Origin of the sequence: Rheinheimera fenheensis, assembly GCF_039871805.1 — a bacterium.
Lineage (GTDB): Bacteria > Pseudomonadota > Gammaproteobacteria > Enterobacterales > Alteromonadaceae > Alishewanella > Alishewanella fenheensis.
Window position 1 is genome coordinate 1 of the sequence record NZ_JBDPJM010000008.1, and the last position, 57,671, is coordinate 57,671.

Genomic DNA, 57,671 nt, shown 5'->3' on the forward strand with positions numbered 1-57,671 from the left:
ATTGGCTATGTCAGCCCGGCTGAGTTTGAGCGCAAATGCGCATAACCGAGTGTCTACTTTTTATGGGTAAGAACAGTACTTAGAGGTTCGCAATGAAATATCAGGTTTTACTTCGCGGTGAAAACTTTGAATTAAACTGGGAAGGTAAAATTAAAAATCTTGGTTTTTTCACCACACGATGGGTAAAAGCTGACTCAGTAGAAGAGGCTGAAACTAAAGCCGTTCAACTCATTCAAAATGACAAATGGCTTCAAAGTGCTTTAATCGAAAAATCTGAATATTCTCCAATGGTTTATATGGAAGAAATATCCCAAGCCAAATGGTGGAAGCGTGTAGGTGGTAAAGGATTCACATTCTGGGAAATGGGCAATGAATGAGCACGTACATAACAAACAAATATTATCGCCAGCAAAAAGCGCTGGCTGCGACGTCAACCCGCTGCGCGGCTTTCCGCGCTAAATTTGGGCGTTATATTTTTTGATGTGTAGCACTGTTTATTTATCGCCCAAGGAGAGGGAGTGAAAATATCAAAGCATACTTTTGGCGGCATTTTGTTACTCGGCCTGGGGATATATGGATTAATTTCGGGTAAGACTTTATCTCTTGCTAAATCGGAGTTTATTGCGACACGAACAGATGATTTCGCTGGGTATTGGATAGTAATAGCCCTACTTTTTTACTTTGGTTTTTCAGGGCTAAAGGATGGTTTCAGAAAGAAAAAAGAAACTATATCCTCTTCTGAGCCCTTTAAAGATAACAAAGAGTTTTTGAAATTTAAGCAAATCGAGAAAAGCATAAGCAACACCGCAATGTTTGGTTGTATCCTCGGCTTCTTTTGTTCATTTCCAATTGGCTTCGTTACTCTTTTTGCCATGGGCATTGATGGTGATTCTTGTATAAAGTGTCAGAAAAACGGGGACTGGTGGGGGTTAATATTCTTTGGCTCAATGATTGTACTTCCCGTGCTGTTTTTTAAGGTGTTTCTTAAAATAAAAACGACGTCGTTAGTTAGAAAGGGGCTAGTTACAAAATCAGAGCTAAATCAAATGCAGTTTTTCAAAGATAAATATGATTTTTCAAGCAAATGAAATATAACAAATTGCTTAATTTCGTTCCGGCCACAAACAGCGTGGCCTCCACTGGACTGCCTACGCTACGCTGCGGCAGCCAATTAGCAAAGCGTTATAAACCACAAGGACAGTTCATTTGAATATCAATGCTACTTTGTACGGCCAGTTTGTAATCATTTTCGCGCTAATCATGGGCGCACTATGCTATTACGTAGCTCGTCGTAAAATGCAAAAGCCAGCGGTTGCAGGTTTACTCGGTGCTGTTTTGTCACTTATTCCAATATTTAGCGTAATTTATCTGTTCATACTGCTGTTTAAAAAAGATGTAGGTTCTACATCGGCGGCAGTAAGTGAGTAAGGTGGTTTATAACAAGGCCAGTCACGGCGACGTCTTTTCCGCTGCGGCTTCGCCTTCACTGCAAAGCCGCGCATGCTGGCGGCGTTATGTGCTAAAGCAATGAAGAGTTTACTTTCAGTTATTGGCTTAATCATTTTTTTTGGCATTTTATGCTTTGTACTTTTATTCATTTGGATATTTGCTAACCCAGAGACAAATGTTCGTTTCCAAAGCAGTGACGGGCAATGGCATGACCAAGAGGTATTGTTTAAAGGGCGAGAGTTTGAATCTATTGTGGTTTATTTTGAGCTATACAAACTTAAATGTGATAGGCCAGATGCAAAGCTTCAGCGTGTAACAACCAAGCCGGGTACAAACGAACTTGCTTATTGGTTTGATGATTATGATGATCCCAAGTGGAGAGTCCCACTTGCCGAAAAATTACCTGAGCCACCTTACAACAAAGAAAATTGTCTATATCAATCAGTCAAGCCAGAAATGTTTGAGACAGCAGATATCAATGCAAGGAAGTTCATAGATGGCTTGTAGTGTACATAACAAGCGCCATCAAAAACGGGCCCTCTGGGCGCTCGACTCGCAACACGTTGCTCGCGTTTGTGGCGGGCGTTAGATTTAAGAGATGACACAAGAAGAATTTTTGGAAGCCGCACTTCGGATATATCCTGATTTGCAGCCAGAGTTTGAAGAACTGGAGGATCTGTTTCACCTCCAGATGGACCGGTTACGCTTCAGGATGGAGCGAGACTTCCGAGCTCGTGATGAGAAGAGCGTTAAAGCGACTATGGAATTGGCAGTTAGCTGCCATCGCCAGGGATCAGACTTGATGAAGAATGCGATCGACATTTCATTCGCTGAGGCTGTCTTTGCCGGCCATGCTAAAGAAGAAATTAAATGGGCTTGGGGGTTAACCCCAGGTTTAATTAGGGAGCTTTATGTCAGCTTTTGGGGCAAGGAGCCAATCTAACGAGGCCAAGCAGGCAGGGGGCGCTACACCAGACCCTATTGGCAACGTTAGGCAATACAAAGGAAAGATAATGTACTTAATTGCCGCTTTTGGTTTATTAATGATGTCACTAAGCCTTGCAATGGTGGCAAAGCCTGATGCATTTTCAAACGGCATTATCACGTTCAGTGAAAAATCCTATTTCCACCTATTTGAGATCATCAGTCGAATTGCTGCAGGCATAATTTTCATTGCTTATGCCGAAAACACTCTCTTTCCTATAACAATTTCCTTCATAGGTTATGGGTTAATTCTGGTAGGGTTAGGCTTGGCTCTTACCCCTCCGAAATTACACAAGAAATTTGCAGTATGGTCGGCAAATAAATTCAGAAGCAAGTTCCGGTTAATCGGCATTGCTTCTGTGCCATTGTCCATGTTTTTAATTTACTCGGCTGTTGGAACTGCAAATGCTTAACAAGGCGTCTATGGGCCACCTTTATTGCAAACACAAAGTGATCAAACGTTATAGATAACAACATTCAAGGACGAAAAATGCCCTCTGCTAACAATAAATATCTTCTGGCTGCGGCGATATGTTGCTTTGCCGCTGCGCTGGCGCATCTAGGCTGTATTGTTTTCGGCGGCGATTGGTATCGCTTCTTTGGTGCAGGTGAGCAGATGGCCCGAATGGCAGAGCAGGGGCTTTGGTATCCAACCGTCGTTACGGCTGTTATCGTTTTGCTGCTGTTGGTTTGGGCACTGTATGCTCTGTCGGGCGCAGGCGTAATAAAGCGTTTACCACTGACAAAATTAGCGCTACTGCTGATTAATAGCCTATTTTTACTGCGTGGCGTAGCCTTTGTTGGCTTAATGCCAAGGTTCCCGGAAAACAGCCTGATGTTTTGGTTTGTGAGTTCAGCTATCTGCTTATTAATTGGAGGATTGTTTGCTGTAGGTTTATGGCAGCAGTGGTCAGTGTTAAGTAATAAAAACGCTTAGTGGCGTTATCGGGTGCTTATTTAAAAGCAGAAGATTGCAAAAATGCCAACTTCTGTTTAGATTGAATAGCAACGCTAACCGACAAACAGGACGTAATAATGAAAACACGGCTAAGTGCAATGATTGCTGCGGCGATACTCACTTCAGGCACGGTATGTGCGGCAGCTCAGGCGAACACGCAAGACTATAAACTGGTGACGGTGGCGGGCTACCTGAACTTTTACTTGTTGAACTTAAATGCCTGTCAGGATTTTCACCCGTCGGTGCGGCAAAGCGCCTATGATGCAGAAAAAAATCTGTATCCGTATTTAGATAAACTGTACAGCAAAATGGGCGGTGAAAAGGGCGCAAACCAGCAAATGGTGTCTGACATTGTAATGAAGCGCCGTAACATGCTGAACGCGCAGATTGCTGAGGGTGATTTTACCGTTGAGCATTGCCAGGCAGTGGTGAAAATTTTAACCGAGGATGGTTTAGATAAAACCCTGCTTAGCGCTGTTGAATAAAAGCGAAATTGCTTTTTAGTATTCACCTTTACATGCTTCCAGAAAACGCCAGCTACCCGCTGGCGTTTTTCATTTTGCGGCTGTTGTACATTGTCTGTTACACTTGGCGCCGCTCAGGTGCAGCTTAACGCTGCTGAAAAGGGAAGCAGGTGAAACGCCTGCACTGTACCCGCAACTGTAATACGCGCTGCAAGCAACAGCCACTGGTAGCATACCGGGAAGGCGCTTGTGGGTTATCGCGTTAAGTCAGGAGACCTGCCCGGGCTTAAATAACGTCTCTGTGCGGGAGTTCACAGCAGCGCCAGTGCCCAGGTTTTGCCCCGGCTGGCTGCTGCATGGTCAGGAGTGCTGGTGTGCTGAAGGTATCTGGGTTGTCACTGCAGTTAGGTAGTCAGGTTGTGCTGCAGGATATTGCATTTTCGCTGCCACAGCAGGGCATCTTAGGCGTTATTGGCCCCAACGGCGCCGGTAAAAGCAGCCTGCTTAAGCTTATTTCACGTGCATTGCCGCCCACTTCTGGCCAAGTTCTGTTACGCCAGCGTCCGCTTAACCAATACACTAACCAGCAACTGGCCCGTACCCTGGCGGTGGTAAGCCAGCATCCGCCGCCGTTGTTTGCGTTAACGGTATTTCAGGTAGCTGCGATGGGGCTGTTGCCACATAAAAGCTGGTTTGAAACTACCAATAGCAGCGACCATGCCAGTGTATTGCGGGCGTTAAACAAGGTAGGCCTTGGCAATAAGGCTGATGCGCTAATTGATACCTTATCCGGTGGTGAACTGCAGCGGTTGTATATTGCCCGTGCACTGGTGCAGCAGCCGGCGCTATTGCTGCTGGACGAGCCCACAAATCACCTCGATGTACAATACCAGCATCAGGTGTTGCAGCTTCTGCGTGAGCTGAATATTCCGGTGCTGGTGTGTATCCATGACTTAAACCTGGCGGCGCTATACTGCGATAATTTATTGCTGCTGAATAATGGCCAGCAGGTGGCGTTTGGAACGCCAGAGCAGGTATTACAGCATCAGCAGTTACAGCAGGTGTTTGCGCTGGCATGCCAGGTAAGCCGCCATCCGGCGCTGGATAAATTGCAAATTACCTTTCTACCACCGGGAGCGGCTTAACCATGGTTAAACTTGCCGCCCGTTTTAGCTTGCCGCGTCAGCGCAACTACCCGCTGATGTTACTTATTACCTTGCTGCTGTTAGTGGCCAGCGCCGTGTTCAGTTTAACCTTGGGCAGCGCTGAACTTTCTATCAATGACATCATCTCTGTGCTGTTTGGCACTGCAGGTGCGCCTGCACTGGCCGATACTGTGATCTGGCAGATCCGTTTGCCGCGTTTACTCTGCGCCATCTTGGTGGGGGCCGGGCTGGCGGTGAGCGGCGCTATTTTACAAAATGTCAGCCGTAACCCATTGGCCGATCCTTATCTGTTTGGCTTAATGGCCGGTGCAGGGCTGGGCGCTACCATTGTCAGCGTAGTGCTGCCGCCACAGTTATTCAGCGTGGCGGTGGGCGCTTTTGCCGGCGCCTTATTCGCCGTGGCGCTGGTGTTTGTATTTTGTGCCGGCCAGCACTGGCGCAAAGTAGAGGTAACGTTACTGGCCGGTGTGGCGGTGTCTTTTATGTTAAGTGCGCTTAGCAGCTTTATTTTGTACTTTGCCGAGCCTTTTGCCGCCAACCGGGTGATGTTCTGGTTAATGGGTAGCTTAAGCCGCACCGACTGGCAAAGCGTGTTACTGCTGGCGCCGGTGACCTTGTTGGTGCTGCTATTGGCACTTGCACTGCGCCGGCAGCTGGATGCATTGCTGTTAAGTGATGAAAGTGCCCGTACTCTGGGCGTGAACACCAGCCGTTTGCGCTTGGTGTTACTGCTGGCAACGGCGCTATTAACTGCCTGTATCGTATCGCAGTGTGGCGGTATTGCTTTTGTCGGCCTGATGATACCGCATTTAGTGCGACGGCTATTTGGCGTGACTTCAGTACATTTACTCACGGGATCGGCGCTTTTGGGGGCTCTTTTCCTGATCTGGGTTGATAACCTGGCGCGTACTGTGCTGCCACAACAGGAAATTCCGCTGGGAGTAATTACCTCACTGGTGGGCAGCATCTTCTTTTTAACCCTAATGCGCGCAAAGCAGACATAGCAAGAGGTAACAATGACAGACAGCATAAAGCAGCAGCGGCACCAGGCGCGCCAACAGCGGCTGAAAACACAGGTAGATGCGGCGGTGGCCGCCGCCACCACTGAAAAAGGTCTGCTGCTGGTGATCACCGGCAACGGTAAAGGCAAGTCTACTTCGGGCTTTGGTACGGTAGCGCGGGCGGTGGGGCATGGCCTGAACGCGGCTGTAGTGCAGTTTATCAAGGGCAGCTGGGATTGTGGCGAGCGTAATTTATTGGCGCAGCATGGCGTGCAATTTGCCGTGATGGCCACCGGCTTTACCTGGGATACGCAGGATAAAGCCGCCGATATGGCGGCGGCAGAGCAGGTGTGGCAACAGGCTGAGCAGTTTTTAAACGATGCAGCTATTGATCTGGTGTTGCTGGATGAGCTGACTTATATGATTAGTTACCACTATCTTGAGCTGGAGCGGGTAGAGCGCGCCTTATTAAACCGCCCGGTAGGGCAGCATGTGGTGATTACCGGCCGCGCCTGTCACCGCCGGCTGATTGAACTGGCCGACACCGTAAGTGAAGTGCAAAACATTAAGCATGCTTTTGATAATGGCATTAAAGCGCAGCGGGGCATAGACTGGTGAAATATGCAATGGTGAAGTACACACTGTTGTTACTGGTGCTGCTGTGTGTCGGCGCACAAGCCGATAGTAATGCTGACACTGGCGGGTTTCCTAAGCGAATAATCGCGCTGTCGCCGCATATTACCGAAATGCTGTTTGCTATTGGTGCGGGTGATAAGGTGGTGGCGGTAAGTGACTACAGCGACTACCCGGAGCAGGCGCAGAACCTACCCAGTGTCGCCAGTTATGCCAGTATCAACTTAGAAGCGGTGCTGGCGTTAAAGCCAGATCTTGTTATTGCCTGGCGCAGTGGCAATCCGCCTGCTGAGCTGGCGCGTTTAGAGGCGCTGGGGATCCGTATTGCATACTCTGATCCGCTGACGCTTGACGATATCGCGACCGAACTAATTCAGCTTGGCGAGCTAAGTGGCCAGCCAGTGCAGGCGAAAGCGGCGGCACGGGCCCTTAGCCAGCAGTTAGCTGAGCTTAGGGCGCAGTATCAACACAAAACGCCGCTACCGGTATTTTTTGCCATGGGCACAGCGCCACTGAGTACGGTGGCCAATAATGCCTGGCCACAGCAAATGTTAACGCTGTGCGGCGCACAAAATGTGTTTAGCCAGGTGAAAGGCGATTATCCGCAGGTTGGCATAGAGCAGTTGCTGCTGGCAGCACCAGAGCTGATTATTCAACCGGTAAAACAGGTTGATATGGCTGATTGGCGCTACTGGCAACGCTTTAGCGCGCTGCCAGCGGTTAAAAAGCAGCAATTTTTAGCCATAGAGGCTGACCTTATTTACCGCACTACGCCCCGCACCATCAGCGGGATCCGCCAGCTGTGTCAGGGCATAGATAAGTATCGCTAGGCTGTTAGCTGTTTAAGCTACTCATCAGCTCGTTGGCGCGGCGCATCAGGCGCTCTGCGGTGCGCACCTGATTTGACTGCAGCAACTCGCCGGACATGGCCAGATACTTATCTGCCAGTTTGCGTCTAAGCGCCATATGCAGCGAGAAATCTGCCGGTACCTGAGCATTAAACTGCTGTAACTTATCGTATACCGCATCAACATCATTGGCTTTGGCACTTTGCTGTAATTCCTGCTCCAGTAGCGAAAAGCTGTGCTGATAGAAGAGCTCAGCCGCCTGATAGGGAAACTCGGCTGGCTGGCCATCATTTACTGCCTGCCGATAGGCCGCCATCGCCTCTACGGCGCTGGCAAGCTGTTGGCCCTGGCTGACCAATGCCTGGGTATCGCTATAATTGGCAAACATCAGCTCACCCACCCGGATCAGATGTTTAAGCGCTACTGCATCATTGCTGGCAACGGCCTGGTTAAAGCTGTCGCGGTAAATGGCTGCTTCCTCAGCATTGGGCTGCAGCACATAGCGCTGCTCTATACGGGTTAATTCTGCCGCCAGCTTGTATGGATCGTTGCCCTCTTGCTGTGGCTCGTATTGCCGGTTTAACAGCAGCTGGTTTAACTGGCCGCGCAGCACTTCAAGCGCGGTTTGTTTGCTGCGCGCCATGCTGCTGCTTAAATCGATCAGATAATGCGAGTCAGGGTAAAGTGCCGTAGCCTGCGCCAGGATCTGTTCAATTTCAGGGTAGTTCGGGTAGTTAAAGCTGCGATCGCTTAACAGTAAATCAATTTGCTGCTCAAAATGGCTGATTAAACGCTGCTGTTGGCTGCGCAGCACCGCTTCGCGCTGTAACGCAGGGGTGTCGGCCAGTTGTATAGCCTGTAATAACTCGGCTGCAGAGGCTTCAGATAACTGATGATACAGCGCCTGCTGCGCCGTTAGTTGTGCACTTTGTGCCTCGGCTGCCAGCAGCACCTGCTGTTGTTGCTGATGATATTGCCAGGCGCCAACACCTAACAGCGCAACCGCGGCAGCGGCACCCACCGGGCGCCATAGTGGCCGGCTAAGCTGTTGCATAATACCGCTAATGCTGGTGCTGCGCGCAGCGCCATCAAATACCAGACCGCGTTTTAGCGCCTGCCACTGCAACACATTAACATGAGCCGGTTTAGCCGCTTTTTTCTGCGCAGCAGCGGCTTTATCGGCCGGTAACCTATCAAATGGGTGTTTGCTGCTTAACAGCTCATAGCTCAGGCAGGCAAATGAAAACACATCATCGGCTACGCATGGGCTGTTGCCCGCCAATAACTGAGCGCTGGCATAGGCCGGCGTGTAGCCACTTAGCGGCGCGGTTTGGCTTTGCTGCTCGGCAGCGTATATATCGTGATTCAGTTGCAGCTTTTGCGCCACGCCAAAATCCAGCACTTTAACCTCACCGGCGCGGTTCACCATAATATTGGCGGGTTTAAGATCGGCGTGCACTATGCCTAAGCGATGCGCGTAGTTCAGCGCGTCTGCTATCTGCTGAAGTAGCTTCAAAGCTGACTTTAACGGCAGGCCTTTGGGCTTATAGCGTTTAATGACCTGCTCCAGGCTCTCACCGTCCAGATACTCCATCACAATAAAATACAGGCCGTTGTCGCTATCAACATCGAACACCCGCACGATATTAGGGTGGGCCAGCTGCTGGGTTTTATGCGCCTCTTGCAATAACAGCTGTAAGGCTTCGGTCTGATCGACAAATTGCTGCTGTAACACCTTAATTGCCACGCTGGCGTTACTTACTCCGGCCTGTTGTAAAAAAACATCGGTCGCGCGATAAATATCGCTCATACCGCCAGAGCCAATTTTATGCTCCAGCAAATAGCGCTGTTTAATCAGCATGCCAGGCTCCAGCGTGGTGGCAGCTTTGCTGCTGTCTTTGCTGGCTTTTAGCTTTACGGCAAAACGGGTTTTATCCGCATCCATAGCGGTGTCATTGTTCAGGCTGCTAACACTGGTGCTGTCCTGTGTCGTCATGATGTACTCCTTGCCAAACCCGGTGGGGTGAAAAAATCACTAACTGATGCAAAATGTCAAAATATGCGCAATTATTTCACAAATATACGCCATCGTCACGACTGTATTTAACTTATGTGTTAATTTATCCGCTATTGACGTAACAATAAATTTAACTTAACCTTTGCGGCCGATTTATGGTTAATAAATTGTGTTGCTGACAGCCGGGAGTTTAATGTGGGGCAAAGGGATATGTTACTTGAATTGTCAGTGCTGAGTTACCACCGTTTATCGCCCCGTCAGGTTGCGGTAAAGCGCTTTGATAGCCAGGGCGGCAGCTTAGGCCGCAGTGAACAGGCCGATTGGTATTTGCCTGATCCTGAGCGCGTTGTATCGGGCGTGCATGCCATTATCAGCTATCAACAGGGCCAGTTTCGTATTACCGATCAGTCGACCAATGGCTTATTTGTTAACCGTTCGGTAGAGCCTTTAGGGCAGGGCAACAGCCACAGTTTACATCACGGTGACATTTTGTGTTTGGGCGATTACGAGATCCAGGTGGCGTTGATTGATAGTGTATCAGCTGAGAAAAGCGCCGAGCACAGCCTGATCGCAGAAAACACACAAAAGCCACCGCTTAATCGCCATAGTGACGTAGCAACTGGCTTAACGATTGGTCAGGCTGCTGCAGCAAGTATTACGCCGGCATTTGAACCCCAGCCACTCTTTAATGCGCCTAACACAATGCGTTCAGACGGCGCTTCTGCCAGCCAAGCGTCGGTGGCAAACACTACGGCGTTTGACGCCCAGAGCAATCTAGCGCTGGATAATCTGGATCAGCACTTTCATGCGCCGTCGGCGCTTATTCCTGACGATTGGGAAAGCCCCTGGCAAGAAGAGCCGGCCACACCTTTAGGCCCGGTAAAACAGCCACTTTCTGCCCCCAGCGGCAAAAGCCAACCTGGCAACAGTAGCGACAGTGCCTGTGTGCAGGCCTTTATCCGTGGTCTGGGGCTGTCTGAAGCGAACCAGGCCGCTATGCAAAACGAGCAGTGCTGGCAGCAGCTTGGGCAGGCGCTGCAACAAGCGCTGCAAGGCGTTATTGCAGTGATGCATGAACGCTCTCAGGTGAAAAGTAGCTTTCGCGTTAACCAAACTACCTTTCAGCAGCGGGAAAATAACCCGCTGAAATTTTCGGCCAATCTTGATGATGCTTTTCACAACCTGTTTAACCGCCCGGGCAGCAGCTTTATGCCGGCGAGTCAGGCCATTGCTGAAGCTTTTAGCGATATTAGCCGCCATGAAGCGGCGATTATCGCCGGTGCCCGCGGCGCCATGTCGGGCTTAATGGCAGAGTTGGCACCACAACGATTGGAAGCCGCCGATTTTGGCAGCAACTTGTTTGATAAGTTAAATCCGGCGCAGCGCCAGGCAAGGCTTTGGGCCAGATATAAAGCGCTGCATCAGGAATTGGCTGCCGAAGTTAATGATAAAAACAAACAGGGCGTGAATGATGATTTTATCAGCGCCTACGAAGCTTATCTGCGACAGGGTTAACACGCCGTTTTGGCAATAAAACCATCAGGAGTAGTACAAATGAATAGCTTAAAAGCACTGTTGTTGCTGCTATTAACCATGATTTTTTTAAGCGGTTGTCAGGCGGTCTATGCCACCTTTCCACCGTCAACCCAGTTACATTTTCGGGTAGCGGCTGACATTAACCCCGATGCTGAGGGGCGTCCTTCGCCGGTGATCATTAAAGTGTATGAATTAGCCTCAAAAACAGTGTTTGAAAACCAGGATTTTTTTGCCCTGTACGACAACCCCGAGGCCATTTTACGCACTGATTTACTGAAAAAAGATGAGCTGGTGTTTGAACCCGGTCAGCGCAGCGAATATAAAATGGCGCTGCAACCGGCGACCAAGGCCGTAGCAGTCGTCGCTGCGTACCGTGATATTGAAGGCGCCCGCTGGCGCGCGGTGGTTGATGTAAAACCAACCGGTTATGACGATTTTTATGTCTATGTCGACAAACTGGCGGTGTATATCCGTGAGCATGACTTAGAGCGCAAGCGTTAAGCAGCCTTTGGAGTAACTGCCATGAGTGATTACAGCCGTATAGCCTGGTCAGAAGGCTTGTTTTTACGCCCGCAGCATTTTCAGCAGCAGGAGCGTTATCATGATTATTGCCGCGTGCAGCAAATGGCAATGCAGCTGCCTTACAGCTACGGTATCCGACAGCTGGCGGTTGACCATCAGTGCCTGAAGTTTGGTCAGTTTGCTCTGACAAAGCTAGAGGCGATATTAGCTGATGGCACTGTGCTGCAACTGCCAGAAGTTGAAGCGCTGCCTGAACCGGTACAGATCCCGAAAAGCTGCCGTGATCAGCTGGTGTATCTGTGTCTGGCGATAGATAAACCACATGGTCAGAATATCGCCGAAACGGGCAGCGACCGTATCAGCCGATATGGCTACACTGTGCACAGCGTGGCCGATAACAGCCAGAGTGATGATGCCACTGAGCTGTTGCAACTGGCCAAGCTGCGTTTGCTGTTTAAGCTGGGATCAGAAGACAGAGGCGGTTTTATCAGCTTGCCTGTAGCGCGCATTCGTGAAGTGACCGAGCAGGGTGAAGTAAAGCTACTTAAAAACTTTATTCCGCCGCTGTTGGATATTCAGCAAGACAGCGAGCTGACAGCCTTTGTCAGTGAAGCCCTTGGTATGCTGTGTCAGCGCGCTGATGCCTTAGCCGACCGTTTGGGGAAAGGTCAGGGCACTGCTAATTCGATTGCCGACTTTTTAATGCTGCAGGTGCTTAACCGCTATGAGCCGGTATTACGCCATTTAAAAAGTGGTGTGCTGGAGCATCCGCTTAATCTGTATCGCTTAATGGTGGCGATGCTGGGTGAGCTTTCAACCTTTACCGCCAGACAAAAACGTCCGCCACAGTTTCCGCCTTACCAGCATGAGGAGCTGACCACAGTGTTTGGTAACTTAAGCGTGATCATGAACCAAACCTTGAGTGTGGTACTAGAGCAAACGGCGCAAGCCTTGCCGCTGGAGCAAGCTAAGTTTGGCATCCTGGTGTCACCGCTTACCGACAAGAGCCTGCTGGAATATGCTCAATTTGTGCTGGCGGTCTCGGCTGATTTACCGGCAGATGATATTCGCAAGCACTTGCCGGCACGCTTAAAAATTGGCCCGGTTGAGCATATCCGTGAACTGGTGAATAACCAGTTGCCAGGGATAGCGGTAACCGGTTTACCGGTGGCGCCCCGCCAGGTGCCTTACCACGCTGGCTACCATTATTTTCAGCTCGATAAGGGCAGTATTTACTGGGAGCGGCTGGCAAACAGTGGCGGTTTAGCACTGCATCTGTCCGGTAACTACCCGGGGCTGAAACTGGAGCTTTGGGCGATTAAGGCCTGAGTCGGCTTCGCGCCACAGGACTAACAGGGATGGCAACGCATGTCAGATAAAACAGTAATGAAACCACGGCCCGGTGGCCGCGGCATGGCCAAAGCCGCCGTTATGCCGGCAGCAGCAGGAGATACCGGCAGCAACGATAAAACCCGCATTTCAGCCAATGTACGCCCGGCTGATGCCAGTCAGCGGCTGCAAGTGTTATCGGTCAGTGACAATGTGCTGATAGATGAGGCCGGGGCACTATTTTCCCTGGTGTCGCCTATTCGCAGCACCGCATCGCATGCCGATGTGGCGGGCCTCAAAACCCAGTGCATTCAGCTGATTAATCAGTATGAACAGCAGCTGCGTTATAAAAACGTCAGCACAGAGTTGATTGAAAAAGCCCGCTATTGTATGTGCGCGTTTATTGATGAAACCGTGCTCAACACCAGTTGGGGCGGGAACAGTGACTGGGCTCAGGAAAGCTTGTTGTCTACCTTTCACAATGAAACCTTTGGCGGTGAATACTTTTTTACCCTGCTCGAAGCCGCCATTAATGCCCCGCGCGAGCATTTACTGCTGCTGGAACTGCAGTATCTGTGCCTGTCATTTGGTTTTGTCGGCAAAATGCGCTTAGAAGAGCGCGGCTTTGAAAAACTGGAAGGCTTTCGTGAACGCGCCTTTAAAGCCATTCGCTCGCAGCGCGGTGAGCCGCCGCGTGAGCTGTCGCCGGGCTGGCGCAGTCAGGTGGTTACCGCTAATCAGCTTGAAGCCGAGTTTCCGCTGTGGGTGCTGTGCTCGGTAATAGGTGCTGCACTGTTGGGTTGCTATATGTTGTTGACCTATCAGATCAATGGTTACTCCAACGAGGTGCACCGTCAGTTAAACAATCTGGTTGTACTACAGCAGGATACGCCGCAACCAGCCTCGGCTAAGGCGCATCAGGATGCGATCCGGCTGCAACAACTGCTGCAAACTGAAATCCGCCGTCAACTGCTGGACGTCATCGAACTGCCGGATCGGGTGCGTATTCGGGTTGGCTTAGATCAACTATTCAGCCCCGGTAGCACTGGCATTAATGAGGGTTTTGTGCCGGTAGCTGCCAAAATTGCTCGCGCGCTGGAGGGTACTCAAGGTCGTATTCTAGTGAGCGGTTATACCGACGACTTGCCAATTTTTACCAGTAAGTACCCGTCAAATTGGCACTTATCACTGGCCAGAGCCAATGCCATGGCTGATGCGCTGGCCTCAGGTGCAGACTTGCGTGGCCGCTTATGGCCCGAGGGGCACGGTGATGCTAACCCGATAGCCCCTAATGACAGTGCTGCCAACCGGGCGCTAAACCGCCGCGTCGAAATAGATTTGTTACCCTAATGTGTAAGACAAGGGATATGTTATGAAAGCCAATGCCGTACTGCGATCCGTGTTAGCGGTCGTTAAATCCAGTGTTTTTATTACTGTGCTGGGGCTGCTCGCACTGGCGCTGCTGATCTGGTTTGGCGGCCCGCTGCTGGCCATCGCTGGCCATGAACCCTTAGCCAGCGCCAGCGCCAGGCTGGCGACTCTACTGGTGATTGCAGTGGTGTGGGGTGCCAGCCACTATATCAGGGGGCTGCGTGAAAGCCGCTCGCACCGTCAGGCGGTAGACACCTTACTCAACGGTGATGAACATCAGCAACAGGATGAGCTGGCCAAACGTGATATTGAAGTATTACGCCAGCGTATGCAAAAAGCGCTGGATATCTTAAAACATGCCCGTTTTGGCAAAGCCCGAGATATTTATCAGCTACCCTGGTATATGCTGATTGGCCCGCCAGGCTCAGGTAAAACTACTGCGCTGCATAATTCCGGCCTGGAATTTCCATTAAAAGAGCATATGGGCGCCGATGCGATCAGCGGTATTGGTGGTACCCGCCAATGTGACTGGTGGTTTACCAATCAGGCCGTATTAATAGACACAGCGGGGCGTTACACCACACAGGACAGTCATGCCGGCCAGGATTCCAGTGCCTGGCAGGGCTTTTTGGGCTTACTGCGCAAGCACAGGCCCAGACGGCCAATCAACGGCGTCATCGTGTTTGTCAGCCTGGCTGATTTACTCAATCAAACCCGTACCGAGCGTAATCTGCACGCCCGCGCCATTAAGCAGCGGGTACAGGAGTTACAAAACCAGCTGGGCATGAGCTTTCCGGTGTATGTCATGTTTACCAAGGCTGACCTCATCGCGGGCTTTACCGAGTATTTTGACAACCTGACCGAAGAAGAGCGCGAACAGGTATGGGGTATGACCTTTGACGCTAATCTGGTGGACAGTGAAAAAGGCGTGGTCAGCCAGTTTAACCGTGAGTTTCATGCCATTATCAACCGGCTGACGCAGCGCTTATTTAGCCGGTTGCAGTACGAGCATGATGCACAGAACCGTGCGGCTATTTACGAATTTCCACGCCAGCTTAGGTTGTTACAAAGCGCAGCGGATGATTTCTTAAAAGAAATTTTTGCACCCAATCCGTTTGAAAAAGCCACTATGCTGCGCGGCGTTTACATTGCCAGTGCCACGCAGGAAGGCGTGCCAATTGATAGGGTCATGTCACAGCTGGGCAGCAATTTTGGCCTGGCCGAGCCGCCGCTGCGCCGGCAAACCGGCGAGGGTAAAGGCTATTTTTTAAAGCGTTTTTTTGAAGAAATTGTTATTCCCGAGCGTGAGCTGGCCTCGGTTAACCTGCAGCATAAAAACCGCCACCGGCTTATTCGGCGCGGTGTGTTAGCAGCAACAGCGCTTGGTGCTGCCTGGTTAGTGGTGGGCTGGGCTGGCAGCTACAGCTGGAATAAAGATTTGGTCGATCAGGTGGCAAGTGAAATCAGCAGCTATCAGCAGCTGACTGAAGCAGCAAGAACCGACATTGACGTTGTTGCCCTTAACGACGAGCTGAATATGCTGCGCGACCTGCCGGCAGGTTACGCTGGCGTGCTGCCAACCGATGGGCCGAAGAACTTGGGCCTTTATCAGGGCGATAAACTGGGCCAGGCGGCAAAAACGGCGTATCAGAACGCCTTGTACCAGCGTTTTGTGCCTTACTTGCTGGCCAGTTTGACCGATGAAATGCAGGTTAATGCTGAGCATCGTGACTATTTGTACGAAACGCTGAAAACTTATCTGATGATTTTCCGCCCGGAGCACTTTGAGGCGGAGCAAATTAATGCCTGGTTTGCACTTTACACTGAGCGGCAATATCCCGGTGATGTTAGCCAGAGCTTGCGCTTATCATTGCAAAATCACCTGCACGCCACGTTAGAGTTAGGCGTAAAAGGCGCGCAGCTTGATCAGAATGTTGTCGCCTCTGCCCGAGAGATGTTGCTGACGGTGCCACTGGCTGAGCGTGCTTATCAGCGCATTCGCACTGAGCTGGGTAAAAGCCATATTCCGGATTTTCGTCTGGTCGATGTTCTGGGCAGTGATGGGGTAAAAGTGGTGCAGCGTAAAAGTGGCCAGCCACTGCAGCAGGGCATTTCCGGACTTTATACCTACAAAGGCTTTCATGGTCTGTTTAATGTGGAAAAACGCCGTATTATCCGCAGTTTGATGGAAGATAGCTGGGTATACGGTGAGCTGACAGACAATGGTGATGAAGCCGTTGATGGCACCCTGTCAGAGCAGGTAACACAGAAATACCTGCGTGATTATATTTATCAGTGGCAGGAGCTGCTGGCCGATATCAGTATCCGTCCGGTGACGGATGTTGAGCAGGGTGTCTTTGTAACCAAGGTGCTGGCGGGGCCGGAGCAGCCGGTACAAAGCATTATTCGCGCCGTGCAGCAAAACGTGCGGTTAACGGCGTTGCCAGACTCGGCCGAAATGACGATGGCAGCGGATGTTGCCGGTAAAGTGGCACAAACGCAGTTTTCCGGCCAGACCTCCAGATTACAACGCTTGTTACCGGAGGATATGTCGGCATTAAAGCAGCAGTTACCGGGTAAAGAAGTGGAGCTGGCGTTTTTTGAGGTGCTGAATATCAGTGAAGCGCAGCTGGAGCAAATTGCCCAGACCAGCCGCATGTACCATGACTATCTGGAGCGTTTATATATTCCCGGTGGTATGGCCCGTCAGGCCTATGTTAATCAGTTAAACGGTGAAGGCGGTGATGAGCTGTCTGTGGCACTGCGCCGGCTAAAAAGCGATGTGCCGGCGCCGTTTTCTGATTGGTTGTCAGACTTGTCGGCCGATACCGGCAAATTATTTGCCAAGGGCAGCCGCCAGCATATTAATGAAGCCTGGCAGGGCAAAGTACTCGCCGAATACCGCAGGGCTATTGCCGGGCGCTATCCACTGAACCGGCGTAGCAAGGATGATATTAAACTGCGCGATTTTGAACGCTTCTTTGGTTATGGCGGCACGCTGGACAGCTTTTTTAATGAGTATTTACAGCCTTTTGTAAATACCAGTCGCGCAACCTGGACCTTTAAACGCGATATTGGTCTGGATCACAGTGTGCTGAAAACCTTCCAGCAGGCCAGGCAGATCAGATCGGCATTCTTTGCTGATGGCAGCCAGAAACTGCAGGTCGGTTTTAGTTTAAAACCGGTCTATCTGGACAGGCACATTACCCACCTGCTGCTGGAGCTTGATGGTCAGGAGCTGTCTTACCGTCATGGCCCGACACGCTCACGACAGTTTTTCTGGCCAGGCGATCGCAACAAGTTACAAACCCGACTGGTATTTACACCGGCTAATTCCGGCTTACCGTCGAACATTAGTCAGGAAGGGGAGTGGTCCTGGTTCCGCTTCCTTGATGCGCTGACCGAACAGCGACCGCAAACCCGCACCGATATGACACTGCATCTGGCAGTGCAGGGTAACAAAGCACGGGTAGAGCTGGTGCCTGATACTGTTAACAATCCGTTTTGGAGTAATGCGTTGGAGACCTTCAGTTGTCCGGTCAGTCTGTAAATGTAATTGGCATGTGCGGCAAAATTGCCAGTCGGGGCGATTTTGTTGCACAGAACTTGTCCACCTCCTTTATCGACAGCTGGCAGGAGTGGTTGCAAGCGGTGTTAGCGGTAAGTCGCGAGCAACTGGGCGCGGCCTGGCTTGACACTTACCTGACCAGTCCTGTCTGGCACTTTGCACTGTCTGCCGGTGTCTGCGGTGAAGAGGCTATGTGCGGGACCTTGATGCCCAGTGTCGATCAGGTGGGCCGGCATTTTCCTTTTACCCTGGCCCGGCGCCTGCAAGGTACGCCGGTGTCAGCGCGGCTGAATGACAGCTGGGCGCAGGCGCTGCAAGATCAGATCCTGCAAACGCTGGAAGACGACTTTGTGTTTGAGCCTTGGTTAGCGGCGCTGTTAAGTGCTGAAATCGATTGGCCGGCCCCTGAAATGCTAACCACGCCCGCCATGCCGCCAGCACAGGGGCGTGCGGCCTGGGTGCTAACAGCCAACAGCCCGCTTCAGGCTGAACAGCTGTTGCATCACAGCTACCGGCAACAGTTTGGCCGCTATTGTATCTGGTGGACTGATGGCTCGCCATTAGTTGAACCATGCACCCTGATCACCCAGGGGTTGCCGCAAGTCAGCCAGTTTGGCGCCATGCTTGACGGTCAGTGGCAACGCGGGTATTGGCAGCAAGCGCAAATTCTCAGCAATGGAAGCGAAAGTAAATGAAACAGGTGGTATCTCATGCCCAGACCCATAAAGGCTTGGTGCGCAAAATAAACGAAGACGCCTGCCTGGATCTGGCCGATAGCGGTGTCTGGCTGGTTGCCGATGGCATGGGCGGCCACGCCGCAGGCGACATTGCCAGTCAGTTGGTGGTAGATACCATTAAGGTGGCGGTACAGCGGGCGGCACAGGTATCTGTGCGGCTGTTAACAGAGTCGTTATTACAGGCTAATCAGGAACTGTGCCGTTATAGCGAGCAGCATCTGAATGGCCATACTGCAGGTTCAACCGTTGTGTTGCTGTTACTGGACAAGTGGCATTACCACTTTCTCTGGGCCGGCGACAGCCGCGGCTATTTATTGCGTAACAATGTGCTAAGGCAAATTACCCGTGACCACTCTCAGGTCAATGAAATGGTAGAGCTGGGGCTACTGCGCAGTGAGGAGGCTGAGCACCATGAGCTGGCCAATGTGATCACCCGGGCTGTTGGCGTGGATCCGTATTTGAGTATTGATGTGATTAGCGGCGTCTGGCAGCCCGGCGACGTGTTTCTATTATGCAGTGACGGCCTGAATAAAGAACTGAGTGATGACGAGATTTATCAGTATCTGGCGCACAATAATATTGCTGAAGCTAACCGGGCATTATTACATTCTACCCTGGTGGCAGGGGCGCGTGACAACGTCACCTGTATTTTAGTCAAGGTTGATAACAATACTGAAAATGTAAACGAAAAAGACAAAACCATTCCGGTATTTATTAAAAATTAGAAAATATAAGTTAAATGTTGTCATTAATAAAACATTAAAGTAACATTATTCGCTGTTTCATGTTCCTATTCGGTTGTTGTGATGGATTACAGTGAATTAATTGATTTTGAATTGTTAATTAATGCGATATCTGCTGATTCGCCTAGCGGCATCGATCCGCGCAGCGATATCTCACCTACCTCACAGTATTATCAGCTGAAAGATATTCGCGGTCAGGCCAGAGCGAACGAGCGCTCGTTACTGGCCGAAGATGAGGATTTTCAGGCACTGGCGATAGATTGGCGGCCATTGTCGGAGCAAATTCCCACCTTGTTATGCCAGCAGGTAAAAGATTTAGAATACTGTGCCTGGCTAATTGAAGCCTTATGCCGTACCCACGGTTTTGTTGGCTTAGCAACCGGTTTTAAAACCACCCGTTTGCTGATCGAGCATTTTTGGCCCACGGTTTACCCCTTGCCGGATGAAGATGGCATGGAAGTGCGTATTGCGCCGCTGATTGGTTTGAATGGCTACGAAGGTGATGGCGCCCTGATCACGCCAATTTTAAGCATTCCGCTAACTGAGCTGACAGCACATGGTCAGTTTGCCTGCTGGCAGTATCAGCGTGCGGCAGATATTTCCCGAAAAGACGAGAAACGGCAAAAACAAAAGGCCGATGCCGGTATTGCCAGCCTGGAGCAAATTAAAGACGCCGTGGCAGAAAGCTCAGCCGGTTTTTACCAGCAACTGGTGCAACAAATTGAAACGGCCATGGCCGAGTTTAACCTGCTGTCACACGCTATGGACGCGGCAATGAACGGCGAGCCGCAGCCTACCAGTGCCATCAGTAAGGCGATGCAAAAGTGTTTGGATGCGGTGCGTTATCTGGCATCAGATAAGTTGGCACAGCAGACTGAGCTAAGCGCTGAACCGCAGCACGATGATGACGGCGCCGTAGCAGCAGATCCGGTGCAAAAACAAGTGCAAAGCCGCGAGCAGGTGTTGCTTAGCCTGAAGCAGGCAGCTGAGTTTTTTCGCAAAACTGAGCCGCATTCCCCTATTTCTTACGCCCTCGAGCAGGTCGTGCATTGGAGTGGCCTCAGTTTGCCTGAGCTGCTACAGGAATTAATTGATGATAACAACAGCCGCAACCATTACTTCCGGCTGGCGGGGATCCCGCAACAAAAGTAGTGCTCAGGCACTAACTGAAACACTTAACAGCTGAGTAACAGGAGAAAGTCAATGGAAAGTATTCATAGCAAGTTATCCCGGGTGCGTAAGCCCCGCGTGCATATTACTTATGACGTCGAAACAGAAGGAGCTGCGGTTAAGAAAGAGCTGCCGTTTGTTGTTGGCGTAATGGGTGATTTTGCCGGCCAGAATACAGAGGCGTTAAAGCCGTTAAAAGATCGTCGTTTTGTGCAGATAGACCGCGATAACTTTGATGAAGTGTTAAAGCGGATGAACCCGAAACTGAATTTCAAAGTGGAAAATAAATTAGCCGCTGATGGCAGCGAGTTCAGTGTCGATCTGCAATTTAAGTCGATGCAGGATTTTGAACCAGCGGCCATTGTTAAGCAGGTAGAGCCGTTAGACAAGCTGATGGCAACGCGCAATAAGCTGCGCGATTTGATGACTAAGATTGACCGCTCAGAAGAGCTGGAAAATATCCTGGAGCGCGTGCTGAACAATAACGAAGACTTGCAGAAGCTGGCGCAGGATCTGAGCGTGGAGAGCAAATAACATGAGCACTGAAGCCTTATTAGAACAACATGATAATGCTGCGCTGGCCAGCAGCTCGTTATTAGAGCAAGCCATTGGCGCCACTAAACAAACTGATGCTTCGCGCGCGGAAGAGTTACTGCGTACCCTAACCGAAGAAGCCTTAAGCGGCACGGTAAGCTGGAACAAGAACTTAACGGTAACCTTTAACGAAGCCATTAACCGGCTGGATACGCTGATTTCTGAGCAGTTAGCCGCCATCATGCATGCTCCGGCGTTTCAAAAATTAGAAGGCAGCTGGCGTGGTTTGCACCATTTGGTGACGAACTCTGAAACCAGCGCTTCGCTTAAGATCCGTATGATCAGCATGAGTAAAAAAGAGCTGTATAAGGATTTAAGCAAAGCGGTCGAGTTTGACCAAAGCCAGACTTTCAAGAAAGTTTATGAGTCAGAATTTGGTACCCCAGGCGGTGAGCCATACGGCGCTATTATCGGTGATTACGAGTTCACCAATCACCCGGAAGATATTGAAACCTTAACCTACATGTCTAACGTGGCTGCCGCGGGTTTCTGTCCGTTTATTTCAGCCTCATCGCCGGCGTTATTTGGTTTTGATGACTGGACTGAGCTGTCAAAACCACGCGACTTGGAGAAAATTTTCGAGTCACTGGAATACACCAAATGGCGCTCGTTCCGTGACAGTGACGATTCACGCTTTGTTACCCTGACCATGCCACGGGTATTGGCACGGCTACCTTATGGTGCGGCAACTGCGCCGATTGAAGAGTTTGGCTTTGAAGAGTTTGAGCTTGACCCGCATAAAGGCGTAGCCAAAACCACTAACCATGCTGATTATTGCTGGATGAACGCTGCTTATGTCATGGGCACCAAGTTGACCAATGCCTTTGCTCAATATGGTTTCTGTACCGCTATTCGCGGCGCAGAGGGCGGTGGCAAGGTTGAAGGTTTACCCAGCCATATCTTTATGAGTGACGATGGCGACCCGGATCTGAAGTGCCCAACCGAAATTGGTATTACCGACCGGCGTGAAGCTGAGCTGGGCAAAATGGGCTTTTTACCGCTGTGTCACTACAAAAATACTGATTACGCGGTGTTTTTCGGTGCCCAAACAGCGCAAAAACCGAAGAAATACGACACCCCTGAAGCGACAGCTAATGCGGCAATTTCAGCCCGTCTGCCTTATTTGATGGCGACATCACGCTTTGCCCATTATTTGAAAGTTTTGGCGCGCGACAAGATCGGCAGTTTTATGGAAGCTGAAGATGTTGAAGTTTGGTTAAACCGCTGGATCCTGAACTACGTTAACGCCTCAGAAGGCAGTGGTCAGGAAGTACGGGCGCGTTATCCTCTGGCCGATGCCAAAGTGCAGGTGCGTGAAATACCGGGACGTCCGGGCTCGTACAATGCGGTGGCCTGGTTACGCCCCTGGTTACAGTTAGAAGAGCTGTCTACCTCACTGCGTTTAGTGGCAAAAATCCCTGAGATGGGTGGTTAATAACAACCTGGCGCAGCAGCCGTTATCCCCCGGTTGCTGTGCCTTGGTTGTCGCCCAAACTGAATGAAGTGGACGAGGATGTCATGGCTGACGCGGTAAGTTTCGTATCACAGGATGTGTTTACACAGCCATCTTTTAGTGATGCCATAGCACAAGATGCCAAGCAGCCGGCCTATACCCGGCTGGAGCGTAGTGGTGTGCTGGCGCGCTTTTTACGCGAGCAGGACCCGTTAGCCGCTATTTTGTACTGGCAACAACATGTTGCGGTTGCCAACGTTAACCGGGTTGATCAGGTTAGGGCGTTGTTGTGCCGCGCTATTGCTGATATCGACCAGCTGATTAACCTACAGTTAAACGCCGTTATTCATCACAGTGCGTTTCAGCAGTTGGAAGCCAGCTGGCGTGGCTTGTTGTATCTGGCTGAGCAAACCGAGCGGCATGATCGCGAGCAGAAGATTAAAGTAAAGCTGTTGTCGTTATCCTGGGCTGAGCTGAGTAAAGACATCAACCGCGCCATTGATTTTGATCAAAGTGACTTTTTTAAGCTGATTTATGATAACGAGTTTGACATGCCAGGCGGTGAGCCCTTTGGTGTGTTAATTGGCGATTATCAGATCAGCCACAAAATACGTCCCGGCCAGCTCAGTAACGATTTAGACACCCTAAAAGAAGTGGCCCGTACCGCAGCGGCAGCCTTTGCGCCCTTTATTTGCGCAGCGCACCCGTCGTTGTTCGGTGTCGATCATTTCTCTGAGCTTGGTCAGGTTGCTGACATTGGCAGCCAGTTTAAACAACCTGAATACATAAAATGGCGCTCATTACGGGCGATGGAAGATGCCCGCTTTTTAGGCGTGGTACTGCCGCAGATCCTGATGCGTAGCCCCTACAAAGACGATGGCTCGCGCACGGAAGGTTTTGTATTCCGGGAAACCCTGGCCAACAGTGAGCAGGATTACCTGTGGGGCAATGCCGCCTTTGCCTTTGCCGCTGTGCTGGTCAGAGCCTACAGCGAATCTGGTTGGTTTGCCCAAATTCGCGGTATGAAAGCCGGCCAGCAAAGCTTTGGCCTGGTGTGTGATTTGCCGGTCAGCCGTTATGAGACAGAAAAGTATCAAAACGCCAATAAGCCGTCGGTCAATTTACTGGTGGGCCATCGTTTTGAATCGCAGTTGTCTGACAATGGCTTTGTACCGCTGTCAGCAGTGCCGTACAGCGATTATTTTGCCTTTTATAACAATGCCTCGGTGCAACAGGCCAAAGTGTACGATGACAAGCTGTCAACCGTGAACGCCCGTTTGTCCGCCATGTTGCAATACATCCTCTGTGTTGCCCGTTTTGCGCACTATATCAAGGTGATAGGCCGCGATAAGGTGGGCGGTTATCAGTCTGCCGAGCATTGTGAGCAGGAACTGCAGCGCTGGCTGCACAATTACACTACCGCCTCGACGGATGCGTCAACTGACGTCAGGGCGCGTCACCCGCTGCGCGAAGCGCGCATTCAGGTACGGGAAAAGCGCGGCGAGCCGGGCCGCTATTATTCCATTATTCAACTGCAACCGCATTTTCAGTTAGATCAGATGATTACAACAGTAAAGTTGGTTGCCGAGTTATCACCTAAACAAGCTGCTACAGCGTGAGGTTAACCGTGAAACAATTACAGACTTTTATCAAACAAGGCGAACTGATAAGCGCAACTGAGCGCGCTATTGCCATACTGCGTGACGATCCGGCCAATGCCGATGTGCGGGCCTGTTACATCGAACTGTTGTGTATCCAGGGCGCGTTAGAAAAAGCCGACCAACAGCTGGATATGATGGTGCGCCAGCATCCGGATTTTCTGGTCGGTGCGGTTAACCTGCGCCAGTTGATCCGCGCCGCTTCTGCCCGGCAGGATTTTTACCAAGGCGGCATGACAGCGACCTTGTTTAGCGAGCCTGATCAGATGTTTGAAGCCTTGTTAGCACTACGTCTGGCGCTTAAAGAGCAGGATTATGCTGCTGCGGCCAAAGCGGCTGCGCAAATGGAAGCGGCCCGTCCGGCGGCGTCATTTGACTTAAATGGCAGTGTAGTGAGCGAGCTGCGTGATATTGACGATAGCCTGGGTGGGTATCTGGAGCTATTTGGTACCGATGGCAAATTTTATCTGGCCCGCTTTGACGAAATTGACAGCCTGCAGCTGAAAAAGCCTGAGTCGTTACTGGATACCGTGTGGCGGCGCGCGGAAATTGTCATTAAAGATGGCCCTCAGGGCGAGGTGTTTGTGCCGCTGACTTATGTCGGCAGCAGCCGCATCTCTGAGCGGCTGGGCAAAGATACGGACTGGCAACAACTGCACGAACACTTGTTTACCGGGATTGGCCAGAAAATGTTGTTTGCCGGCGAGCAGGCTCTGCCGCTATCAGAGCTAAAAAGCCTGGCACTGTGTGACGTTGCTGAGCCGGCCTAGCCACAGAGGGAGCAGGGTGTTTGAAGCTACAGGCTAAACAACCGTTACAGCAGTCGATACTGGACCGCTTGATCGACGACGCCCCCGGCCAGCAGGATAGCGGCCGCAGTCGGCGCGGTTTTGATTTAAAAGCCCTGCGCCAGAGTGTACGCCGTGATTTGGAAAACCTGCTTAACAGCCGGGTGCAGTGGCATACCTGGCCAGACAGCTATCAAGAGCTGTCACAAAGCCTGCTGAACTACGGTTTACCGGATTTCTCGGTAATGGTGGTGGACTCGGACGAGGGCCGCTTGCAGCTGTGCCGTGCAGTAGAGCAGAGTATTCGCCGTTTTGAACCGCGCTTTGTTGATGTTGAGGTCAGTGTGCCGGAGCAGGAGCATGGCATGGAGCGGGTATTAAAACTGCGCATACAGGCTTTGCTGTATGCCGATCCGGAGCCGGAGCACATTATGTTTGACTCTGAAGTAGAGCCGGTGCATTTAGGATTGACCATCAGGGATTATCAGGCATGAATGATGAGTTATTGAAGTATTACAATCGTGAGCTGACTTATATCCGCCGCATGGGCGCCGAGTTTGCCGAGCAATACCCAAAAATTGCCGGCCGGCTGAGGATTAGCGAAGAGAACGTTGAAGATCCGCACGTGTCGCGCTTAATCGAAGGTTTTGCGCTGTTAACCGCACAGATCCGGCAAAAACTGGACGACAGCTTTCCTGAACTGACCGATGCGTTGCTTGGTCAGTTGTACCCGGATTATCAGGCGCCGATCCCATCAACCTCGGTGCTTAAATTGAGCAGCCAGAATCTGTCTAACTCTGGTATTGCGATAAAAAAAGGTACTGAGTTTGAAACCCGCGTTGATGGCCTTAAACCCTGTACTTTTCAGTCCTGTTACGATCTTGATCTTTATCCGCTGGAAGTCAGCGCTGCCGAGTTTAAAAACGCGCCTTTTCATGCACCGCGCCCGCCGGTACAGCAAAGTGCCAAAGCGCTGTTAAAACTGACCTTAAGCTGCGAGTTTGATAACACCCGTCTGCATGAGCTGGACATCACCAAATTAAGGTTCTACTTAAATGGCCAGCGCCATCATGTCTATCGCTTGTATGAGCTTCTGCTGAGTAAATTGCTCTGTATTGGCATAGCGTTACCAGGCCAGCCTGACAGCATCAGATTTATCAGCGCCACACAGCTAAAAGCCGTAGGCTTTGCTGATGAGCATCAGGTGATACCTTATAGCCAGCGTAGCTTTGCCGGTTATCGTTTGCTGATAGAGCAGTTTTTATGTCCGGAAAAATTTCTGTTTGTCGAGTTAACCGATTTAGACCCCGCCTGGAGCGGCTTTAAAGATAAAGCCGAGCTGTATTTCTATCTGGCGGAGGGCGCTGATGAGCTGGAGCGGCACATTACTGCCGACAGTATGCTGCTGGGCTGTACGCCGGTAATTAACCTGTTTAGCCAGAAACTGGAGCCGGTGAAACTGGACGCGTCACAGTACGAGTACCGGCTGGTACCGCGTTATCTAGATGCCGATGTATGTGAAGTAGTGCGGATTGAGCAGGTGCAGGCGTTTGACCCGTTCGGCAATGAGTTAACACTAAACCCCTATTATAGCCAGGGCCATCCGGACTACCTGCAACTGCAAGACCTGTTCTGGCACGCCCGGCGGGAGTTTGCTGACTGGGCCGGTGGCTATTCTGAAACCGGCACTGAGGTGTACTTGTCGGTGATTGACCGAAAGTTTCAGGGGAAAGATGCAACCGAGCAGGCAAAAGATTGGGTATTGCAGGTGCAGGCGCTGTGCAGCAACCGCAATTTACCGGCCTACTTACCCTTTGGCGGCGGTGAGCCAAGGTTTTTAATCAGTAAACATGCTGATGTGGTGAGAGAGATCCGCTGCTTGCTGGCGCCGACGGCCAGTGTGCGCCCGGCCTTGCAGGAAGCCAGTCGCTGGCAGCTGGTAAACCATTTAACGCTGAATCATTTTACCGGTGATGATGCACTGAAAAGACTAAAAGAAACGCTGCAACTGTATGATTTTCGCTGTACACCCGAGTCCAAAGCATTGATTGACGGTATCTGTAGTTTGCGCATCAGTGCCGGCAGTGCCAGGGTAAGCCATCAGGGTAGAACCGCGGTGTGCAGCGGCAGTGAAATTTTGTTGGAGTTTACTCAGGCTTCTTATGCCGGCAGCGGGATCTACTTTTTTGCCAGTGTACTGGATGTATTTTTTGCCCAGTATGCCACGGTAAATAGCTACACCCGCCTTAGCGTGAAGCTAAAAGAGCACGAACAGCTGTATCATCGATGGCCAGCCCGCTGTGGCACTAAGGTGCTGTTATGACGCTGGATCAATTAGCCCAGGAGCCCAGCCGGTTTGACTTTTATCAGGCCGTTTACGCCATAGAGCGGCAGTTTAGCAGTGAGCAAAAGTTGTGGCAGGGCGTGGGCCGCGATGGTTTTCCGGCTAAAGAGCTGGTGCGCTTTAAAAGCGTGCAGCACCTGGGTTTTCCGGGCCAGCCGATCAGTAAAATCACTCCACAGCTAACAGCGTTATCTGACGGCGATAATGAGCAAAAGATCCAGCCACACGCCCTTGCTATGCATGTCAGTTTTATGGGGCTAACCGGGCCCAGCGGCGTGATGCCACAACATTACACTGAGATGGTACTGCAGCGGTTAAAGCAGCGCGATAAAACCATGCGCGATTTCTTTGACCTGTTTAATCACCGGCTTATTTCACTTTATTACCGGGCCTGGGAAAAGTACCGTTTTGCCTGCCAGTATGAGATCAGCCATAACCATGACGACAGTTTTAGTCAGGTTATCCGGCATCTGTCCGGCGCACAAAGCACGCTGGGGCTGTATTACGCCGGTGCTTTTGCTCAGCAAAACCGCAGCGCCCGTCAGCTAACGCAAATTCTTAGCGAGTTGCTCGGCTGTAACGTCGAGTTAAACCCACTGCAAGGCCGCTGGCTTAAGCTGGGTGCCGATGAACAAAGCCGGTTGCCGATGCAGTACTTGCGCCAGGGGCAACACGCCCAGCTGGGGCGCTCGGCCATGTTAGGCAGCCGGGTCTGGGATGTCAGCTCAGCTATTGATATCGAGGTTACAGTGCCGTCAGGGCAAGGTCAGTCACTACAGCCCGGCAGTAGGCGCTATCAGTTAATCAGTGCGGTTATAGCTGATTTCCTGCCGTCTTCACTTAACGTACGGCTGACGCTCTTGGGGCAGTACCGAGATTTTCCATCAGCGCAATTAGGCGCTAACCAACTTTGTCTGGGGCGCAGCGGCAGTTTGGCCGTCAGCGAGTCGCACCAACACCATAACACCCGGCTGGGCTATCAGCTGGCCCGGAATTAATGCACAGGAAGCACTTATGTCTACAACTACGTTAAAAAGTCTGGTTGAAAAGTTAAACCCGGCCAGCCGGCAATCACTGGAGGCCGCCACGGCCCGCTGTCAGTCGCGCTCGCACTACAGTGTTGAAATTGAGCACTGGCTGGATGCGATGCTGGAGCAGGGCGATGGCGACCTGGTATTGCTACTGAGAAGCTTCGCGATCAATATCGACGTGGTAAAACAGCAGTTACAGCAAGCGCTGGAAAGCATGAAAACTGGCAACAATGCGCTGCCGACCATTTCGGTGCAGCTGATTAACCTGTTACGCACCAGCTGGTTAAGCACCACCATTGAGTTCACCGATCAGCAAATTCGTAGCGCCTATCTGCTGTACACCTTATTAAAAGACGACAGTATGGCCGCTTTGCTGCTAAGACGGGTGCCGGCATTGGATAAACTCGATGCTGCCGAGCTGCTGCGGGTATGGCCGCAACTTTGTAGCCAAAGCCAGGAGCAGCAAAGCGCCACGCCGGCCAACCCAACGCAACTGAGTTCAGGTAAAACACCGGCATTAGATCAGTTCACCACTGATCTGACGGCGCAGGCGCGCGCCGGCAAAATTGACCCTATTGTCGGTCGTGATTACGAAATCCGCCAGATGATTGATATTTTGACCCGGCGGCGGCAAAACAACCCGATTTTAACCGGTGAAGCCGGTGTGGGTAAAACTGCTGTGGTGGAAGGGCTGGCACTGAAGATTGCCGCCGGTGAAGTGCCGGATAAACTGAAAAATATCAGCTTAAGGGTGCTTGATTTAGCCTTGCTGCAAGCCGGTGCCGGCATGAAAGGCGAGTTTGAAAACCGGCTTAAAAATGTCATTAACGAAGTAAACCGCTCGGCAACCCCGGTAATTTTGTTTATCGACGAAGCCCACACCATGATTGGCAGTGGTGGTCAGGCCGGCCAGAATGATGCGGCTAACCTGTTAAAACCAGCCCTGGCGCGCGGTGAACTGCGCACTATTGCTGCGACAACCTGGGCGGAATACAAAAAATACTTTGAGAAAGATGCCGCGTTGGCGCGTCGTTTTCAGGTGGTAAAAGTCGAAGAGCCGACGCCTGAACTGGCGGCGGTGATGATGCGTGGTTTGCTACCGGTGATGGAGCAGCATCATCAGGTCGCTATAACTGATCAAGCCTTACTGGCCGCAGTTGGCTTGTCGCACCGTTATATCAATGGCCGACAGCTGCCCGATAAAGCGGTTGGTTTGTTAGATACCGCCTGTGCGCGGGTAGCGATGAGCCAGGATGCGATACCCGGCGCGGTAGAAGATCTGCAGCGTAAGGTAACTCAGCTGCAGCAGGAGATCACCGTCCTGACCCGTGAACAGTGTCTGGGAGTTGATCATCAGCAGGCGCTGGCGACACTGCAAAGCCGTGCTGAGCAGGCGGAGCTTGAGTTGGCTGCCGTGTCAGAGGACTGGCAGCAGCAAAAAGCGCTGGTGTTGGAAGCACGTGAGCTGGCCCGTCAGCTTACGGCAGAGCCGCAAAGTTCAGACTCACCACTACTACAGCGACTGCTAGAGATTAAAGCCCAGTTTGCTGCTATTAAAGCGCCGATGGTGCATTGGCAGGTTACCGAAGAGCTGGTGGCCGAAGTGGTGTCTGACTGGACCGGTATACCGCTTGGCAAAATGCAGGCCGATGAAATTAACACTGTACTGGAGCTCAGCAGCTTTTTACGCCAGCGTGTGGTGGGTCAGGATCATGCGCTTGAGCTTATCGCCCGCACCGTGCAAACCTCGCGTGCCCAGTTGGCGGATGAAAACAAACCCAATGGTATCTTTTTGCTGACCGGGCCAAGCGGGGTGGGTAAAACCGAGACTGCACTGGCCCTGGCCGAGCAAGTGTATGGCAGTGAAGAGCAGCTTACCGTTATTAATATGTCGGAATTTAAAGAAGAGCACAAAGTATCACTGCTACTGGGCTCACCGCCAGGCTATGTCGGTTATGGTGAAGGCGGTGTGCTGACTGAAGCGGTGCGGCGCAAACCTTACAGCGTGATCCTGCTGGATGAAATGGAAAAAGCCCACCCCGGTGTGCAGGATATTTTCTATCAGGTATTTGATAAAGGCACCATTAAAGACGGCGAAGGCCGCGATATCGATTTTAAAAATACCATCATTATTATGACGTCGAATGTGGGCACCGATACCACTATGCGGTTGTTTGAAGATGTGGACACCGCACCTTCCATTGATGGCCTGGGTAAGGCGCTCAAAGATGACTTATTAAAGGTATTTAAACCGGCGTTTCTCGGCCGGCTTAATTTGATCCCTTATCTGCCGCTGGATGATGACAAGCTGTCGCTGATCACCGGCCTGCAGCTTAACCGCATTGCTAAACGCCTGCAGCAACACTATCGCGCCAGTTTTAGCTACGGCGCTGACGTGGTGGCGAAAATCGTTAGCCAGTGTCAGGACGCCGGCTCTGGCGCCCGTACTATTCACAATATTCTGCAAAACCAGCTTTTACCAGAGCTGTCGGTGCGCATTTTACAGCGTGTCGCGCAGCAGCAAGGTGTTAACCAGGTGCAGTTGCAGGTTGTTGATGAACAGTTTGACTATCAAATTCATTAACAATTCGTTGGTTAACGCCAGCCTTGTTGGCTGGCGTTAATTGATTAAGTTAAAAAGTGCTCATTAATAAGTTAATTATGTGTTGTCAATAATGGTTTTGACGATATAATTTGTGAAGTTTAAAAGCTGTAAATCAGATGTTGTGATTTTTACAAATATTAAATGTTTTTCATTGATAATTTTTGTTTGAATTTTCTGTCAGTTTTTAACGTTTTGTCTGGGTTTTACCCTGGCGACTCTTGATGCCTAATACTGGGCACCTGTTTAAATATGCAAAAGGAGCATAGCATGCAAGCAAATACCTACCTGAAATACGGCGCAATCAAAGGCGAGACCACCGCTGAAGAGTTCAAGGACATGATCACGGTATTATCAATGGACTGGGGTACCCAGCGTGAGCTGAGCTCGTACACTGGTACCGCGATGGACCGTGAAGCCAGCGCTACCCGGTTAAATGATATTGTTATCACTAAACTGCAGGATAAGGCTTCACCTGATCTGTTCAAAGAGGCCACTATCGGTAAAGGCCAGAAAGCTGTATTCCACATCACCAAGCAAGGTGACAAAGTGGAAGAGATCATGAAGATAGAACTGACTGATGCGATGATCAGCAGCTATCAGATGTCAGTTTCTGGTGACCGTCCTATCGAAACTATCGTGATCAGCTACACCGAGCTGATGATGACTGTTACGCCTACAGACGACAAAAACAACGTTACTGCACCGTTGGTATACGGTTACAGCGGCGTTAAAGGCTCTAAGCTGTAAGCAGTTCAGGCTGGTGTGGTGTGCCACACCAGCTCTTTTTTGGCTTTTTTACCGATCATCTTATCAGTAACCAGTTGAGGCGAATGGATGCAACAGGCAACCCAGGACGAGAATAGCATCAGAATTGACACGCCACTTGGCAAAGATGCATTAATTTTAACCCGGTTTGTATATCGCGAAGCGTTGTCACACCTGTTCAGTATCAAAGCTGAGGTGTATAGCAATGGCCGTGATATTAAAGCTGATGCGCTGATCGGTAAGGAAGTCACTATCACTTTAGAGTTGGGTGACAAAACCCAGCGTTATTTTCATGCCGTGGTGGCGGATGTTACGGCATTGGGCGAGCGGGTAGCAAAAGCCGCTGCTGAGGCTTCGTACCGCGATTACAGTCTGCAACTGGTGGCTAGCGCCTGGTATATGCAGCACCGGGTGAATAGCCGGATTTTTCGTAAGAAAAATGTGCTGAAAATTGTCGAGCAGCTGGCCGGTGAGCATGGCGTTAAAGTAGATGTGGCAAACAAAATTCAGGGCAGCTACCCGGATTACGATTTTAAAGTGCAGTATGAAGAGAGCGATCTGGATTTTATCCAGCGTTTATTACAGCACGAAGGTATCTTTTATTATTTTGAGCATAGCCAAAGCAGCCATAAGCTGATTTTGGCTGATAAAGCCTCGGCCTATGAGCCTTGTAGCCAGGAGCAGGTAAAATATTTCTCCGGCAGTTTAGCTGAGCCGCATATCCATCTGTGGCAACAGGCACTGGTGATGGCGCCGGGCAAGTTTGTCCAGCGCGGCTTTGACTTGAAAAAGCCAACGGCACTGCCCACAGGCGAGGTGAGTAAAGGCAGCTTGGTAAGTGGTCATGCTGAATACGAAGTGTTTAATTATGATGCTGAAGCAGACATTCACCCAAGGGCGAGTGCCATAGCGGGTTTGCGCTTAGAGGCACTACAGCGTGATATTAACCGGCGCAAGGGTGCCAGCAATTGCCGCAGTTTTAGCATCGGCAAAACCTTTACCCTTACCGAGCATGACGATAAAGCCGAAGCCGGCAAACAGTATGTGCTGACCGAAGTGGTGTTAACCGCCGCTATTGCCAGCCAGACAGGTGCGAATAAGGTTGCATCACAGGATATCAGTAACACCTTTTATTGTGTGCCCAAAGCGGTCGCTTACCGGCCACAGCTGACTATCGCTAAGCCTGTTATCACCGGCGTACAAACAGCAACGGTGACCTGTCGCGGTGGTGAAGAGATCTCCGTCGATGAGCTTGGCAGGGTAACGGTCAAGTTTCACTGGGATCGCTCAGAGGTAAAAGACCACGAAAGCTCCTGTCCGATCCGGGTTAGCCAGAACTGGGCCGGTAAAAACTGGGGCGCGTTTTTCTTCCCGCGCCGTGATCAGGAAGTACTGGTTGAGTTTTTAAATGGCGATCCGGATCAGCCGGTCATTATTGGCGCGGTGTACAACTCTGATCATATGCCGCCTTACACCTTACCGGCGGATAAAACCCAAAGCGGTATTAAAACCCGCTCCACCAAAGACGGTGGCGCGGCCAACTTTAACGAACTGCGTTTTGAAGATAAAAAAGGTGAAGAGCTGTTTTATCTGCATGCTGAAAAAGACTTTGAACTGCAGGTTGAACACAACCAAACCGATATGGTGGCTAACGACAGAACCACCACCGTTAAGGGTAACGACACTGAAACGGTGAATAAAGATCGCAAAAACACCGTCGATGGCAGTGATACGCTAAAAGTCGGCAAGAAGCTCTTAATCGATGCCGGTGATGCCATCACCATTAAAACCGGTGTGGCGTCTATTTCGATGAAAAGTGACGGCTCTATCGATATTAAAGGCGTCAATATCACGATTAAGGGCAGTAAAGTCAGTATTAACTGATTGTCGCAGGAAACAGGATACCGCTATGGCTAAACCCGCCGCCGTTATTGGCAGTATGCACGTGTGCCCCAAGGTCGATCCGGGCCCTAAGCCTCATGTTGGTGGCCCGGTAATGCAGGGCTCACCTAATGTGACTATCTGCGGTATACCGGCTGCGCGTAAAGGCGATAAGCTCGTATGTATAGGCCCGCCGGATACGATTAGCGGCGGCTCTGCCACAGTATTTATCAACGGTAAAAACGCCGCCCGCTTGGGTGATGACACTGAACATGGCGGTAAAATCGTCGTAGGTATGCCCACTGTTCTTATTGGTGGCTGATAAGCATGTTGCAAGTCGATGCCATTATCGGCCAGGCCGAATTGTTACTGCAGCAACGTATCAGCTTTAAACAGCACCGTTATATTAATCCTGTTCAGTTGCGCCAGCATGATGCCCGTCTGGCTGATTGTCTGCGGTTATTAGCTGATATTGCACTTCCAGAGGACATTCCAGCCTGGCTAGCCTGGCTGGTTGCCAAAGCGCCAACAGCAGCGCTAACGTCAGAGCTAACACCAGAGCAATTGCCGGCAGTATCCGATAAAACCTATGTCTGGTTACTGCTGCATGAGATTAAGCACTTTGACGGGCCAGAACGCCTGTTAGCAGTGCTGAAGCATTTATGTCTGCAACGCCAGGATGAAATGAATGAAGGTGAGCAGACTAAGCAGGCCGAGCTCGGCGGGTGGCTGGCTTTAAGGCTGGCGCCCACGGAAGTAGCCAACGATGCTGCTTTTGCAGCGGCGCTGATGCAAACGAGTACTGGACTGGTAGCGCTGGGCTTAAGTCGTAAACGCCAGTATTTACCACAGATAAGGGAACTCGCCTCTGCTTTATCTTTGACTGAGCCACGACGCGCTGCTGCTAAGGCAGCGGCTTGGTTACTGGGGCAGCCGTCAGACGAAGTAATACTGCTAAAGGAAATACTACAACCTGAATGTTTTGCCGCTAGCAGCCTTTTTTTTGACGTGCTGTTAATGCTGCTAATGTGCACTGCGCCTGACAAAGCGCAGGATCAGATGGTGAATATGCTGGCTAACCTGAATACGGCCGAACAACCTGCATCTGGCACGACGCTTGCCATTCAGGCTATGGGCTTTAGTGGGCAGTTAAAGTTTGTGCCCTTGTTAATGGAGTTAAGCCAGCAGCCTGAGCTTAATGCGCTTGCTGCTAATGCGCTGGCGTTACTACTTGGTGCAATGGACGCCGACGCACTACTGGAGCGCCCTACGATGGCAGATTTTGCCTGCAATAAGGCGGGGCGCAGCCTAGCGGGCTGCACTGTTATGCCAACTCACCTTGCGATGGTGCTACAGCGTGGAAACCCTCAGCAGCGCCAGCTTGCGGCCTGTTATCAGTTTTGGCAACACCCCGACAAGCCACTTTATTTTGCTGACGTATTTAGCGGAGGGCGCACTGATGCCGGCACTGCCAGCGCTTAAGGCGGCAAGTTACACACTGCATTTAGCCAGCCTGCCACACGCCCGGCAGCTGGAGCAAGTAGTGTTTGCCGCTGTAACGCCAAAGATGCTGAAGTGGCAGCAAGCTGATATAGCCACAGCATTTTTTAGCGATGATCCGACAACTTTTAGCGAACAGCCGAGAACACAAAGCCAGCGCTTATTGGTGCTGCTTGACGCTTTACTGGCGAAGATGCCTGCCAGGCCGGCGCAGCAGATTGTCTATTTGCTGTTGCCGGAATTTAACAGTGCCGATGATGCGCTGCTAAGCGCTTTACTGCAGCAGCTGATGCGAAATCACCCAGATCTTCTGCAATCACCGCAGTGCAGGGTATTTCCTTATGGTGCAGCCGCAAGCGTGATGGCGCTAAAGGCCGCAGCAGAATTGTTAGCCCAGCCGGAGCTGCAGCAGACAGAAATCTGGCTTATTGCTGTCGATAGTTTAAATGACGAAGCGGTGTTTAGCCGCTATGCAGCAGAGCAAAGCGCAGCAGAACAAAGCAGCCAGCTGCTGTCTGAAGGCGCTATAGCGCTGTGCTTAACCGCGTCGGACAGGGGTTTGCAGTTTGTCATTGCCGCCTCTGATGCGCAGTTAGAGCAACATGCTCACGACGACATGGCTACTGCAGGCTTGTTGCGGCAAACCGCTTTGCAACTGAGTAATAGCCAGGCGCAGCTAAGCCTGATTTGTCTGCCAGACAGTGGAAACGATTACGCCTCTCAATGCTGGCTTAATCATATGTCGCAGTTACATGGTGTGGTAACAGAAGATACAGAGTACCTGCTGCCGGGCTACCAAACAGGTGAGCAGGGAGCCTGTGGCGGCGTGTACAGGCTGCTGCTGTTATTGCACGAGGCACAGCAGGGCCGCTTCAGCGGTTTCGTTTTACAGTATGAACAATCGCTGCGCCGCTATCGCGGTGTTGCGCTTTATCAGTCGGTGCAACCGCAAAATGATACACAAGGACGTTTCCAGCATGAGCATTCATAAACTCGACATTAAAAGCCGGTTAGGTGCAGTAATTCAATTTAGTACCAGCACTACGGCCGGTGGTGCAGCCTTGCGCTTTGCCTCTGCTAATGAAGCAGCAGAGTTTTTAAGCCGGCATTTTAATGATTATCACTATGCCAGGGGCTTACTGGGCGTTGCCGAAGGGTTGGGCATTTCCTGTGGCGACTTGCAGGTACAACAAGCCAAACAGCAGTTGTTTACTAAGCTTGCTCAGGCTATGAGTGAGGGCAAATTGCAGGTACGGGAATTGCCGGCGCCTGAGCGTCAGCAAAGCGCGTCAGCGCCGGCAGCTGCGTCGGCCAAAGTGGCACCGGCAAAAGCCAATAAACCTGGTGGCGCAGCGCAGGCAGATACTGGCGAAAAAAACGGCCCGGCAAGCAACAATGAAACCGGCACTAACGCCAGCGGCACTGTAACGCCGGATAAAACTCAGGTGGAATGCGTTGGCGATCCGGTATCGACCTGCACCGGCGAAGAAATACTCGAACTTATTGATTTTGAACTGCCAGGCCCGTTACCGCTGCAGTTTAAGCGCACTTACCGCTCCAGTCAGTGCCATGAAAACCTCGGCTTGGGCTATGGTTGGCGCAGTAACTTTCATCTGCAAATTGAAACTACAGTAAATAGCGATGGTGAAACGCGCTTAACCTTGCACGATGACGAAGGCCGGCGTTTAAGCTTTGTGCCTGTTGTGGCCGGCGAAACCAGTTATCAGTTGGCAGAAGGGCTGGCGCTGCGACACGAAGATAACGGCAGCCAGGTACTACTGCGCCCGGATAACACCCATTGGGTGTTTGTGCCGCTAAGCAGTGAAAAGCAAGGGCCGACGCGCTGGGCACTGCATCAGATCTTCGACAGTCTGGGTAACTATCTGCAACTGTATTACGACCGCTATCAGCGCCTAAGCCGGATAGATTACACCCGTAAGCGCGGTGTAGAGCTGCGTTACAACGAGCAAGGCTTGTTAAGCACCATAGAAGCGGTAGTACAAACCGAGCAGGGGCTAACATCGTTAAATGTGCAGTTAGCCCAGTATCATTATGATGAGCAGCGTGACTTAATTGCCGCCACTGATAAGGCTAAACAAACCGAGCACTATGGTTATCAGGCACACTTACTGGCAGTCAGGCAACGTGCCAGCGGGTTTAAGCATTATTTCAGCTGGCTCGGTGAAGGCCCAGGCGCACGCTGCCAACGTAACTGGGGCGATGATGGTTACTACGACTACCAGTTTGACTATGACGATAGCCAGCGTTTAACCGTCAGCACGGATAGCCGTGGCCAGCGCTGGCAGTACTTTCATAATGAGCGCAACCAGCTGATTAAGAAGGTGGCCCCGGATGGCGCCACCTGGCGTTACACCTGGAACAGCCAGGGTAAGAAAATTGCCGAAATAACGCCTGATGGCGCCGCTACGCGTTACTATTTTAACGAGCAGGGCCAGCTTATAACGGTAGAGCAAGCAGACGGTGCCATCAGCCATTTTCAGTATAACGAGCTTGGTCAGCGCACAGGTTTTACCGACGCCGAAGGCCAGCACTGGCGCCGTGAATACAGCGCCGCCGGTTTATTAACCGCAGAAATCTCGGCCGATGGCGCCGTAAGCCGCTATCAGTACAATGCACAGGGGCAATTAACCCAGCGCCAATTTCCGGATGGCCAAACTGAGCAGTATTTATGGAATGATGAAGGCCAGCTGCTGGCGCGTAAACAGGGCGAGGCGGTAAGCCGTTATAGTTACGATTCCCTCGGGCGTTTAAACGGCGTTGCAGATGCTGCTGGCCTTGTGACTGAATATCAGCGCAATACCGCGGGCCATATTACGCAAGTAAAACAATACCCGATCGATGCGCCGGAGCAGGCCAGTATCGAAACGCTGCAGTATGACAATGCTGGCCGGATTATCAGTAAAACCAATGCACAAGGTGAGCAAAGCCAGTGGCAGTATGAGGGCTTAGCTCAACCGGTAGTGCATATTCAGGCCGATGGCAGCCGCTTTAATTATGAGTATGATAAAGAGCGTAACCTTACAGCCATTATGCGCAGCGACGGCGCACGCTATCAGCTGGATTACGATGGTCAGGAGCGGCCTGTCGCCTTACAGGGCTTTGACGGCCGCCAACAGCGCTACCAGTATGATATTGCCGGGCGTATCAGCAGTGTTAATGATGGCAGTAAGCGGCAGATAAAACTTAAGCGTGACAGCCGCGGCCGTATTATTGAGCAAACGGCCTTGTATGGCCAACAGCTGGCCAGCAACCATTTTCATTACGACAAATTAGGCCGGCCACTGCGTGCCAGTAACGCCCAGCGCAAATTACGCTTTAACTACCATGCCAATGGCCAGCTAACTGAGCATTGGCAGGATGACTGGCGCATAGCGCATCAGTATGATCAGGCCGGCCGGCGTTTAAGCACTTTACTGCCCGATGGCACCGCGCTGGATTATCGCTACAACGAGCAGGGTTTACTGGCGCAACTGGCGGTAAACCAGCAGCCGGTATTGTGGCGCAGCTTTGATAACGCTGGCCGTGAAACTGCGCGCGAATACCAAAGTGGCCTGCAGTTACAGCAAGAATTTGATGCCTTTAACCGCTTAACCGTACAGCAATGGCAAACAGGTACGCGAAGCCAGCAGCGGCAGTATCGCTACAGCGCGCTACATCAGTTAGTGGTGGTTACGGATAACCAAAATGGTGATGTCGAGTATCAATATAACACGCTGGATCAGTTAGTTAGTAAAAGCCACAGCACTGATGTCAGCCAGAACGAACAGCAGCAGTGGGACAGCTTTGGTAACCCCACAGGTGATGGCATAGAGGTAAAGCAGGACCGTTTACTGCGGTTTCACGAAAACCAATATCAATACGACGATAGCGGTAATCAGCTAAGTGTCACTGCGCCGGGCAAACGTCAGCAACGCGAGTTTAATGGTTTTAACCAGCTAACGGCGTTGCAGCAGAATGACTCTGTTACGCGTTACGAGTATGACGCCTTTGGCCGGCGCAGCGCTAAAGTTACCGCTGCTGGGCGTACCGATTATCTGTGGGACGGCAATACGCTAATTGGCGAATACTGTCAGGGTGAATACCGCTGGTATGTGTTTGAACCAAACAGCAATAAACCGCTGGCGCTGCTAAGCGGCGGCCAGTTGTATTTTTACCAGTTGGACCAACTAGGCACACCGCTCAGCTTAACCGACAGCGAAAACAACATCGTCTGGCAAGCGCATTACACTGTGTTTGGTAAAGCCACGGTAACGGTTAACAACATTGATAACCCAATTCGCTTTCAGGGCCAGTACTACGACAGCGAAAGCGGGCTACACTACAACCACTTTAGGTACTACGACCCACAAACCGGTCGTTTTATCAGCCAGGATCCAATAGGGCTATTGGGCGGGATAAACCACTACCAGTACGCACCAAACCATATTAACTGGATAGATCCATTGGGGCTATGTGCGAAGGAAAGCGGTGTAGATTTTTATGTTGGACCGTCAGGCCCGCTTGCTACATTACCTTCAACAGCCTACCGGTATGACCGTTATTTAAATGATGACGGGACGTTGAACGAATGGGGAGATAAAATAATACAATCAGGTGAAGGACGGGTAACATACTTTGGTTTTGAGAAGTATGATTCTGGTACTAAAGCTGCAGATGCTTTTCAAATTAAGACTAAGCGACATGTGAATCCGCTAGATCCTGAGGATAGATCATGGAGTGACAGCCGCTTACGAAGCGAATTTGATACACTTCAGTTGTTCGATAAAGATGGGGTTCCGTCAGTTCGGGTGCCAACAGCTTATGGTGATAAGCCTGGAGAGGCTCCTGAGCCGTTTACATCAGCTTATCCGGAATTTGGTACTGGTGGTGCGCAACAACTTCATGCCGATGGCGCAATAATAAAATACAGGAACACAGAAGTGTTACCAGAGGATTAAGTAATGAGTATAAGGTCTGATTATCCCTGTGATGAAGCAATTAATGACTTAGAGGTTTTTTTTAGAAGGCATATTGCTAATTCTAAAGATCTCCAGAGATTTCTTGATTATTTAGTTCAATTTAAGGCTGCTGGAAGAGTCAGCTTTCGCTTTTTACACGAAGAATTGATGGCATACAGAAAGACTAATTCAGATTATTTTCCATTCAGTGATGAGGAGCGTAAGATGATGGATAAAATGTTTCACTTTTGGGGGTAGGTGCTTGCTCTGCCATCTTAATCGTCAAGAACAACGAAAATACAATTCACATTGGCAACTACAGAGGGAAGTTATAGTTGTTTTATTATCGACTATCACTTAATGACTTTACCGATTACACAACCGCCCTAACTTCAATCGAAAACGCCGCCACCATACCGATATTCCATACTGCGGAGCGGGTGGTGGCGTAGTCCAGCCAATAACACACCAGATACGCCAGTCGGCTGGCGATAAATACCCAGGCTAAAACCACCGTTGTGCTATCCACTGCATCAAGTGCTATGGCGCTGAATACTGCGCAGGCATACATCAGCAAGGCTTCAAAACTATTGTAATTCGTCGCATTAGCGCGCAGGGCATACCGATTATTTGTGGGACTGCGATAAGCGGCGGCCAACTGTATTTTTATCAGTTGGATCAGTTAGGCACACCGCTCAGCTTAACCGACAGCGAAAACAACATTGTCTGGCAAGCGCATTACACTGTGTTTGGTGAAGCGACGCTAACGGTTAATAAAATAGACAACCCCATTCGCTTTCAGGGCCAGTATTACGACAGCGAAAGCGGGCTACACTACAACCACTTTAGGTATTACGACCCACAAACCGGCCGTTTTATCAGCCAGGATCCAATCGGGCTATTGGGTGGCATAAACCACTACCAATACGCGCCAAACCATATCAACTGGATAGATCCGCTGGGGTTGAGTTGTAAGGAGAATGCTTGGAATACATTCCAGAAAAATACCAAAGGTCACTTCTCGAGTAGCTCAACTGCTGCCGCTTCATATAAAAAAATGAAAGAAGTCTGAGCCTTGGATAACTCTGCACGACCTGATGTTACAGACTACTTACCCCAGTCATATATTGATGCTCATGAAGCAAAGTTTGCTGGTGGTGCATCTTACTTCACCCCTAAGTGGGCATTGGATGAATATGGACGTGATGTTGTAGGTCGTCCTGATGGACAGTTTGTTATGACCAAAGCTCAAATGGATGATATTTTAGTCAGGTCACTTGGTGATATGGGGTTAATAGAAGCTGAGTTGGGGATTCCAGCAGGTGATTGGCAAAAAAATGAAATGGTTGTAATAGAAATTGACGATCCTAAAAAACACAATGTTCGAATTCCGACTGGTAGAGAAGAAGGAGCAAACGACCTTTGGCTTCCAGGAGGTAAATTACCAACTGGTCACGATGAAGCTGTTATAGATGCCGTACCTTGAGGAGCATATAAAGAAATGAGCATTGCTGATGCAACAAAACAAGCGAAGAAAAAATCATGACTATAGTGTTTCAAAAACCTTATTCTTACTCTTTGTATGATTATGACGATAATTGGTATCTAACTTATTTATCCGGTGGGCCTCTGGAATCAGGTGTTTCAATAAAACTTAATCCTGAAGAAGTTTATCGAGTTCGTAACAATCAAGGGGAGCTTGAGTAGCTAATCAAAGAATTCAAACATGACAGTTCGTTATATGAAGGTCGCGAAATTTCACCAGTAGTAACTTCAAAAGGTCCACCAGAAAACGTTTAACGGAGATTTTCTAACAGTAGAGCTAATCAACGTTTTCGAATAAGGCGTGATGGTGCTGTGTATCGCAACTATCAGAGACGTTGGTCACAATCAATATTTGTGAAAAGGCAATACTATGATTGCCGATTTAATTTTGTATTTTACAACACCGCTCTTAGCGCTATAGCAAAAGCCGCCACCGTACCTGTAATCTAGACTGCGGGGCGGGTGGTGGCGTAGTCCAGCCAGTAACACACCAGGTACGCCAGTCGGCTGACGACAAATACCCAGGCTAAAACCACCGTGGTGTTATCCACCGCCTCAAGTGCTAAGGCGCTGAATACTGCGCTGGCCAAAGCCGGTTAAGCAGGCTTGCTGTGCGCGCGGGTAGTGGTTGTCATAACCGCCGGCTTTTTGCATGGCAAAGGCCAGCAGCGCGAGTTTAATGGTTTTAACCAGCTAACGGCGTTGCAGCATAATGATGCTGTTACGCGTTACGAATATGACGCCTTTGGCCGGCGCAGCGCTAAAGTTACCGCTGCTGGGCGTACCGATTATCTGTGGGACGGCAATACGCTGATTGGCGAATACTGCCAGGGTGAATACCGTTGGTATGTGTTTGAACCAAACAGCAATAAACCGCTGGCGCTGCTAAGCGGCGGCCAGTTGTATTTTTACCAGTTGGACCAACTAGGCACACCGCTCAGCTTAACCGACAGCGAAAACAACATCGTCTGGCAAGCGCATTACACTGTGTTTGGTAAAGCCACGGTAACGGTTAACAACATTGATAACCCAATTCGCTTTCAGGGCCAGTACTACGACAGCGAAAGCGGGCTACACTACAACCACTTTAGGTACTACGACCCACAAACCGGTCGTTTTATCAGCCAGGATCCAATAGGGCTATTGGGCGGGATAAACCACTACCAGTACGCACCAAACCATATCAACTGGATAGATCCGCTGGGGTTGAGTTGTAAGGAGGAATGTAGTGGTGAAAAACGTTTTAATACTAGTGACGAAGCAGCTTTATATATCATGAAACTGGCTAATCCGATGTCAAAAAGGGACAATCTAGAATATGGCGGCCTTATATTCAAAGATGCTACTGGAAAGTATGGTTATACAGGGCCGATAGTTGGAACTGAAGATGGGGTCAATCCTTTTGATGGGTCAGCAAAAGTACCTGATGATAGCTTGGAAGTTGGCTATTGGCATACTCATGGTGAATACTCGGCATTTGACCAGTATGACAATATTGTAAGGACTGCTGATCCGTCGCTTGATGATTTCAACAGTGATCATTTCTCGTCTCAAGATTTGAATGTTGCTGATTATAAAGGCAAAAGCTCGGAAGAGTATAAGGGGTACGTGGGGACGCCGGGCAATATTTACCGAGGTTACGATGCTAAATCTAAAAAGCAATATATCCTGGATAAGCCTGCACCAATTGACGATTAAAAACTTACTTATAGTTTTAATTTTAGTTAGTTACAGTGCGAAAGGTAGTATAGAACTGCATAAGGAAAAGCTTATGGAAAGCTCAACAGCTGTGAGATTCGATGGAGTCGCATTTAGTGGTATCAAGTCAGCTTATGACGACTTTTTCAGTATGGGGTACGATATAAATAATTACACAGTAGATATATTGATATCGAACCAGATTAAGGTGGTATTTACTCCAAAATTTCATCCTGACGAAGGTCTTGTTTTGGGTGGTAAGACCCGACATGGAAGAGAGGTTTCCTATGTTGTAGATTTAACCACCTTAAAAATTATTGATAAAACTTTTGCTAGGTAATTTAATTTTTTTTATTAAATCGTAATTTTTATGAAAACACCGCCCTTAGCGCTATAGCAAAAGCCGCCACCATACCAATAATCCATACTGCGGAGCGGGTGGTGGCGTAATCCAGCCAGTAACACACCAGATACGCCAGCCGGCTGATGATAAATACCCAGGCTAAAACCACTGTGGTGCTATCCATCGCCTCAAGTGCTATGGCGCTGAATACGGCGCAGGCATAAATCAGCAAGGCTTCAAAACTATTGTAATGCGCCGCATTAGCACGCTGGCCAAAGCCGGTCAGGCTGGCTTGCTGCGCGCGCGGGTTGTGGTTGTCATAACCGCCGGCTTTTTGCATGGCAAAGGCCAGTGGCGCTTTGGCCAGATAGGGCAGTAACATGGCAATAAACAAGGTAATTAATAAGCTGGAAATCATAAATGCTCCGGTAACAAAGTGGCGGTAGTGAGTGGGCTGGTATGCTGACTTTGGCTGACAAAATCTGCTAACCTGCCCCCGCGGGACTAATAATAACAACAGCCCGTGTTCTTACCACAAAAATGGAGCAAAAAAATTGAAGCATTATGTTATTCCGTTTATCGCCGTCGCCACTATGGCAGCGTGTTCAGAAAGCCCGCCTGAATCAGCAAGCCTTGCCAGTGCCAGCGGTGCGCTGGTGATGGTGGGTGGCGCGCTTAGCAGCTCAAATGCCGCTGTGTATCAGCGCTTTATCAGCCTGGCCGGTGGTGCCGATAAGGCAAAAATTGCCGTTATTCCTGCCGCCAGTGGCCAGCCGGTTAAGTACTTTAACCAGTTCGTGGCTGATATGCAGCGATATGGCGTAGCGGCCTCGCAGGTAACGCTTATCCCGCTGGCGGTAAAAGATGATAAATCGACACCACAGCAGGATGAAAGCCAGTGGCAACATAATGCCAGCGACGCAGAGCTGGCGGCCAGTTTGCACGACTACACGGCGGTGTGGTTTTTAGGTGGCGATCAGCTGAATATCACCGGCACTTTACGTAAAGACAACAACATAACGCCGTTGTTAGATGCCGTGTATAAGCTATATCAGCGCGGTGGCGTAATCGGCGGTACCAGTGCCGGTGCAGCCATGATGAGCCAGGTGATGATCGCGGCCGGTGACTCCTGGGGCGCACTCACGCAGGGGCTGACCGACAGTTATAACGGTATGCAGGATCAGGAAAATGGCCCGTTACTGCTCAGTCAGGGCCTGGGGTTTTTCCGCCACGGCATTATCGATCAGCATTTTGACCGCAAAGCCCGCTTTGGCCGCTTAGTGGTAGCTGCTGAGCTTAATAAGCAGCAGTATCCACGTGGCTTTGGTATCGATGAAGATGCCGCCTTAGTGTATGAAGCGAAAACTGGCCTGGTACAGGCGATTGGTAATGGTGCAGTGACGCTGATTGATGTCAGTGACGCCAAACGCATCGATAACCCTAATGGCTACCACATTGAAAATGTGCGGATCAGTATTTTACAGGGCGATGATCAATACCATGTTAATGAGCAGCGCTTTATACCTAATCCTCTTAAACAGGCCACTGTAGGCAGCGAATACCTGAATATCAGCTCGCCTGTGGTATCGGGCGTATTTAGCCGTAATACCCGGTTAAAAGATATGCTGACCTTTGATTTGGTAGACAATAAAGGCACAACAGAAGTTGTAAGTTACCTGATGCAAGGCGATGGCCCGGGTTTTACGCTGCGTTTTACCCAGGATGAGCAAACTCAGGGTTACTGGCAATATCTGGATGGCTTAAAAGATAACGGCAGTGCATACAATGTTAAGCTGGATATTATTCCCAGCCATTTTAATGTCTCGCCGTTAGTGCCGTAACGCCGGTAAAAAGGCCCGGGCACTGCGCTTTGGGCCTTTCTCTCTTCAGATTACAGCGGTTCAGCGACAAAGTTACCCTGTTTTAACGCTTCGGCTAACTGCTCTGAGCGGGCAATGACTTCTTGCCAATAGGCAATACGTACGTTATCCGGCAGTTTAAAATCGTTACGGTCGGGTATTTTGCCAAACGGCAGCGACTTTACCCACTGCTCGCTGGGGCACAACAGCACCACATTATGTAAATGTGCTGGCGTTGCCCGCCGCCACGGCAGGGCTTTGTCAAACCAGCCCGGCGTTAACCTGGGGTAGAAATGCGGATACAGCACCAAGCCATCGTCACTAAAGGGCAGGTCAAAATGATAATCCGTAATACCGCCATCGTAATACCGGCCAGTACCGGCACCGGCAATGTCCTCTACCGGGTTCAGCACCAGTGGAATAGCGCCACTGGCCACTACCGCCTGGCGCAGGTTGGCTTTATTCAGTTCAACATGTTGGGTGGGCAAAATACCGGCATGATGAAAGGGGGCCTGGCTAGCAGGGACATGAAACAGTACCCGCTGAAAAAAATGGTTAAGGTGTTTGCGATGCAGCATATTAGCACCGGCGGCCAGCGTCAGTGCGCTGGCCTGGGCAAGTCTGTGCCGGCCCGCAGCAATACGCCGGGCTTTGGCCACCACCAGATTAAGCTTAATCACCGGATTGGCTAATACCTGATCCAGCGCCGCTTCCGTTGGAAAAACCTCGTCAATAATGCCGGCTGAAATGTCGCTGATAAGGTTGGTATCGGCGCCTTTTGGGTAGCAAATATGGCTGTAGGCGTGGCAAAAGCGCTGTGAAGCTGCCACCGGGTTGGCCTGGGCAAAGCACGCAAAGCGCCAGGCACCGGCAGAGCTGCCTAAAATATGCAAAGGTTTAGTGCGGCCAGCGAAAAACTCACCAAACAAATACTGATCCAGCCCAAACAAACTAAACCATTTAGGCCCGCCACTAGCACCTACCATCACGTTAATGTCGGCCTGGCGTAAACCATGCTGCTGAATATGCGCAAGCGCCGTAGGGCCGGCCAGTACCCGAAGTACAGAAGAGGTCACAACAGCTTTCCTTGCATTTTCAGACGGCACTGGCATAGAGCCGGCGGTACATCAGCTCTGCGTAATCGTCAGTCATGCCGGAGATGTAATCGCAAATCACCCGGGTTTTCAGCGCATCGGCCGCCTGTTGCCAGCGCAGTTGGGTGTTGGCCGGTAATAAGCGCGACGGATCTGAGCAAAAAGCGTCAAACAGCGCCATCAGCATGTTTTGACAACGAAAACGCGACTGTTGAATATCAGGTCTGGAAATAACGCAGCGGTACACCAGCTGCTTTAGGCAGTGCAAAATGGCCTGCGGCGTTTCAGCCAGCACCGCATTGTAACGGATCAGCGGCTCTGTTGCGCCGGGCAATATTTCAGTAAGTGACACCGAGCTTATCAGCAGGTTCACCAAAGAGCCGATAGCGTCTTTTCGTAAATGATGCTGGTGGCTAAACAACGCAGCGCCTATCTGCTGCATTTGCTGCGCCAGGGCGGTGGGCAGGTTATCCCAATCGCTATTGGCCAGCCACTGGCTTTCGCTGATGTTACCCAGCACTATGGCATCTTCTAGATCATGTACGCCGTAAGCAATATCATCTGCCAGCTCCATAATAGAGGCATCTAACGATTTATAGCGTGATTTAATAAACGGCGATTGCTCAAGCCTATCGACCTGCTGAAACAAGCTGCGATCGTGAGCAGACAGCGGTGCGAGGATCCAATCGAGAATATCGCTATCCGCAGCAAAAATGGCTTTTGCCGGCTTCCAGGGCGTTAGATTAAGCGGGTTTTGCAAAGGTAAAGGCGCCAGGCTTAAGTTCGGCTGCAATACCGGATATTTTAATAAGCCCAGTAAGGTGCGTCGTGACAAGTCCATGCCATGCTGCTGGGTGTAGGGCTCAAGTTTGGCGACAATTCGCAGTGTCTGGCCGTTACCTTCAAAACCGCCATGGTTCAGCATTTTGTAGTTAAGCGCCGTTTCGCCGCCATGGCCAAAAGGCGGGTGGCCAATGTCATGGGCCAGGCAAAGGGCTTCCATTAACGCATCAGCCGGTAAGATACCGTTAAGCCCGGCAGGGGTTTTACTGCGCAGTTGACTGACTAAACCGGTGCCAATTTGCGCCGCTTCTAACGAGTGGGTAAGCCGGGTGCGATAAAAATCATTCTGGCCAATGCCTAAAATCTGCGTCTTGGCCTGCAGCCGGCGAAAGGCCGCAGAGTGTAGAATACGCGCCCGATCGCGTTGCCAGGGGGTACGCTGATCGCCCGGACGCATACTTTCTGCACCGGAGCGGCGTTCAGACCATACAGAATCAGCCATGATATTCCTTGTTAATCAAACTACTAGCGGCGCGGCGGCCGTTTATATATTCAGGCTATAGTACGCCAATAGCGGCAAAACTTCGAGTAGACAAAGGTGGCAATAAAAGCATTAGACAGCAATACATTTATACTGTATAAAATGACAGTAATTTAATTCAGGGGGAAACACCATGGCTGTGATCATCAAATATGTGGTAGAACGTAACGGAGCGGAAAAAATGACTTTTACTTCTAAGGCCGAAGCCGATGCTTATGACAAAATGCTCGACACGGCCGATGAGCTGACCACAGTGCTAGCCGAAAGTAAATTGCTAACCGATGATAACCAGATCGAAGCACTGGCGCTTTATTTAGCACAGCACAAAGATGAGTTATTAGTTGCACTGGGCGCTAAAAAGCCGGCGGCAAAAGACAAAGCGGCTGTTGACAAAACGGCTAAAGCGAAAATAGCGGCGATAGAGCAGGCAGCTTAACGCGCCTGCTGTAATTTTTGCCAATAGGCGCTTAAGTCGGCTTTTACCTCAGGCAATAGCAGATAAAGCGCCAATATATTAGGAGCCGCCATTAAGAAAATCATTGAGTCGATAAAATCAAACACTGCCATCACGTTGGGCACAGCACCAATAGACACAATAAAACAAAATAACACCTTGTATAGTTGGGTAAGCCTGGGGTTATGACCAACTAAATAGCGCCAGCCGGTAAGGCCATAGTAAGACCAGCTAATTACGGTGGAAAAACCAAACAGCAGCAGCGCCACCATTAACACCCAGGGAAACCAGCTAAATACCGAGGCAAAGGCGCCAGAGGTAATTTGTACACCATCCAGCCCCGGCGTTTGGTAAGCACCGGTTAAAATAATTACTAAGGCGGTAATGGTACATATCACTACAGTGTCGATAAAGGGCTCCAATAAACCAACGAAGCCCTGACTGACCGGATCTTTTACCTGAGCTGCGGCGTGGGCTATAGGGGAGGAGCCGATACCGGCTTCATTAGAATAGGCCGCACGGCGAAAACCTTGGATCAGCACCCCGATAAACCCGCCATAGCTGGCCTCTGGCGTAAAAGCGCTTTGCATAATAAGCCACAGCGCGGCAGGAATAGCGCTGTAATGGTTTAACATCACCATCAAAGATGCCACAAGGTAAATACCACACATCAGCGGCACAAGTTTGCTGGTGACCCTGGCGATACTTTTTAGGCCGCCGATAATCACTGCACCCACCAACAGTGCATAGCAGGCACCAAATAACCAGGCGTTATCAAAACCTGTCACCGTTTTTACCTGCACAAAGCCCTGATTTACATGAACAAAACCGGCTGAGCCAAAAATAACAAATACTGAAAATGCCATGGCCAGCACAGTGCCCAAAAGTGGCAGATTCACTTTTTCCAGTGCCGCTTTGATGTAATACATTGGGCCGCCCGACACACTGCCATCGGCATTAATCTGCCGGTACTTTACCGCCAGTGTACATTCGACAAATTTGGTCGACATACCTAGGAGGCCAGCCACGATCATCCAAAAGGTGGCACCCGGGCCACCTAAACTTATCGCCACTGCCACGCCGGCAATATTGCCGGTACCGACAGTGCCTGAAAGCGCTGTGCTCAACGCCTGAAACGGGGTAATTTCGCCTTTGGCGCCGGTGCGTTTATTGTTACGCAGCAAACTGAGGGAATGACCAAAGCCGCGCACATTGATAAAGCCCAGATAGGCGGTAAACACCAGGGCGCCACTAATTAACCAGATAAGCACTAAGGGAATAGCCACGCCATTAATATCAAAGGCATAAAACACCACAGAGGATAACTGTGCTGTAAAATTTGCAAAGGCTTCACCAAAAGAAAACGCAGTAGTCATGTATTGTTAGCAGTATGGACGTCTGAAGAATGCAGCAAGACTACTGTGTTCTAGGTGCAGATACAAGGGTCAATATTACGGGCAGCCTGACGTTGTATCTTATTGAATTTACTTTTAAGCTGCTAACAGGATTTGATCTGGTGGGTAGTGCAGAAATGACAACGCAACATCGAGGCTCTGAACAACATCCAGAGCAACATAGCACGCATCATACTCACTCGCATGGTCATCACTCTCATTCGCATGGTTATCACTGTGGCCATCAGCACCATCACAGTGAAAGCAGTAATATTGCGCTGGCGTTCTGGCTTAATTTTAGTTTTGCCCTGGTTGAAATTGTCGGCGGCCTGTTAACTAATAGCGTTGCGATTATTGCCGATGCTATTCATGATTTAGGCGACAGCCTGGCGATTGGGTTTGCCTGGCTTGCCAGTAAAATTGCAGGCAAAGCACCTGATGCGCGTTACAGCTATGGCTATCGGCGCTGGTCCTTACTTAGCGCTTTAATAACTGGCCTTATCCTGGTAGCTGGCTCGGTGTGGGTGTTAGCTGAAGCGATACCGCGTTTAGGGCAGCCGCAGTTACCCCATACCGTTGGCATGTTTGTGCTGGCACTGTTGGGTATAGCAGTAAATGGTGCTGCATTGCTGCGCTTACGCCGCGGTAACACGCAGAACGAGAAAGTGCTCAGCTGGCATTTGCTGGAAGACGTACTGGGCTGGGTCGCGGTGCTAATCGGCGCTGTGTTGATGTATTTCACCGGCTGGGCCTGGTTAGATCCACTGCTTTGTATCGGTTTTACTCTGTTTATTTTAGTTAACGTAATTAAAAGCCTGCGCCAAACGCTGGCGTTATTTTTACAGGTATCGCCCAGCCCGGCATTACAGCTGCAGATTGAAACGGCTCTCAAGCAACTGGAATTTGTCAAAACCGTGCATCATTTGCATCTGTGGTCGCTTGATGGCGAGCAGCATGTGCTTACCCTGCATTTAGAGGTGGTTACGCCGGCAGATCTTGCAGGGCAGCTTCAGTACAAGCAGCAAGTCGCTGCCGTGCTGGCGCCTTATAAGCTAAGCCATACCACAGTGGAGTTTGAAATAGACGGTGAAGCCTGCCGCGATAGTCAACATGCAGTTAAGTAGTGTTTCAGTTAGCGCGGCTACACTGCAATGGTACTTTGATGATGGCAATGCCCGGGCGTTGCTACTAACAGGAGCGTGTTATGTTAAAACATTTACCCAAATTGAGTTATTTGCTGTTGGCGATGGTGCTGTTGATATCAGGTTGTGCCGGTGGTTTTAACGCCAGCGTTGATGAACAACGTAATGCGATAAAGCAAATGCGCAACGAGGTATTGGCTGAGTTGTATCAGCAAAAAGCCAGCGCACGGGCTGAAGTACAAAAGGCGCCAGGTTATGCGGTGTTTAGCAATGCCAATGTAAACCTGATCCTGGCCAGCTTTGGCGGCGGTTACGGTGTGGTGCGTGATAACCGCAGCGGAAAAGACACTTATATGAAAATGGGTGAGGTTGGCCTTGGTTTGGGGGCTGGGGTAAAAGATTTTCGTCTGGTGTTGGTGTTTCATACTACTGACGCCATGAAGCGTTTTGTTGATCAAGGCTGGGCGTTTGGTGCCCAGGCTGATGCTGCCGCCAAAGCGGGTGATAAAGGTGGCGCTGTGGGTGCAGAGGCCAGCGTTGATGACGTGACGATCTATCAGTTTACTGAAACGGGTTTGGCACTGCAGGCGACTATTAAAGGCACTAAGTTCTGGTTGGACGACAAATTAAATTAAAAAGGCAGCGATGCTGCCTTTTCGTATTGTTCAATGATCTGGCAAAGGTTTACTGGCTATAACCGGGTAAAAACTGCGCCAGTTTACCCAGCGCTGCTTCCAGTTGCTCTTTATGTGGTAAGAATACGATGCGAAAGTGATCCGGCTCTGGCCAGTTAAAAGCGCGGCCATGTACCAGCAACACCTTGTGCTGACGCAGAAAATCCAGCACAAACAACTCATCGTCTTTGATACGAAATTTCTTGCGGTCAATCTTAGGAAACAAGTACATAGCGCCTTTAGGGCGCATACAGCTTAAACCATCGATTTGTGTTACCAGTTTATGCGCCAAATCCATCTGCTCATATAAACGCCCGCCAGGCACCACTAACTCGTTAATGCTCTGATAACCCCCCAGTGCTGTTTGCACTGCATGCTGGCAGGGCACGTTGGCACAAAGCCGCATTGAGGCAAGGATATTCAGACCTTCAATGTAATTTCGCGCTAAATGTTTGGCGCCGGAGATAAACAGCCAACCCACGCGAAAGCCCGCGATACGGTAGTTTTTTGATAAACCGCCAAAGGTCAGCATAATTAAATCATCCGCCAGTGACGCCGTGCTGACATGCTCAGTGCCGTCATACAGCACTTTGTCGTAAATCTCATCGCTGAGCACCACCAAACGGTGCTCACGGGCGATTTTCAGCAATTCCAACAAGAACGCTTTGTCATACACCGCACCAGTGGGGTTGTTCGGGTTAATCAGTACTATGGCTTTGGTTTTTTTACTGATTTTCTGTTTGATATCGTCTAAATCCGGGTACCAGTCCTGCTGCTCGTCGCAGCGGTAATGCAGCGGTTTGCCGCCGGCCAGGTTAACGGCTGCGGTCCAAAGCGGATAATCAGGTGAGGGCACCAGTACTTCATCGCCATTATTTAACAGCGCCTGCAGCGACATTAAGATCAGCTCAGATACACCATTGCCAATGTACACATCATCGGCATCGGCGCCTAAAATGCCACGCTGTTGGTAATACTGCGCTACGGCTACTCTGGCAGAGTAAATCCCTTGCGAGTCTGAATAACCCTGTGCAGTTGGCAGATTATGAATAACGTGCTTTAAAATTTCATCCGGTGCTTCAAAACCAAAAGGCGCGGGATTACCGATATTTAATTTCAGAATGCGATGGCCTTCTTCTTCCATGCGTTTGGCTTCCTGTGCCACAGGGCCGCGGATGTCATAACAGACACCGTCTAATTTAGTTGAGCGCTCAATGGGTTTCATAACAACGACCTTAATGCCTGTGTTTTATCCGTCCAGACAGCTAAATTGCTGTGAGGCACTGTTTTCACATAACTCAAGTTGCTTTGCAATGGTAAAGGCCAGCTTTTGCGTAAAAAAACTAAGCCAGCGCAGTTTTTGGTCGTATAAATGCACCTGTGCAGGTAAAATAGCGCGGTCTTGTTGTAACAAACAGGTTACTGCAACGGTAAAGGTACTGTGCTGGAAGAGTAACCAACAGGTGATAGATGTTGTTGAAAAAAATCATTATTTTACTGTTCTGGCTGCTGGTGGTGGTCGCTGCGTTAAGCCCTTTTACCGAGCTTGAGCCGGTAAAACAAGTCGACTCGCTTGAAGAGTGGCAAAAGCCAAGCCGTATTACGGCGCTAAACGATGCTGATAAAAAGAAAGTGTTGCAGCGCCTGGCGTATACCCAAACTGCGCCTGCGTTTACCCAACTGCCTGACTTTAACCAATACACCAATGTTACCGAAAAAAAACGGGCATTTTTTAACTACCTGCGCCCTTATGTTAAGCGCGAGAATGCGCGGCTGCGCTCGTTGCGCGCACAACTTTTGGATATCCAGGAAAAAAAGCAAAAGCGTTTGCGTATCACCTTAGAGGAGTATGCTTTTTTGTACAGCTTGTACGACGAGTTTCGGATGGAAGTGGCTGAAACCGACGAAACCATGCTGGAAGAGTTACTAAAGCGGGTTGACATTATTCCGGATACCTTGGTGTTAATGCAGGCAGCAAACGAGTCTGCCTGGGGCACCAGCCGTTTTGCTGTTGAGGGCTATAATTTCTTCGGTCAGTGGTGCTTTCGCGAGGGCTGTGGGCTTATTCCCAATTCACGCCTTGAGGGGCAAAGCCACGAAGTAGCAAAGTTTGATAATCCGGGTGCCAGCATTAAAAGTTATTTCTATAACCTTAACACCTTCCATACCTATGAGGGCTTGCGTGCTATACGCGCCCGTTTGCGTGACGAGGGCAAGCCAGTGCGCGGCGAAGCTCTGGCGGCAGGGCTTGGCTCTTACTCTGAGCGTGGTGATGAATACATTGCCGAGATCAGCAGTATGATCCGGTTTAACCGTAAATTATTGGAAGAATAATATGCGATTTTTGTTACCACTGACGCTGCTATTCGCGGCGCCGGTGTCGGCTGATTTACTGCTTAATTACAACGGCTTTTATGGCCGGATGAAAAAACTGCAGCAGCCTGAGTACAGTGATATCACGCTCGCCTTTGCCCTTACCGGTGAGCTAACCGGCAATGCCTGTCAGTTTTATGCTATTAAGCTGGTTAGTGATCGACATGATATGGCGTTGGATACCGCGGCAAATGGCGAAATTAGCCTGCCGTATGATGAGGCGTTAAAAAACAGCAATGCCGTACTTCAGGTATTGCAAGCTGATAATGTCGAGCCTTGTCAGGTGCAGTTTAGGCTGCGATCACGTATGCGCTTGCCGGCGCAGTTAAGTTTAAGCCAACTGACACATTACCGCAGCCAGTTTGATGTGTTGTTGGATGATATGGCCGGTTTGGGTAAATACTGGTTACCGCCGGTCAGTGGCGTCATTGTAGAGTTTGCTGAAGACGTTGTTATGCCTGAGTTAACGCCGGCACAGCAAGCGGTTACACAGTGCAGCGCCAGACGCTGCACCATAGTACTTGATGAGAAGTTACCTGCCGAGAGCCAATGGCCATTTAACCAACGACCTTCGTATTTGTTACCCTTTATCAGTGCCGCCCAATAGCGGCCTGGTTAAACTAGCTTAGCGCGACAATTTGCACCGTACTGCGGTTGTCGTTATCGTCTGCGCTGTCGTCATCGATATTCAGGCCAACCGGTGTTGCCGGCACGGCTTCTTTATCAAAGGCGGTGTCACGCATTGACAGTGGCGTGTCTTTGCTTAGGCCGGCAAAGTCAAACAGGGTTTTGTCTATCATGTGTGACGGCACGATGTTTTGCATGGCCTGAAACATGGTTTCAATGCGCCCCGGAAAGCGCTTATCCCAATCCTGCAGCATGTCTTTAACCACCTGACGTTGCAGACCGTCCTGCGAGCCACACAGGTTGCAGGGGATGATTGGGAACTGACGTGCTACCGAGTATTTTTCGATATCTTTTTCTTTGCAATAGGCCAAAGGGCGGATCACGATATGTTCGCCGTTGTCGCTTACCAACTTAGGAGGCATCGACTTCATCTTGCCGCCATAAAACATGTTTAAAAACAGTGTTTCCAGCATATCGTCACGATGGTGGCCCAGTGCAATCTTGGTAGCGCCTAACTCTTTGGCTGTGCGGTATAAAATGCCGCGGCGCAGCCTGGAGCACAGTGAACAGGTGGTTTTGCCCTCGGGGATTTTCTCTTTCACGATAGAGTAGGTATCTTCGGTGACGATTTTAAAATCAACGCCGATACTGCTTAAGTAAGTCGGTAATACCTCTGCCGGAAAACCAGGTTGCTTTTGGTCTAAATTAACCGCCACGATAGAAAAGTTTACCGGCGCAGATTGTTGCAGGTTCAGCAAAATATCCAGCAGGGTGTAAGAGTCTTTACCGCCAGACAGGCACACCATTACCTTGTCGCCATCTTCAATCATATTAAAGTCGGCAATAGCCTGACCGACACCGCGGCGCAGACGTTTATGCAGTTTATTCAGATTGTATTGAGCTTTAGCTTGCGCAGCGTGAGTCATAACCACAGTACCCAGTTGAAAAAGGCGCACATTATAGCCAAGTGTGCGCCAATACCAAAGCTGACGGCGGCTAAAAGCGTGAAAACTTACTCTTTTGCCAGCGGGCAAACAAAATTAGCCGGTTTTACCGCGAGTACATCACAGTCCAGCCGGTCGATAACATGCTCAGCGGTGTTGCCAATAATGGCCGCCGATAAACCGGTACGTCCGATAGTGCCAATGATCACCATTTCAGCATCCAGTGTTTTGGCAATGGCGGGGATCACATCTTCCGGCATACCTTCCTGCACGTGGGAGTGCTCGGGAGCAATATCAAACTGCGTGGCTAGCTTGGTTAGCGCATCAGTGTGGTGATGTTTCATCGTGCTATTGTATTCTTGCGGGTTGAATTCCGGTATTTCGATGGCAATATTAACCGGCGTGCCGGGAAAGGCGTTAACCAAATGCGTTTTTGCACTTAGCATAGCGGCCATCTGCTGGGCTTTGGCGATTACACGTTGGTTTAATGACAAATGATGTTCCTGCTCGCTGCCGGCATTCACCGCAGCAATGATATTGCCGCCCTTAGGCCAGTCATGATCTTTGACCAGCAGCACCGGGCAAGGGCATTTACGCAAAATATGCCAGTCGGTTGGGGTGAAGATCATCGATTTAAGCACATCATGATCATGGGTGCCTTTGATCACCAAGTCGTAGCCATCTTCCAGCACAGCATGCACCACAGCCTCGAATGGACGGTTGTGCCACACCACTTTAATATCAATATTAATACCACCGGCACGTGGTGCTGCTAAGTACTCACTGATCCACAGTTCACGGTCTTTAATCACGGCCTGACGCATAGATTCACGCTCATCGCCAGATAACATTGTGGTCATTTCATACGAGAAGTCATACACCGACAAAAATGCAGTGAGCTTGCCGCCCTGTAACCGAACCAGTTCTACGGCGCGGTTTAAGGCTTTTTGTTGCTCGCTGGTCGGATCCAGTACCACCAGAATATTGTTATAAGTTGACATGGCTTACTCCAGGCTAAAACAGTTAACACTAAGTGTAGTCAACTTAGCCTGGATTGCTTAAAAGGGGTTTGCGCCAGCGCAAAGTTGGCGCAGTTAAACGAGCGGATCCAAAGGTGTATTAACAATGTGCTGTTAATGCAGCCAGGCGTGATAGCGCCGGTTGATCTTTGATGGTGATAAGCTTGCCATCTACCGCAATCAGTTGCTCTTTATCCAGTTTACTCAGTAAGCGGCTAATGGTTTCTACCGTTAAGCCCAAATAGTTACCAATATCGCTGCGTGTCATCGTCAGGCGAAAAGCGCTACCGGAGAAACCGCGGCTGGCATAGCGTTGTCCTAACTGCGATAAAAACGTCGCCAGTTTTTGCTCGGCGGTTTTGCGGTTTAACAGTAGCATCATTTGCTGATCGGCCTGAATGTCCTGGCTCATTAGCCGCATCATCTGCTGGCGCAGGCGGGGCAGCTGGTCCAGCAAGCCTTCGAGGTTGGGCAGCGGAATTTCGCACACCATAGCGGTTTCCAGCGCTTCGGCGTAGCTGGGGTGTTGCTGATTACTTAAGCCATCAAAACCAACAATGTCGCCCGGCAGATGAAAGCCAGTAATTTGCTGTTCGCCCTGATCGGTAAGGGTAAAGGTTTTAAACGAGCCGGTACGAATGGCATATAGCGACTTTTGCGCTACGCCTGATTCAAACAACATATCACCTTTATGCATTGGCTTTTTGCGCTGAATAATATCATCCAGTTTGTGCATTTCGGCATCGTTTAACGAAAATGGCAGGCACAACTGACTAAAACCACAATCCTGACAGTTTATTGCAGAGCGTTGCATAATGGCGTCCTTTACCTTTCTCTAAAATACCAACAGGTGTCTAGCTTAAAAAACCAGTCGGCGGATAGCAAGCCAAATCGTGTAGCAAGCATAACCGCCAAGTAATAAGGCGGCGATATAACGAAACCAGAGAGTGTTTTTAAGCGTAACCAGTGCGTTGGCGGCGCTGCCAGTTAGCAGTATTGCCGGTAAGGTACCAAGGCCAAACGCCAGCATTAATAAGCCACCATGCAGGCTACTGCCGCTGGCCAGGCTCCAGCCCAGTGTGCTGTACACCAGGCCACAGGGCAGGGC

57 protein-coding genes and 1 riboswitch (1 of these 58 running past the window's edge) are annotated in these 57,671 nt (G+C 50.3%); of the genes, 45 read left to right on the forward strand and 12 right to left on the reverse strand.

Annotated elements, in window-relative coordinates:
- The first annotated feature begins 92 nt into the window (after nt 1–92).
- From ABGI61_RS11975 to ABGI61_RS12030, 12 genes are all read left to right on the forward strand, one after another.
- A complete protein-coding gene (locus ABGI61_RS11975; protein ID WP_347601369.1) occupies nt 93–377 on the forward strand; it encodes a hypothetical protein in 285 nt (94 codons plus the stop codon).
- Nucleotides 378–518: 141 nt separating this feature from the next.
- Nucleotides 519–1,088 (forward strand): hypothetical protein, encoded by a 570-nt coding sequence (locus ABGI61_RS11980; protein ID WP_347601371.1) that lies wholly within the window; start codon nt 519–521, stop codon nt 1,086–1,088.
- Nucleotides 1,089–1,206: 118 nt separating this feature from the next.
- Entirely contained in the window at nt 1,207–1,428 is a 222-nt protein-coding gene (locus ABGI61_RS11985) for a hypothetical protein (protein WP_347601373.1), read from the forward strand.
- Between the two features lie 72 nt (nt 1,429–1,500).
- Nucleotides 1,501–1,956 (forward strand): hypothetical protein, encoded by a 456-nt coding sequence (locus ABGI61_RS11990; protein ID WP_347601375.1) that lies wholly within the window; start codon nt 1,501–1,503, stop codon nt 1,954–1,956.
- Nucleotides 1,957–2,047: 91 nt separating this feature from the next.
- Nucleotides 2,048–2,392, forward strand: a complete 345-nt coding sequence (locus ABGI61_RS11995) for a DUF7674 family protein (protein WP_347601377.1) — start codon at nt 2,048–2,050, stop codon at nt 2,390–2,392.
- Nucleotides 2,361–2,846, forward strand: coding sequence for a hypothetical protein (locus ABGI61_RS12000; protein WP_347601379.1), 486 nt, complete (start codon nt 2,361–2,363; stop codon nt 2,844–2,846). Before ABGI61_RS11995 ends, ABGI61_RS12000 begins: the two co-directional genes overlap by 32 nt.
- 77 nt (nt 2,847–2,923) lie before the next feature.
- Nucleotides 2,924–3,370, forward strand: coding sequence for a hypothetical protein (locus ABGI61_RS12005; RefSeq protein ID WP_347601381.1), 447 nt, complete (start codon nt 2,924–2,926; stop codon nt 3,368–3,370).
- 98 nt (nt 3,371–3,468) lie between these two features.
- The gene (locus ABGI61_RS12010; protein WP_347601383.1) at nt 3,469–3,876 is read left to right on the forward strand and encodes a hypothetical protein; all 408 of its coding nucleotides are present in this window, start codon (nt 3,469–3,471) and stop codon (nt 3,874–3,876) included.
- A 98-nt stretch (nt 3,877–3,974) separates the two neighbouring features.
- Nucleotides 3,975–4,153, forward strand: a riboswitch (cobalamin riboswitch).
- A gap of 76 nt (nt 4,154–4,229) precedes the next feature.
- Nucleotides 4,230–5,000 carry an ABC transporter ATP-binding protein gene (locus ABGI61_RS12015; RefSeq protein ID WP_347601385.1) on the forward strand — a complete coding sequence of 257 codons (771 nt, stop codon included), beginning with the start codon at nt 4,230–4,232 and terminating at the stop codon, nt 4,998–5,000.
- A 2-nt stretch (nt 5,001–5,002) separates the two neighbouring features.
- Nucleotides 5,003–6,025, forward strand: coding sequence for a FecCD family ABC transporter permease (locus ABGI61_RS12020; RefSeq protein ID WP_347601387.1), 1,023 nt, complete (start codon nt 5,003–5,005; stop codon nt 6,023–6,025).
- 12 nt (nt 6,026–6,037) lie between these two features.
- Entirely contained in the window at nt 6,038–6,640 is a 603-nt protein-coding gene (gene cobO, locus ABGI61_RS12025) for a cob(I)yrinic acid a,c-diamide adenosyltransferase (protein WP_347601389.1), read from the forward strand.
- 8 nt (nt 6,641–6,648) lie between these two features.
- Nucleotides 6,649–7,485, forward strand: coding sequence for a cobalamin-binding protein (locus tag ABGI61_RS12030; RefSeq protein ID WP_347601391.1), 837 nt, complete (start codon nt 6,649–6,651; stop codon nt 7,483–7,485).
- 4 nt (nt 7,486–7,489) lie between these two features.
- Here the strand turns inward: ABGI61_RS12030 and ABGI61_RS12035 are convergent, their stop codons facing one another.
- Nucleotides 7,490–9,499: a serine/threonine-protein kinase gene (locus ABGI61_RS12035; protein WP_347601393.1), complete on the reverse strand. Its 2,010-nt coding sequence runs from the start codon at nt 9,497–9,499 to the stop codon at nt 7,490–7,492.
- A 216-nt stretch (nt 9,500–9,715) separates the two neighbouring features.
- On the opposite strand from ABGI61_RS12035, the gene tagH reads away from it, so the two are divergent.
- The 23 genes from tagH to ABGI61_RS12150 all read left to right on the forward strand — a co-directional run bounded on the left by tagH (nt 9,716) and on the right by ABGI61_RS12150 (nt 40,331).
- A complete protein-coding gene (tagH, locus tag ABGI61_RS12040; RefSeq protein ID WP_347601395.1) occupies nt 9,716–11,035 on the forward strand; it encodes a type VI secretion system-associated FHA domain protein TagH in 1,320 nt (439 codons plus the stop codon).
- A gap of 39 nt (nt 11,036–11,074) precedes the next feature.
- Nucleotides 11,075–11,557 (forward strand): type VI secretion system lipoprotein TssJ, encoded by a 483-nt coding sequence (tssJ, locus tag ABGI61_RS12045; RefSeq protein WP_347601397.1) that lies wholly within the window; start codon nt 11,075–11,077, stop codon nt 11,555–11,557.
- 21 nt (nt 11,558–11,578) lie between these two features.
- Nucleotides 11,579–12,907, forward strand: a complete 1,329-nt coding sequence (gene tssK, locus ABGI61_RS12050) for a type VI secretion system baseplate subunit TssK (protein ID WP_347601399.1) — start codon at nt 11,579–11,581, stop codon at nt 12,905–12,907.
- Between the two features lie 39 nt (nt 12,908–12,946).
- Nucleotides 12,947–14,257, forward strand: coding sequence for a type VI secretion system protein TssL, long form (gene tssL, locus ABGI61_RS12055; protein ID WP_347601401.1), 1,311 nt, complete (start codon nt 12,947–12,949; stop codon nt 14,255–14,257).
- A gap of 22 nt (nt 14,258–14,279) precedes the next feature.
- Entirely contained in the window at nt 14,280–17,828 is a 3,549-nt protein-coding gene (tssM, locus tag ABGI61_RS12060) for a type VI secretion system membrane subunit TssM (protein ID WP_347601403.1), read from the forward strand.
- Entirely contained in the window at nt 17,810–18,541 is a 732-nt protein-coding gene (tagF, locus tag ABGI61_RS12065; RefSeq protein ID WP_347601405.1) for a type VI secretion system-associated protein TagF, read from the forward strand. The genes tssM and tagF overlap by 19 nt, the downstream gene beginning before the upstream one ends.
- Entirely contained in the window at nt 18,538–19,308 is a 771-nt protein-coding gene (locus ABGI61_RS12070) for a PP2C family protein-serine/threonine phosphatase (protein ID WP_347601407.1), read from the forward strand. Before tagF ends, ABGI61_RS12070 begins: the two co-directional genes overlap by 4 nt.
- An 81-nt stretch (nt 19,309–19,389) precedes the next feature.
- Nucleotides 19,390–20,478: a type VI secretion system protein TssA gene (gene tssA, locus ABGI61_RS12075; RefSeq protein WP_347601409.1), complete on the forward strand. Its 1,089-nt coding sequence runs from the start codon at nt 19,390–19,392 to the stop codon at nt 20,476–20,478.
- 51 nt (nt 20,479–20,529) lie between these two features.
- Nucleotides 20,530–21,030 (forward strand): type VI secretion system contractile sheath small subunit, encoded by a 501-nt coding sequence (gene tssB / locus ABGI61_RS12080; RefSeq protein WP_008221282.1) that lies wholly within the window; start codon nt 20,530–20,532, stop codon nt 21,028–21,030.
- Between the two features lies 1 nt (nt 21,031).
- Complete coding sequence (gene tssC / locus ABGI61_RS12085) at nt 21,032–22,525, forward strand: type VI secretion system contractile sheath large subunit (RefSeq protein WP_347601412.1); 1,494 nt, start codon at nt 21,032–21,034, stop codon at nt 22,523–22,525.
- Nucleotides 22,526–22,563: 38 nt separating this feature from the next.
- Nucleotides 22,564–24,162, forward strand: a complete 1,599-nt coding sequence (tssC, locus tag ABGI61_RS12090) for a type VI secretion system contractile sheath large subunit (RefSeq protein ID WP_347601413.1) — start codon at nt 22,564–22,566, stop codon at nt 24,160–24,162.
- A gap of 8 nt (nt 24,163–24,170) precedes the next feature.
- Nucleotides 24,171–24,971, forward strand: a complete 801-nt coding sequence (locus ABGI61_RS12095; RefSeq protein ID WP_347601414.1) for a type VI secretion system accessory protein TagJ — start codon at nt 24,171–24,173, stop codon at nt 24,969–24,971.
- Between the two features lie 20 nt (nt 24,972–24,991).
- Entirely contained in the window at nt 24,992–25,483 is a 492-nt protein-coding gene (tssE, locus tag ABGI61_RS12100; protein WP_008221292.1) for a type VI secretion system baseplate subunit TssE, read from the forward strand.
- A complete protein-coding gene (gene tssF / locus ABGI61_RS12105; protein ID WP_347601416.1) occupies nt 25,480–27,312 on the forward strand; it encodes a type VI secretion system baseplate subunit TssF in 1,833 nt (610 codons plus the stop codon). Before tssE ends, tssF begins: the two co-directional genes overlap by 4 nt.
- Nucleotides 27,309–28,331, forward strand: coding sequence for a type VI secretion system baseplate subunit TssG (tssG, locus tag ABGI61_RS12110; RefSeq protein WP_347601418.1), 1,023 nt, complete (start codon nt 27,309–27,311; stop codon nt 28,329–28,331). The genes tssF and tssG overlap by 4 nt, the downstream gene beginning before the upstream one ends.
- Nucleotides 28,332–28,347: 16 nt before the next feature.
- Nucleotides 28,348–30,948, forward strand: a complete 2,601-nt coding sequence (gene tssH / locus ABGI61_RS12115) for a type VI secretion system ATPase TssH (protein ID WP_347601420.1) — start codon at nt 28,348–28,350, stop codon at nt 30,946–30,948.
- A 288-nt stretch (nt 30,949–31,236) separates the two neighbouring features.
- On the forward strand, nt 31,237–31,716 hold the full coding sequence (locus ABGI61_RS12120) for an Hcp family type VI secretion system effector (RefSeq protein ID WP_008221300.1): 480 nt from the start codon (nt 31,237–31,239) through the stop codon (nt 31,714–31,716).
- Nucleotides 31,717–31,803: 87 nt separating this feature from the next.
- Entirely contained in the window at nt 31,804–33,618 is a 1,815-nt protein-coding gene (gene tssI, locus ABGI61_RS12125) for a type VI secretion system tip protein TssI/VgrG (protein WP_347601422.1), read from the forward strand.
- A gap of 25 nt (nt 33,619–33,643) precedes the next feature.
- Nucleotides 33,644–33,937 carry a PAAR domain-containing protein gene (locus tag ABGI61_RS12130; protein WP_347601424.1) on the forward strand — a complete coding sequence of 98 codons (294 nt, stop codon included), beginning with the start codon at nt 33,644–33,646 and terminating at the stop codon, nt 33,935–33,937.
- Between the two features lie 5 nt (nt 33,938–33,942).
- On the forward strand, nt 33,943–35,097 hold the full coding sequence (locus tag ABGI61_RS12135; protein ID WP_347601426.1) for a hypothetical protein: 1,155 nt from the start codon (nt 33,943–33,945) through the stop codon (nt 35,095–35,097).
- Nucleotides 35,075–36,106 (forward strand): hypothetical protein, encoded by a 1,032-nt coding sequence (locus ABGI61_RS12140; RefSeq protein ID WP_347601428.1) that lies wholly within the window; start codon nt 35,075–35,077, stop codon nt 36,104–36,106. Before ABGI61_RS12135 ends, ABGI61_RS12140 begins: the two co-directional genes overlap by 23 nt.
- Nucleotides 36,093–40,073: an RHS repeat-associated core domain-containing protein gene (locus ABGI61_RS12145; protein WP_347601430.1), complete on the forward strand. Its 3,981-nt coding sequence runs from the start codon at nt 36,093–36,095 to the stop codon at nt 40,071–40,073. Before ABGI61_RS12140 ends, ABGI61_RS12145 begins: the two co-directional genes overlap by 14 nt.
- Before the next feature lie 3 nt (nt 40,074–40,076).
- Nucleotides 40,077–40,331 (forward strand): hypothetical protein, encoded by a 255-nt coding sequence (locus tag ABGI61_RS12150; protein WP_347601432.1) that lies wholly within the window; start codon nt 40,077–40,079, stop codon nt 40,329–40,331.
- A gap of 115 nt (nt 40,332–40,446) precedes the next feature.
- Here the strand turns inward: ABGI61_RS12150 and ABGI61_RS12155 are convergent, their stop codons facing one another.
- Nucleotides 40,447–40,731: an MAPEG family protein gene (locus ABGI61_RS12155; protein ID WP_347601434.1), complete on the reverse strand. Its 285-nt coding sequence runs from the start codon at nt 40,729–40,731 to the stop codon at nt 40,447–40,449.
- On the opposite strand from ABGI61_RS12155, the gene ABGI61_RS12160 reads away from it, so the two are divergent.
- Complete coding sequence (locus tag ABGI61_RS12160; RefSeq protein WP_502264015.1) at nt 40,732–41,145, forward strand: RHS repeat-associated core domain-containing protein; 414 nt, start codon at nt 40,732–40,734, stop codon at nt 41,143–41,145.
- A 3-nt stretch (nt 41,146–41,148) separates the two neighbouring features.
- Entirely contained in the window at nt 41,149–41,559 is a 411-nt protein-coding gene (locus ABGI61_RS12165) for a hypothetical protein (RefSeq protein ID WP_347601438.1), read from the forward strand.
- Nucleotides 41,560–42,064: 505 nt separating this feature from the next.
- Here the strand turns inward: ABGI61_RS12165 and ABGI61_RS12170 are convergent.
- On the reverse strand, nt 42,065–42,169 hold the full coding sequence (locus ABGI61_RS12170; RefSeq protein ID WP_347601621.1) for an MAPEG family protein: 105 nt from the start codon (nt 42,167–42,169) through the stop codon (nt 42,065–42,067).
- A 151-nt stretch (nt 42,170–42,320) separates the two neighbouring features.
- On the opposite strand from ABGI61_RS12170, the gene ABGI61_RS12175 reads away from it, so the two are divergent.
- Together ABGI61_RS12175 and ABGI61_RS12180 are read left to right on the forward strand one after the other, a co-directional pair.
- Nucleotides 42,321–43,316 (forward strand): RHS repeat-associated core domain-containing protein, encoded by a 996-nt coding sequence (locus ABGI61_RS12175; protein WP_440590657.1) that lies wholly within the window; start codon nt 42,321–42,323, stop codon nt 43,314–43,316.
- 73 nt (nt 43,317–43,389) lie between these two features.
- Complete coding sequence (locus tag ABGI61_RS12180) at nt 43,390–43,656, forward strand: hypothetical protein (protein WP_347601442.1); 267 nt, start codon at nt 43,390–43,392, stop codon at nt 43,654–43,656.
- A gap of 28 nt (nt 43,657–43,684) precedes the next feature.
- On the opposite strand, the gene ABGI61_RS12185 is transcribed toward ABGI61_RS12180, so the two are convergent.
- Nucleotides 43,685–44,077: an MAPEG family protein gene (locus tag ABGI61_RS12185; protein WP_347601444.1), complete on the reverse strand. Its 393-nt coding sequence runs from the start codon at nt 44,075–44,077 to the stop codon at nt 43,685–43,687.
- A 136-nt stretch (nt 44,078–44,213) separates the two neighbouring features.
- On the opposite strand from ABGI61_RS12185, the gene ABGI61_RS12190 reads away from it, so the two are divergent.
- Nucleotides 44,214–45,500, forward strand: coding sequence for a cyanophycinase (locus ABGI61_RS12190; RefSeq protein ID WP_347601446.1), 1,287 nt, complete (start codon nt 44,214–44,216; stop codon nt 45,498–45,500).
- Between the two features lie 50 nt (nt 45,501–45,550).
- Here the strand turns inward: ABGI61_RS12190 and ABGI61_RS12195 are convergent, their stop codons facing one another.
- Entirely contained in the window at nt 45,551–46,594 is a 1,044-nt protein-coding gene (locus ABGI61_RS12195; protein ID WP_347601448.1) for a patatin-like phospholipase family protein, read from the reverse strand.
- Nucleotides 46,595–46,613: 19 nt separating this feature from the next.
- Entirely contained in the window at nt 46,614–47,897 is a 1,284-nt protein-coding gene (locus ABGI61_RS12200) for an anti-phage deoxyguanosine triphosphatase (RefSeq protein ID WP_347601450.1), read from the reverse strand.
- Between the two features lie 172 nt (nt 47,898–48,069).
- Here ABGI61_RS12200 and ABGI61_RS12205 point away from each other — a divergent pair, with 172 nt between their 5' ends.
- Complete coding sequence (locus tag ABGI61_RS12205) at nt 48,070–48,372, forward strand: YebG family protein (protein WP_347601452.1); 303 nt, start codon at nt 48,070–48,072, stop codon at nt 48,370–48,372.
- Here ABGI61_RS12205 and ABGI61_RS12210 read toward each other — a convergent pair.
- A complete protein-coding gene (locus ABGI61_RS12210) occupies nt 48,369–49,766 on the reverse strand; it encodes an alanine/glycine:cation symporter family protein (protein WP_347601454.1) in 1,398 nt (465 codons plus the stop codon). The genes ABGI61_RS12205 and ABGI61_RS12210 overlap by 4 nt on opposite strands.
- A gap of 29 nt (nt 49,767–49,795) precedes the next feature.
- Between ABGI61_RS12210 and ABGI61_RS12215 the strand changes: the two genes are divergently transcribed.
- Together ABGI61_RS12215 and ABGI61_RS12220 are read left to right on the forward strand one after the other, a co-directional pair.
- Nucleotides 49,796–50,908, forward strand: a complete 1,113-nt coding sequence (locus ABGI61_RS12215; RefSeq protein WP_440590658.1) for a cation diffusion facilitator family transporter — start codon at nt 49,796–49,798, stop codon at nt 50,906–50,908.
- An 80-nt stretch (nt 50,909–50,988) separates the two neighbouring features.
- On the forward strand, nt 50,989–51,561 hold the full coding sequence (locus ABGI61_RS12220) for a lipid-binding SYLF domain-containing protein (protein ID WP_347601456.1): 573 nt from the start codon (nt 50,989–50,991) through the stop codon (nt 51,559–51,561).
- A 49-nt stretch (nt 51,562–51,610) separates the two neighbouring features.
- On the opposite strand, the gene ABGI61_RS12225 is transcribed toward ABGI61_RS12220, so the two are convergent.
- Nucleotides 51,611–52,825, reverse strand: coding sequence for a pyridoxal phosphate-dependent aminotransferase (locus ABGI61_RS12225; protein ID WP_347601458.1), 1,215 nt, complete (start codon nt 52,823–52,825; stop codon nt 51,611–51,613).
- 245 nt (nt 52,826–53,070) lie between these two features.
- Between ABGI61_RS12225 and ABGI61_RS12230 the strand changes: the two genes are divergently transcribed.
- Nucleotides 53,071–53,934 carry a glucosaminidase domain-containing protein gene (locus ABGI61_RS12230; RefSeq protein ID WP_347601460.1) on the forward strand — a complete coding sequence of 288 codons (864 nt, stop codon included), beginning with the start codon at nt 53,071–53,073 and terminating at the stop codon, nt 53,932–53,934.
- A gap of 1 nt (nt 53,935) precedes the next feature.
- Nucleotides 53,936–54,580, forward strand: a complete 645-nt coding sequence (locus ABGI61_RS12235) for a DUF2987 domain-containing protein (protein WP_347601462.1) — start codon at nt 53,936–53,938, stop codon at nt 54,578–54,580.
- A gap of 13 nt (nt 54,581–54,593) precedes the next feature.
- On the opposite strand, the gene ttcA is transcribed toward ABGI61_RS12235, so the two are convergent.
- The 4 genes from ttcA to ABGI61_RS12255 form a co-directional block, all read right to left on the reverse strand.
- On the reverse strand, nt 54,594–55,526 hold the full coding sequence (gene ttcA, locus ABGI61_RS12240; protein WP_347601464.1) for a tRNA 2-thiocytidine(32) synthetase TtcA: 933 nt from the start codon (nt 55,524–55,526) through the stop codon (nt 54,594–54,596).
- A gap of 86 nt (nt 55,527–55,612) precedes the next feature.
- Nucleotides 55,613–56,545: a universal stress protein UspE gene (gene uspE, locus ABGI61_RS12245; protein ID WP_347601466.1), complete on the reverse strand. Its 933-nt coding sequence runs from the start codon at nt 56,543–56,545 to the stop codon at nt 55,613–55,615.
- A 118-nt stretch (nt 56,546–56,663) separates the two neighbouring features.
- Nucleotides 56,664–57,377, reverse strand: a complete 714-nt coding sequence (gene fnr / locus ABGI61_RS12250; RefSeq protein WP_347601468.1) for a fumarate/nitrate reduction transcriptional regulator Fnr — start codon at nt 57,375–57,377, stop codon at nt 56,664–56,666.
- 45 nt (nt 57,378–57,422) lie between these two features.
- Nucleotides 57,423–57,671, reverse strand: partial view of a sulfite exporter TauE/SafE family protein gene (locus ABGI61_RS12255; RefSeq protein WP_347601470.1) — the 3' portion only. 435 nt of this gene lie beyond the right edge of the window; only the last 249 of its 684 coding nucleotides appear in the window; the start codon falls outside the window, past its right edge; it ends in the stop codon at nt 57,423–57,425.

Excerpts from the sequence above, each read along its gene's own strand:
- ABGI61_RS11975 (WP_347601369.1), top strand. The coding sequence starts at position 93 with ATGAAATATCAGGTTTTACTTCGCGGTGAAAACTTTGAATTAAACTGG.
- ABGI61_RS11990 (WP_347601375.1), top strand. The coding sequence starts at position 1,501 with ATGCTGGCGGCGTTATGTGCTAAAGCAATGAAGAGTTTACTTTCAGTT.
- ABGI61_RS11995 (WP_347601377.1), top strand. The coding sequence starts at position 2,048 with ATGACACAAGAAGAATTTTTGGAAGCCGCACTTCGGATATATCCTGAT.
- ABGI61_RS12000 (WP_347601379.1), top strand. The coding sequence starts at position 2,361 with ATGTCAGCTTTTGGGGCAAGGAGCCAATCTAACGAGGCCAAGCAGGCA.
- ABGI61_RS12005 (WP_347601381.1), top strand. The coding sequence starts at position 2,924 with ATGCCCTCTGCTAACAATAAATATCTTCTGGCTGCGGCGATATGTTGC.
- ABGI61_RS12010 (WP_347601383.1), top strand. The coding sequence starts at position 3,469 with ATGAAAACACGGCTAAGTGCAATGATTGCTGCGGCGATACTCACTTCA.
- ABGI61_RS12020 (WP_347601387.1), top strand. The coding sequence starts at position 5,003 with ATGGTTAAACTTGCCGCCCGTTTTAGCTTGCCGCGTCAGCGCAACTAC.
- cobO (WP_347601389.1), top strand. The coding sequence starts at position 6,038 with ATGACAGACAGCATAAAGCAGCAGCGGCACCAGGCGCGCCAACAGCGG.
- ABGI61_RS12030 (WP_347601391.1), top strand. The coding sequence starts at position 6,649 with ATGGTGAAGTACACACTGTTGTTACTGGTGCTGCTGTGTGTCGGCGCA.
- ABGI61_RS12035 (WP_347601393.1), bottom strand. The coding sequence starts at position 9,499 with ATGACGACACAGGACAGCACCAGTGTTAGCAGCCTGAACAATGACACC.
- tssJ (WP_347601397.1), top strand. The coding sequence starts at position 11,075 with ATGAATAGCTTAAAAGCACTGTTGTTGCTGCTATTAACCATGATTTTT.
- tssK (WP_347601399.1), top strand. The coding sequence starts at position 11,579 with ATGAGTGATTACAGCCGTATAGCCTGGTCAGAAGGCTTGTTTTTACGC.
- tssL (WP_347601401.1), top strand. The coding sequence starts at position 12,947 with ATGTCAGATAAAACAGTAATGAAACCACGGCCCGGTGGCCGCGGCATG.
- tssM (WP_347601403.1), top strand. The coding sequence starts at position 14,280 with ATGAAAGCCAATGCCGTACTGCGATCCGTGTTAGCGGTCGTTAAATCC.
- ABGI61_RS12070 (WP_347601407.1), top strand. The coding sequence starts at position 18,538 with ATGAAACAGGTGGTATCTCATGCCCAGACCCATAAAGGCTTGGTGCGC.
- tssA (WP_347601409.1), top strand. The coding sequence starts at position 19,390 with ATGGATTACAGTGAATTAATTGATTTTGAATTGTTAATTAATGCGATA.
- tssB (WP_008221282.1), top strand. The coding sequence starts at position 20,530 with ATGGAAAGTATTCATAGCAAGTTATCCCGGGTGCGTAAGCCCCGCGTG.
- tssC (WP_347601412.1), top strand. The coding sequence starts at position 21,032 with ATGAGCACTGAAGCCTTATTAGAACAACATGATAATGCTGCGCTGGCC.
- tssF (WP_347601416.1), top strand. The coding sequence starts at position 25,480 with ATGAATGATGAGTTATTGAAGTATTACAATCGTGAGCTGACTTATATC.
- tssG (WP_347601418.1), top strand. The coding sequence starts at position 27,309 with ATGACGCTGGATCAATTAGCCCAGGAGCCCAGCCGGTTTGACTTTTAT.
- tssH (WP_347601420.1), top strand. The coding sequence starts at position 28,348 with ATGTCTACAACTACGTTAAAAAGTCTGGTTGAAAAGTTAAACCCGGCC.
- ABGI61_RS12120 (WP_008221300.1), top strand. The coding sequence starts at position 31,237 with ATGCAAGCAAATACCTACCTGAAATACGGCGCAATCAAAGGCGAGACC.
- tssI (WP_347601422.1), top strand. The coding sequence starts at position 31,804 with ATGCAACAGGCAACCCAGGACGAGAATAGCATCAGAATTGACACGCCA.
- ABGI61_RS12130 (WP_347601424.1), top strand. The coding sequence starts at position 33,644 with ATGGCTAAACCCGCCGCCGTTATTGGCAGTATGCACGTGTGCCCCAAG.
- ABGI61_RS12135 (WP_347601426.1), top strand. The coding sequence starts at position 33,943 with ATGTTGCAAGTCGATGCCATTATCGGCCAGGCCGAATTGTTACTGCAG.
- ABGI61_RS12140 (WP_347601428.1), top strand. The coding sequence starts at position 35,075 with ATGCCGGCACTGCCAGCGCTTAAGGCGGCAAGTTACACACTGCATTTA.
- ABGI61_RS12145 (WP_347601430.1), top strand. The coding sequence starts at position 36,093 with ATGAGCATTCATAAACTCGACATTAAAAGCCGGTTAGGTGCAGTAATT.
- ABGI61_RS12150 (WP_347601432.1), top strand. The coding sequence starts at position 40,077 with ATGAGTATAAGGTCTGATTATCCCTGTGATGAAGCAATTAATGACTTA.
- ABGI61_RS12180 (WP_347601442.1), top strand. The coding sequence starts at position 43,390 with ATGGAAAGCTCAACAGCTGTGAGATTCGATGGAGTCGCATTTAGTGGT.
- ABGI61_RS12185 (WP_347601444.1), bottom strand. The coding sequence starts at position 44,077 with ATGATTTCCAGCTTATTAATTACCTTGTTTATTGCCATGTTACTGCCC.
- ABGI61_RS12200 (WP_347601450.1), bottom strand. The coding sequence starts at position 47,897 with ATGGCTGATTCTGTATGGTCTGAACGCCGCTCCGGTGCAGAAAGTATG.
- ABGI61_RS12205 (WP_347601452.1), top strand. The coding sequence starts at position 48,070 with ATGGCTGTGATCATCAAATATGTGGTAGAACGTAACGGAGCGGAAAAA.
- ABGI61_RS12210 (WP_347601454.1), bottom strand. The coding sequence starts at position 49,766 with ATGACTACTGCGTTTTCTTTTGGTGAAGCCTTTGCAAATTTTACAGCA.
- ABGI61_RS12215 (WP_440590658.1), top strand. The coding sequence starts at position 49,796 with ATGCAGCAAGACTACTGTGTTCTAGGTGCAGATACAAGGGTCAATATT.
- ABGI61_RS12220 (WP_347601456.1), top strand. The coding sequence starts at position 50,989 with ATGTTAAAACATTTACCCAAATTGAGTTATTTGCTGTTGGCGATGGTG.
- ABGI61_RS12225 (WP_347601458.1), bottom strand. The coding sequence starts at position 52,825 with ATGAAACCCATTGAGCGCTCAACTAAATTAGACGGTGTCTGTTATGAC.
- ABGI61_RS12230 (WP_347601460.1), top strand. The coding sequence starts at position 53,071 with ATGTTGTTGAAAAAAATCATTATTTTACTGTTCTGGCTGCTGGTGGTG.
- ABGI61_RS12235 (WP_347601462.1), top strand. The coding sequence starts at position 53,936 with ATGCGATTTTTGTTACCACTGACGCTGCTATTCGCGGCGCCGGTGTCG.
- ttcA (WP_347601464.1), bottom strand. The coding sequence starts at position 55,526 with ATGACTCACGCTGCGCAAGCTAAAGCTCAATACAATCTGAATAAACTG.
- uspE (WP_347601466.1), bottom strand. The coding sequence starts at position 56,545 with ATGTCAACTTATAACAATATTCTGGTGGTACTGGATCCGACCAGCGAG.
- fnr (WP_347601468.1), bottom strand. The coding sequence starts at position 57,377 with ATGCAACGCTCTGCAATAAACTGTCAGGATTGTGGTTTTAGTCAGTTG.